This window comes from Gilliamella sp. B2838, from assembly GCF_026536185.1.
Lineage (GTDB): Bacteria > Pseudomonadota > Gammaproteobacteria > Enterobacterales > Orbaceae > Gilliamella.
Genome location: NZ_JAFNOO010000006.1, coordinates 1 through 57,671, shown reverse-complemented (window position 1 = coordinate 57,671; position 57,671 = coordinate 1). Strand labels below are relative to the sequence as shown.

The window sequence follows — 57,671 nt, the reverse complement described above, 5'->3', positions numbered from 1 at the left end:
TGCCATTGGCACTAAACTATGATCTGTCATACCTGGAGCGGTATTGACTTCAAGTAAATAAGGATTTTGATTATCGTCAAACATAATATCTACCCTTCCCCACCCTCGACATCCTACTGCTTTATAAGCATCAAGGGCCAATTTACGAATTTCCTGTTCTTTATTTTCGGGTAAACCGCTTGGGCAAAAGTATTGTGTTGAGTCAGATAGATACTTTGCATCATAATCATAAAATTTGGTAGCGGGTTTAATGTAAATTGCGGGTAAAACTTCTTCACCAACAATTGCTACTGTAAATTCCGGTCCAGATAAAAATGACTCAACCATCACCGCATCATCATATTGAAAAGCAACATCTATAGCATCTTTCAATTCAAAGATTTCATTAACTCTTGCCATCCCAACGCTTGATCCTTCATGAATTGGCTTTACAAATAGCGGTAAACCAAGTTGTTTAACAATAGACTCAACATCAACAGGTTGGGTTTTATTAACCATAACATAATTGGCAACCGGCAAATCCATTGCTTTCCAAATTAATTTGGTTTTTAATTTATCCATTGTCAGTGCAGATGACAACACATCACTGCCTGTATAAGGAATATTTTGATAAGTTAAAATGGCCTGAACAATACCATCTTCACCTCCACGTCCATGCAGTATGATGAAAGCTTTATTAAAACCTTGTTGCTTTAGATCCGTAATAGCATGGTCTTTAGTATCAATAAGATGGGCATCAATCCCACTGGCCAATAATCCGGCTAGCACTGCACGACCAGATTTAATCGACACTTCACGTTCCGCAGAGGTACCACCATATAATACAGCTACTTTATCGTTCATGATTATTATACCTCTTTTGAATATAATTGAGCACTGGCTAATTGTCGAGCAATACGACCTACACTACCAGCACCTTGTGTTAATAATAAATCCCCACCTTGCAATAATTCCTGCATAATCTCAGGTAGAAGATCTAAATCGGAAACATAAATCGGATCAACTTTACCGCGATTACGAATCGAACGACATAAAGATCGACTATCCGCTCCCGCAATGGGTTGCTCACCGGCGGAATAAACATCCAACATAACCAGCGCATCGACTTGAGAAAGAACTTGCGCAAAATCATCAAATAAATCCCGAGTTCGAGTATATCGATGGGGTTGAAACAACATGACTAATCGACGATCGGGCCAACCATTTCTTGCTGCCTGTATTGTTGCATTAACTTCACTTGGATGATGACCATAATCATCCACCATCATAATATCGCTGCCATTGACATGCGGGAAGACCCCCAATAAATCAAACCGTCTACTGGTGCCCGCAAATTTAGCTAAGGCATGAATAATTGACTCATCGTCAATACCATCTTCAGTGGCAGCAATAATTGCAGCAGCTGAATTTAACGCATTGTGTTTTCCTGGTGCATTTAATTCTATCTGTAAATCTTCATGATTTGGTCGGCACACCGTGTAATAGCTGATACCTTGTTCCTGACGATAATTTTTAATGACCACATCCGCTTCTTCACTAAATCCATAAGTGATAATTTTACGCCCGACAATAGGTAATAAATCACGATTAAATGGATCGTCATAACACATTATTGCTAAACCATAAAAAGGAAGATTACGTAAAAACGAGATAAATGTCTGTTTAAGATTTTCGACATTACCTTGATAAGTATCCATGTGATCAGGTTCAATATTGGTGACAATCGATACCATTGGTTGCAAATGAAGAAATGAAGCATCACTTTCATCTGCTTCGGCAATAAAATAACGGCTGCTACCTAATTGCGCATGTGTGCCAGCTGCTTTAACCAATCCCCCATTAACAAAAGTCGGGTCAAGTTTTGCTTCAGCATAGATAGCTGTAACCATGGCTGTTGTTGTGGTTTTACCGTGTGTACCGGCAATGGCTATACCATAGCGAAAACGCATTAGTTCGGCTAACATTTCTGCCCGTTGAATAACAGGAATACGCGCTTCACGCGCCGCAACAACTTCTATGTTATCTTGCGAAATAGCTGAAGATATCACAACAACACTTGAACCGAGTATATTTTCGGCCGCATGCCCAATAACAATTTTTGCACCTAATGTCTCTAAATGTTGTGTTACCGCGTTTTCAGCAATGTCCGAGCCACTAATTTGATAACCTTCATTAGCCAAAACTTCGGCAATTCCTCCCATGCCAGCGCCACCTATCCCAACAAAATGGATATGTTTGACACGTTTCATTTCGGGAATAATTGCTCTTAATTCAGCTAATTCCTTCGTATTCACAATCGAACTCCTAATTATACTGTTTTTATTTACGTGTTATGCCTTAACTTTATTGAGTATTCTATTATGCTTATTATTAATGAACTCAATAATTGATATGTCATAACGATATTATTAATCTTAAACATCTTAAGTAAGATGATTACATCACATTATATAAAAAATTAATCATTTTACTACTGAACACAAGGTTTGAGCCACTCTTTCTGTCGAATTCACAATGGCTAAACTTTTAGCCTTAACGGCCATATCTATTAACTCCGATCGATTTAAATTTTCAAGTAAATGAGAAAGCGATGCAACATTAAAATCGGGTTGCTCAATAATAGTTGCAGCACCAATATCGGCTAAAGATTTTGCATTCCAATATTGCTGGCGATCTTTATGCATAAATGGCACGAAAATCGCCCCTATACCGACCACTTCAATTTCACTTACTGTTAGTGCTCCACTTCGGCAAATGACAATATCCGCCCAATTATAAGCCTCGGCAACATCAGAAATAAATTCAGTAATTTTATTGTTTGTCATATCACAATCTTGATAAGACTGAGAAACTGATTCTAGCATTCCTTTTCCTGTTTGATGCCAAACTACATATTTATCGGACAATTTGGTTATCACTTTAGGCACAATATCATTAATCACTTTAGCACCTTGACTACCGCCCATTACTAATACTCGAATTGGACCTTGTCTATCTTTCAATCTTTCACTAGGATCAGCTAGTTGCAATAAATCATTGCGAACCGGATTACCCACTACTTCAGCATGGGGGAAAGCAGTAGGAAAAGCTTGAAGCACTTTAGTTGCAATTTTCGCTAACCATTTATTAGTTAAACCAGCAATACCATTTTGTTCATGTAATACAATAGGTATACCTAAAGTTTTAGCTGCAATTCCACCTGGACCTGATACATATCCCCCCATACCAAGCACTACATCAGGACGATAAGCTTTCAAAATTTTTCTTGCTTGCAAAACCGCTTTAACAATTTTATAAGGTGCTTTTAATAAAGCGCTTATTCCTTTTCCGCGTAAACCTGATATTTGGATAAAATCAATATCAATTCCATTTTCAGGAACTAAATGCGCTTCCATTCTATCTGCTGTACCAAGCCACCTAACTTGCCACCCTTGTTTCATCAAATAATGCGCAACGGCAATACCTGGAAATACATGACCGCCTGTGCCACCAGCCATCACTAATAATTTTTTCATTATTTTATTGACCTTATTCTTGCTTGTGCTTGTTTTTGTCTAAACTCATAGTCTATTCGCAGTAATATAGCAACAGCAATGCTCATTACAATAAGACTTGAACCACCGTAGCTAATAAATGGTAATGTTAACCCTTTAGTTGGTAACATGCCTGATGTTACGCCTATGTTAACGAAAGTTTGAAAACCAAACCAAATACCAATTTCACAAGCTAAATAACCTGAAAACTGCGAACCATCATTAAGTGCTCTATATCCAATAGCTAATGCTTTAAATGTTAGAAAAAATAACAACATCAATAAAGCAACAACCCCAAGATAACCATACTCCTCAGAAATAATAGAAAAAATAAAATCTGTATGACATTCGGGTAAATAGCCCAATTTAAGAATTGAATTGCCCATTCCTTGACCGGTAATACCACCACTACCAATGGCCATCAATGAAGCAACTAACTGATAGCCCGATCCTGTTGCGTCTTGCCAAGGATCGAGAAAGGTTAATAAACGGGTTAAACGATAAGCTTCATATAAAATCAAACATATCACAGCACCAACACCCGTCAACAAAATAGCAATAAATTGCCACAACTGAGCACCGGCAATAAATAAAATACCAATGGTTACCATAAACAGCACAATAACGGTACCTAAATCGGGTTGTTTTAAGAGTAGAATTGATAAAACAGCCATCACCACCATAGGTTTAAAAAATCCCCAAAAACGATTTTGCACTTCATCGGATTTGCGTGATAGATAGGCTGCTAGAAAAATAAATAAAGATAATTTGGCTAACTCAGCCGGTTGGAAGTTAAAAACACCTAATGGGATCCAACGTGATGCACCATTGATTGAAGAGCCTATGCCTAATACAATCACTAACATAATAATGGCAACAATTAAAAGAGCGGTACTAAATTGTTGCCAGCGCTGCATAGGAATATACAATGTTACAAACATTAAAAACAGGGACATAGCCAACTGAATTAATTCGCGCTGGGTATAGAAAAAAGGATTAGTTTCACTAAATGACATCGATGCCGATGTCACCATAATCAAACCAAAAATCATTAAACCAAACACTGTCCAGAGTAATGAATTATCAAACGGTATATTTGGATTTACCTGTTTTTTTATCCAAAAAAACGTCATTTTTCACTCCTTTGAGCATATTGCTTTGCCAGTTGAGCAAATTGATTACCTCGCTCAATATAATTTTTAAATTGATCTAAACTGGCGCACGCAGGGGAAAGCAATACCACATCATCCACCTTAACTTTATTCGCGATCAGTTGCATTGCATCTGCCATGGTTTCAGTCACAGTAGTTTTACTCGGTGCTAATTTTGCAAGTAATTGACGGTCTCGCCCAAAACAAAAAACCTCAATCTGGTTATTTTGTAAGTAAGGAATCAGAGGGGTAAAATCGGCAGATTTTCCATCACCACCTAATAGTAAATATAACTTTCCTTGGCACACTACACTATTTAACGCTGCCTCGGTGCTTCCAACATTGGTCGCTTTTGAATCATTAATCCATTTCACACCATTTTGTTGATATACCAATTCAAATCGGTGAGCTAAACCTTGAAAGGTTGCTATGGTTGCTAAACTTGACGTTCTGGAAATACCTAATCGATCACTAATAGCAAGCGCAGCCAACGCATTTAAATAATTATGACGCCCAATTAGTTTCATCTCTTTAGTCGATAAAACCACTTCATTTTGTGCAATTAAATGTTCACACTTATTATCTAAATGGTAATCGCCTTTATTTACCCCAAATGAGACACAATTTTGCTCATTAGACGCAGGTATTGTTAATTTATCATCGTGATTAAATACGCAATACTTTGCATTATGATAGATGCGTTGTTTAGCTTGAGCATATTGCATTAAACCTAGCGGATAGCGATCCATGTGATCTTCGGATATATTTAAAATCGTCGCTACAGTTGCTTGTAAACTAAAAGTTGTTTCTAATTGGAAGCTTGAAAGTTCAAGCACATACACATCAACATTTTGTTTTAAAAGTGATAATGCCGGCTCACCGATATTACCACCAACACCAACCTTAATACCTGATGATTTAACAATATCACCAACCAATGTTGTGACGGTTGTTTTACCATTGGCGCCGGTAATGGCAACTACTTGCTTATTGGCTTGCTTGTTAACCTCGCGGCAGAAAAGTTCTATATCGCCTATAATTTCAATACCTTGGTTTGCCGCTTGTTGTAATTGTGGCGTAGATAAAGCTATACCGGGACTTGCGATAATTAAATCAGCATCTAACAACCAATCAAGCTTTAGATCACCTAAATGGTATTCAATACGGCTGTCTAATAGTTCTAATCCTTGTGGCTTTAAACGTGTATCAATCACTTTTGGAATCACATTTTGAGCAAGAAAATAGTCCACACAAGAGAGCCCTGTGATGCCTAAGCCAATAATAACAACGTTTTTGCCCTGATAGCTAATCATGATTTAATCCTGATCTTATTAATTAACGTAATTTCAACGTTAATAACCCAATTAATACTAACATTAATGAAATAATCCAAAAACGAACAATCACCCGAGGTTCCGGCCAACCTTTAAGTTCATAATGATGATGTATTGGCGCCATTCTGAAAATTCTTTTACCTCGTAATTTATAAGAACCAACCTGTAAAATTACCGATAACGTTTCAATAACAAATATACCACCCATTATCAGTAATAAAAATTCTTGGCGTAATAATACTGAAATGATGCCAAACACACCACCTAACGCTAAAGACCCTACATCGCCCATAAATACCATAGCCGGATACGTGTTGAACCATAAAAAGCCAAGTCCAGCACCGACGATTGCAGTGCAAACAATCATGAGTTCTCCACTGAATTTAATATAGGGAATATGTAAATAAGCAGCAAAATTAACATTACCGGTAGCCCAAGATACTAAAGCAAAACCTGCTGCAACAAATACTGTTGGCATGATGGCAAGTCCATCAAGTCCATCCGTCAAATTAACCGCATTACCGGCACCAACGATGACCACATAGGTTAGCAAAATAAAGAATAATCCTAATTGTGGCATCACATCTTTGAAAAAAGGAACAACTAATACGGTTACCGCTGTATCTTTACCATAAGCATAAAGGCCGAACGCAACAATTAAGGCAATAACTGATTGCCAAAAGTATTTCCACCTAGCAATAAGGCCCGCTGTATTTTTACGAATAACTTTTAAATAATCGTCTGCAAAACCAACAATACCGTAACCAATTAAAACAAATAAGGTTACCCAGACATAAGGATTACGCAGATCTGCCCATAAAAAAACTGAAATCGAGATTGATGCCAAAATGAGGGTTCCTCCCATTGTTGGCGTCCCTTTTTTGCTTAAATGCGATTCGGGCCCATCATTACGAATGACTTGACCAATCTGCAATTTTTGAAGCCAATCAATGACCTTTTGCCCCATAATTAATGAAATAGCTAATGAAGTTAACAGCGCTAAGATGGCCCTGACCGTTAAATAAGAGATAACATTAAAAAAAGTAAAATATTTAACTAAATGTTCTGATATTAAAAACAACATAATTTTAATCCTGAATCAACATTGTTCGATTTGAATTTTTTCGATGAGCTCTTCCATTTTAGCGCTACGTGATCCTTTAACTAGTATGGTTAAAATTGGATGCTGCCGTAGTAACATTAACAGATAATTCACTGCATCTTGTTTATGATTAAAATGGTGGCCGACACCACTATACTGGCTAATAAATTGACTTAAATTACCGACACTAATGACACAATCAAGTTTTTCGTGATGAGCAAGTTCACCAATTTGTTGATGATATTTTTCGGCATCTTCGCCTAATTCAGCCATATCACCAACAACTAAAATTCGATAACCAGGTTGCTTTGCTAAAACCTTAATAGCTGCCGACATTGAACCAACATTAGCATTATAAGCATCATCCAAAATTAACTGGGTTTGATTTAATTGTATTGGAAACAATCGACCTTTTACCGGTTTTAAGGTAGCTAAACCTTGCTTTATTTGATTAAACGTTGCGCCTACAGAAATCGCTAAAGCTGACGCCGCAACCGCATTAGAAACATTATGTTCACCAATCAAGGGAAGTTCTAGTGCACATTGACCATTAGGTGTATGTAAGATAAATGAAGTGGTCTGAGCGATTTGAATATTACTGGCATAAAAATTAGCCGATGGATTAGATAATGAAAAGGTCCATACCGTTTTGTTACCTAACGAATTAAACCACTTATCACTACAGCTATCTAAATTGATGATAGCAATACCATGATTCGCTAATCCTGCAAAAATTTCACCTTTGGCGGTTGCCACTCCATCAAGCGAACCAAAGCCTTCAAGGTGCGCCTGCGCAATATTATTAATTAGAGCACTTTGGGGTTTAACAATATTAGTTGTATACGCAATTTCACCAATGTGATTCGCGCCTAATTCTATTACTGCATATTGATCTTGCTCAGTTAGACGGAATAACGTTAACGGTACACCAATATCATTATTAAAATTGCCCTGAGTATAAAGTGTCTGACCACAATGTTGTAAAATTGCGGCAGTCATTTCTTTAACCGAGGTTTTACCCGAAGAACCAGTGAGCGCAACAATTTTAGCATGACTTAACTGACGAACCGCCGCCGCAATAAGCCCAAGTGCAATTTTTGTATCCTTAACGACAATTTGAGCAATAGCATTATTGTCAATTTTATGATCAACAATAACCACACTAGCGCCTTGTTCTATTGCTTGTTCAACAAAAACATGCCCATCAAAATGATCACCCACTAAGGCAATAAATACTGCATTTTTGATAATGTTTCTGGAGTCTGTACAAATAGCATCAATCATCATATCTTCGTTTAAGATATGATAAGATTGACCATTTATGACTTTTTTGATTTGTTTAATTTGTAATGGAATCATGATTGATTCGCTACTCCTAAAAGCTGTTTCACTGTTTCTTGATCAGAATAGTGATATTTGGTTTTACCTACAATCTGGTAATCCTCGTGCCCTTTGCCTGCAATTAATATTACATCATTAGATTTAGCTTGTTTTAGTGTATAAGTAATCGCTTGTTTTCTATCAGGGATGACTTTTACATGGGTACCATCATGTAACCCTTGTTGAATATCATGAATAATGTTCATTTCATCTTCAGTGCGTGGATTATCATTAGTTAGTACAATTTGATCAGCAAATTGTTCAGCCACTTCAGCCATTAATGGGCGCTTTCCACTATCTCTATCACCACCACAACCAAAAATCACCCATAACGTTCCTTTGCAGTGAATTCGGCTAGCTTGTAACGCTTTTTGTAATGCATCTGGCGTATGCGCATAATCGACAATAACTGTAGGACTATTTTTTTCGTGTAGAACTTCCATTCGTCCACAAATTGGTTTAAGAAAAGAGGCCATATTCACAACAGCAAAAAATGGGTAATCTAGTGTTAATAAAGTTGCAATGGACAAAAGTAGATTAGAAACATTAAATTCACCTAATAATCGGCTATTGATAATGGCATTTCCCCAACTTGACTCCATATGAATTTTGGCGCCTTTATCGTGGTATTCAATCATCGATACGCCAACATAAGGTATATTTAGTGCTTTTAAACGACGTAACGATTTAGGCTGGCAAGATACCGCTGTCACCTGTGTCAGTTTTTCAATCCATCGCTTGCCATATTTATCATCATAATTCACAATTGACTTGCCCGAATTTAGTACTTGCTTTTGCTTTTCTTCTGGAGTGAATAATGACCATTTTGCTTTCGCGTATTTACTCATAGTTTTATGATAATCAAGATGATCTCGACTGAGATTGGTAAATACGGTTGCGGCACAATTTAAACTTTTAACGCGGTCCATGGCTAAACCATGTGAAGAAATTTCCATTGCTACAACTTTGACATGCTTTTTCACAAAATCGGCTAATAAAGTTTGTACATCGATAGCTGATGCAGTGGTATTGGTTGATGGCTCGAGCTGATGATTATAAATGCCATTACCAATAGTACCTAAAATAGCGGTTTTTTCATTTAATAACGTAGTACATTGAGCAATAAGTTGTGTCACTGTGGTTTTACCATTAGTGCCTGTTACTCCAATCACTGACAATTTTTTGGAAGGTGAATGATAAAAATCATTAGCAATCATCGACAAACGATGTGACAATTGAAAAATACTGATTTGTGGTATTACAGACTTATCATCTTGCTTAAGATAATTAATTTTTAAATTATTCGATTTTCGATTAGTTTCAATAAGTATCGCAACGGCACCTGCCAAAATGGCTTGTTCAATAAAATTACGACCATCTACGGTATGCCCTTTGATCGCAACAAACACATCGTTTTTTTCCACTTGACGACTATCGATACGTAAATGATTAAGCGGAAAATCGGCTAATTCTAATTTGCCAGTTCCACCTAATAATTCAAATAATGTTTTAAATGTGCTTGTAGACATCATTTACCACCTGTTAATAAATAATCATTTGCCCATCAACTTGACGATCTGGCTTCACATTCATTGTTCGAAGAACCCCCCCCATAATACGGCTAAAAACAGGTGCGGATACTGAACCACCATAATATTGACCGGCTTTCGGGTTATCAATAACAACAACTAATGAATATTTAGGACCGGTTGCCGGTGCAATTCCTGCGGTATAAGCTAAATATTGATTGACATAGCGTCCACCCGATAATTTTTTTGCAGTACCCGTTTTAACGCCAACACTATAACCAGGTACCGAAGCTTTAGTTCCCCCACCTGTCACAGCCACAGCTTCCATCAATTGCACGACTGTTTTAGCTATTTTTTCTTGTACTACGCGTTCACCTTTAACCGGTTCTGTAATTTTTAAGATAGAAACAGGACGATATATACCGTAACTACCAATAGTTGCATAAGCTCTGGCTAATTGTAACGGTGTGACACTTAAACCATACCCGAATGCAAAGGTGGCGCGCTCAATATCTGCCCATTTTCTGGTACGATCAGCAGCAATAGATCCACTCACTTCACCACCTAATCCTAATCCCGTTGGCTGACCTAAACCAAAACGACTATAAAATTCAACTAACTCGCCTGGCTGCATTTGTAATGCTAATTTACTGACCCCAACATTACTTGATTTTTCTAAAATGCCCGCTAGATTTAATGATTTTTGATACGACACGTCTTTAATTTCATACCGATTCACAAAAAATGGTCGGGTATCAATGATAGTATTTACATCTGCAATTTTTTTCTCTAAAGCTGCCATAACAACTAATGGTTTAACTGTTGAACCAGGTTCAAACGCATCAGTGACAGCTCTATTACGTAATAAATTATAATCAATAGAGGAACGATTATTAGGATTATAAGACGGGCTCGTTGCCATCGCTAAAATTTCACCTGTATGCACATCAATTAAAACAGCTGTTCCACTATCGGCTTTATTAAATTCAACCGCTTGACTTAATTCGCTGTACACTAAAGATTGCAAGCGTTCATCAATACTTAACGTTAAATCGGATGCGGCTTCACTATCAGTTCGTTCTAACTCTTCAATAACCCGACCAACTCGGTCACGTCTTACGACTCGTTGTCCTGATTCACCAATTAACCATTTATTGAAGCTTTTTTCTATCCCTTCAGAACCCCGTTCGGTGCCGTTATCGTCGATATCGGTTAAACCAATTAACTGCGCAATATTTTCAGCAGCGGGATAATAACGTTTGGATGTTTTAGCAAACGAAATACCCGGTAGTTTTAACTGTTTTAAATAATCCGCTATTGTTGGTGTAATTTGCTTAGTTAAATACACAAAACGCATAGATGGATTACTCAATTTTTGCTGTAAGGTTGACATTGATATATTGAGTGTTTTGGCTAAACCTTGCCACCTAATATCATCAGCCTTGACACCACCTTTTTGTACAACAATTTTAGGATCCGCCCACACATCAAACATTGGCACACTCACGGCAAGCGCTCGACCATTACGATCAGTAATCATGGCACGCGGTGCATCCATTTCTTGATGGCGAATGGATCGTTTATTACCTTCAGCAATAAGCTTATCTGGTTCTATTATCTGCAATATTGCCATTCGAATAATTAAACACACAATAGCAAATATAATAAAGCCATAGACGATATAAAAACGGTTAGGTGTAAAAAACTGTTTTTTGTTCGGTTTATTTGCTTTGTTTGTTTTTACAACCTTTTTAGTTTTATCTTTATTATTTTTCACTACAGGTTTCATTATTTACTCTTTATCACAATAACGGTTTCATTTTGAGGCGTCACATATGACATACCCAATTGATTTTTAGCTTTATCTTCAACACGTTTCGGATCGGCAAGTACATTTTCTTCAATAACTAAATTACGCCATTCGCTCTCTAAAACATCTTGTTCTAGTAAAAGTTGCTCACGTTCAAATAGTTGCTTACGAACTTGTTGCGTTGTGATTAATACGGCTCCAGCTGTAATAATGATAAGTATAAGTAATAATAATGAAATTTTTTGATGACCGAGCAAATCACCAACAATTAAGCCAAATAAACTTTTACTTGGTCGCTTTTGATTGTCGATTTCAGCATAAAAATTTTCGCTATCATTTGCTTGATTACTGTTCATTTTTCCTTTCAGCTACCCTTAATATTGCGCTTCTTGAACGCGGGTTGTGATTAATCTCATCCATACTTGGTTTTACCTTGCCAAGTGATTTTAACTCGGCACCACCATATTGTTTAATTTGTTGTTCAGTAAGTGGTAATCCTGCTGGCAACTCAGGTCCTTTACTCTGTTTGCTAATAAATTGCTTAACTATTCGATCTTCTAAAGAATGAAAACTAATTACGGCAAGCCGTCCTTGGTTGGCAAGTATCGACAAACTGGCGTTCAATGCTTGTTCAACTTCTTCAAGTTCGCTATTAATATATATACGAATTGCTTGAAAACTCCGTGTTGCTGGATGTTTATGTTTATCTTTTTTAGGTGTTGCTTGTTCAATTAAATTGGCTAACTCTAATGTGCGAGTAATCGGCATAATTTTGTTTTTTTCGACAATAGCTCGCGCAATACGTTTAGCAAATTTTTCTTCACCAAATGTTTTTAATACCCATGCTATATCGGCTTCATCACTATGTAATAGCCACTCACTTGCTGTCATGCCCTGATGATTATTCATCCGCATATCGAGCGGACCATCACGCATAAACGAAAATCCTCTTTGCGGATCATCAAGTTGCGGAGAAGAAACCCCAAGGTCCAATAAAAAACCATCAACTTTACCAAGTAAGCCTAAATTATCAATATATTGATATACATTAGAAAACTCACCACGAATAAAGGTAAATCGCGGATCAATTATTTCACTCGCTGCCTGTTGAGCTTTGGCATCGCGATCAATGGCAATTAATCTTCCTTCATTACCTAGATGATTTAAAATTAAACGAGAATGACCGCCTCGACCAAAAGTTCCATCAACATAAATACCGTTTTTTTTTATATTTAATGCTGCAATAGCTTCATTTAGTAAAACAGTTGTATGTAGATAGCTCATTAGTCTTGTACTCTATTATTTAGTTAAATCGTTAAATTTTTTAAATTATCGGATAAGTTTGTAATATCAGCCGACAGCTCAGCAATATCTTCACTAATTTGTTGATACCAGATGACTTCATCCCAAATTTCAAATTTATTAGATTGACCTACAAACATGACATGTTTTTCTAATTTTGCGTATGTGCGTAATGTAGGCGGTAATAGAATCCGACCTGAATTATCCATAGGGCACTCAATTGCATAGCCTAGTAATAATCGTTTTATTCGACGCTCTGACTCAACAATAGTAGAAAGTGTTGATAGTTGCTTTTCAATACTTTTCCATTCAGAAATTGAGTAAAGTGACAAGCAAGAATGATATAAACCAATTGTGCAAACCATGCCTTCAGACAAAGCATCACGATAGCGAGTAGGAATAGCCATCCGCCCTTTACTATCTAAATTGACTGAAGTTGCACCACTGAACATGAAAGCACCGTTTTCTTTAAATTTTTATTATTTTTTTATTGATTAAAATCAGATGGTTAAATAATTCTTACTTTTTTACCACTTAAACCCACTTTTTACCACAAAAGTTACAAAAATAATAGGTATTTAATCAATTAATTTCGCGAATATTCATAAAAATAAGTGCACGCTATTTTTACTAAAAATAACTTCAGCTTTGAATATTTAAAATATTTATTTAAATCAATTGGTTAAATGATTTATTTTTTCAAACGTTCATACTAACAATAGAAAAAATATGATTAAGAGATGATGTGAATAAAGTAATGAAGTTAAATATTACTCATAATGGATGAGTAATGATTGAGGCTTTAAAGAAAGATTGTGGCCGACATAAGTCGGCACAATCAATAGGCTTACGCAGCAGTCCAAAATATGGTCACATTAACTTTATCTTGCTGTAAAATTGCTCTAACTGGCATTTGGTTAATATCTTTACCTTGTTCGGCTTGTTCTAATACTGACATTTTACTATCACCCACTAAATGTAGATAGATATTGTGACTATTTAAAATAGTAGGCAGCGTTAAAGTAATTCGATCTAAAGGCGCTGTTAATGGTGTCATACCGATAACTTTACGGCCTGATTTCATATCTAAACCGGCAGCTAAATTCGCAGCGCCAGGGAATAATGACGCAGTATGACCATCTTCCCCCATACCTAGAATTAATACATCAAATGGCATTGGTACTTTGTCTAACTGTTTTTCAGTAATTGACGCGCCATCAAATGGATTATTACAGCTATTTTTTAAACCGATAAAATTAGCCAACTTTGCTTTATTTTGTAATAAGTAAGTCATGACCAATTTTTCATTACTGGCATCATCAGTATCATCAACCCATCTATCATCAACCAGAGTAATAAATACACGGCTCCAATCTAAATTTTGCTCACTAAGAGCAATAAATAAAGGAATAGGCGTTTTACCCCCCGATACAGCTATCGAAGCTTGTCCTTTAATTTGAATCGCTTTGGTAAGTTCATTCACGATGTGTGAAGTCAGGTCTTCAACTAATAACTCACTTGTTGCATATTTATTTAGTGTAACCATATTGGATATTCCTTTTATTCAAATTCATGCCATGAATAGCCATCTTTAGTAATTAAAGCGACTGATGCAACCGGTCCCCAAGTACCAGCTTGATAAGTTTTTGGTGTGTCATTATCAGCATCCCATGCATTGATAATAGAATCAACCCATTTCCAAGCAGCTTCAACTTCGTCACGATGAACAAATAGTGCTTGTCGTCCTCGCATCACTTCAAGTAGCAAGCGTTCATAAGCATCAGCACGATGTTGATGGAAAGTTTCACTAAAACTTAAATCAAGCTTAGTTGTTTGTAAAGTATGGGTACTATCTAACCCTGGCACTTTATTAAGAATTTCAATATCCATACCTTCATCAGGCTGTAATCGAATAGTTAACTTATTTTGTGGCAGCTCAGGATAAGATTCACTAAACAAATTCAGTGGTAATGGTTTAAAATAAACAACCACTTCTGAGCATTTGCTTGGTAAACGCTTACCAGTACGCAAATAAAAAGGGACTCCCGCCCACTGCCAATTATCAATATCGACACGAATAGCCACAAAGGTTTCAGTATGGCTGTCTGGGGTTGCACCATCTTCTTCTAAATATCCCGGTACATTAATACCGTTAACAAATCCTGAGGTATATTGACCTCTAACAACTTTATCACGAATATTGGTTTTATTAATTGGTCTAAGTGCATTAAGTACAGCGATTTTTTCATTACGCAAGCTATCATCACCAAGATTAGATGGTGGAGACATTGCAATCATAGTTAAAATCTGTAATAAATGGTTTTGTACCATATCACGCATTTGACCAGCTTTATCAAAATATCCCCAACGCCCTTCAATACCGACTTGCTCAGCAACAGTAATTTCAACATGATCGATTGAATTTCGGTCCCAAAATGAGGCAAATACAGGATTTGCAAAACGTAATGCTAATAAATTTAAAACGGATTCTTTACCTAAATAATGGTCAATACGATAGACTTGTGACTCATTAAAATATTTCGCAACAGAATCGTTAATTTCACGCGATGATTGTAAATCGGTACCGAGTGGTTTTTCCATAACAATTCGGTTTTGGATTTGATTTAATCCCGCTTCAGCTAAACCTTGGCAGATAGTACCAAACGCACCAGGATGCATGGCAAAATAAAAAATAGTTGGTCTGGTTTGGTCAAGTTCATCCTTTAATGCGCTAAAACCAGCAAGATTATTGACATCTAATTTATGAAAATTAAGTCGTTGACTAAATCGTTGCCAAATCGCGTCGTCGATAGGTTCTGGCATAAAAGTAGCCAATGCTTCTTTGGCTACTTCGCAATAAGCAGCATGATCCCAATCAGCACGACCTACGCCTAAAATTTTAGTCTGTTTTGGCAACTTACCATATTTTTCCAATTGATATAAAGACGGTAATAATTTACGTCTCGTTAAATCCCCTTTAGCACCAAAAATAACTAAATCGCAAACTGGGATATCAGACATAATTTTCTCCTAAAAAAAGCATATTATCTATTTTATTACGTTGTCCTACCTATGTACACTCAGTTAATAGAGCTAATCATAATAATAGGTATTTGCCTTATTTGATACGAAAACAAAAGGTCACCATGAAGGCGACCTTTTGCGTGGATTAGTAATTGGGTGTTACCCAATTGATGGATAATTTATACGCGCACAAAATCCATATGCACTAATTTTGGTTTGAATGGATGACGTTGTACTGCTTGTACTTTTGCTTTAACAGCTTTACCGTCAACTTCAATAGTTAATACTTCAGAATAAAATTCTGGTTTTTCTTGCATATTAAAAATATGGTTGTGATCAAGCACAACAGAAACTGCTGCTTCACTTCCACCATAGATAATAGCTGGGAATTGACCAGCGTGACGCAGGCGGCGGCTCGCACCCTTACCATGCTCTTTTCTAACTTCTGCTTTTAATGTAAACATTTTAATTTCTCTTAGTAATTTCAAATAAAAACCAATTACAGGCGACCCAGTAATTGGCTATCAAATAGTTGCTTAAAAAGCGCTAGCGATTATAAAGCGTTCTGCAATTTAACGCAATCAAATAATCATACTACTATTAATCAAAACCAAGTATCGATTAAGTTTGTAATACGAATTTACCGTTTACTTTATTAATTCTATCTTAAAACCATAAGACACTTTTTCTGTTGGCGAAAGTTTTAAAGGTTGAGTAATACACGCAGTTTCGACACAAACCATAGATTGATATTCATCATCAGCAAAATCAGCCATTGCTTTTGCTTTATCTACCCATGGATTCCATGTTACAACATCGGTCGAATGATTATTAGTTAACTCAATAGTACGTTGCCCATCTTTAATGATTAACTTATTATCGGCATGGGTGTAAATACGATCGACTTCTTGATTGAAAGTCAGCTGACCTACAGTAGTGGGTTTATTTTCATTTGCTAAACGTTCTTGATAGCTGTCTCCTAAACCTTTAACAAGCACATTGTTAATATTATCTACACCAAAATAGGTATGTAATGCACTTGTTGCTTCAAAATCGCCTTGGCAAGTTAACGTGACTTGGCAAGTATTACCAATATGAATCTGTAACCAAACGTGAAAAGGTTTTGAAAAAAACGGCTCAGTTTGTTGATTATTGGTTAACGATAAAACAAGATCAACGCCATCATTATCTTCGTTGCATGAATCTAGAGTCCACTGCACTATACGGGCAAAACCATGCATAGGATCACCTAATTTACCAAACCAAGGCCAACAAATAGGTACGCCACCACGAATAGCGGTACCTTTTTTAAATACGGCGTTGTTACTTAACCAAACGACTGGTGCAGTTTCAGTTGTCGGTTGCCAAAATAATAGATGCGCACCTTGTAGTGAAACCGCGGCTGTACAAGTTTGGTGATTAATGACTAAAATAGGTAATTCACCATAGGTGGTTTGTTTGACAGATGGGCTTAAAGACTGAGATTGTTTAGCACTATCCAATAGTTGTTTTAAAATACTCATAATTACTCCTATAATGTTTAATCTGATCGACAATCAATGTCATAAACTAAATCTAAAATTGTTTCTATTTTACGCTTTTTCACCACATTCTAGAAATAGAATAAAGGTAAAAAAGCTTTTTTTAATAAATACGAGTAATATAGCCAGCTCATTTAAACTTATTCTGCGTATTTGACAAAAATTTATGGAAAAGCATATGTTTGATTATAAAATTCCGCTTAGCTTATATATTCATATGCCTTGGTGTGTTCAAAAATGTCCTTACTGTGATTTTAATTCACATACGGTGAAAAAAACACCTGATTATCAAGCTTATATTCAACATCTTATTGAAGATTTACGGCAAGATGTCAAACTGTGTCCTGATCGCTCAATTCACTCTATTTTTATCGGTGGAGGCACGCCAAGTCTATTTTCAGCCGAATTGATTAATCAGTTATTAATCGACGTTAATAAAATTATTCCAATAGAGAGCGAGGCAGAAATAACAATTGAAGCAAACCCAAATTCTGTTGATGTAGAAAGGTTTAAGGGTTATCAGCAAGCAGGAATTAATCGTATTTCAATTGGCGTGCAAAGCTTTCAATCGGCTAAACTAGTAAATTTAGGACGCATACATAACCCTGAAGAAGCCATAAATGCAGGTACTCTTGCTCATAACCTAAATTTACATAGTTTTAATTTAGACTTAATGCATGGCTTACCGAATCAATCCATTGATGATGCATTGTATGATTTAAAGCAAGCCATTAAGCTAGCCCCCCCGCATTTGTCTTGGTATCAACTAACTATTGAACCCAATACATTATTTGGTTCCAAACCACCAATCTTACCTGATGACGATAACCTATGGGAAATTTATCAACAAGGGCATCAACTTTTAACTCAACAAGGCTATCAACAATATGAAACCTCAGCATATGCCAAACCCGGCTATCAATGCGAACATAATTTAAATTATTGGCGTTTTGGTGATTATTTAGGGATTGGCTGCGGAGCGCATGGTAAAATTACCCAATCGAATGGCAAAATTACCCGGACAGTAAAAACACGTCACCCTAAAGGGTATTTAGAAGGTCGATATTTAGAAAACGCTTATCAAGTAGCGTCGCAAGATCTACCCTTTGAATATTTTATGAATCGTTTCCGATTATTTGAAGCAACGCCCAAGCACGAATTTGAACAACGTACTTTTTTACCCTTGCAATCGGTAAGTAAGCAGATTGACCTTGCCATAGAGCAAAACTATTTGATTGAACATAAACATAATTGGCAAATAACCGAACGCGGTAAGCTGTTTTTAAACTCATTATTAGAGATCTTCTTATAGATAACACAATAAAAAATAATGAATTAGTGACGAGAATCAAGCCATTTACACTTACTTAACAAGATAGATACAATCTATTTAAGCAATCATTTAGTTATCTTTACATACATTTTTTAAAAAAAGGCGCATACTAACACTCGACAATGCATTTATTTCATTGTTTTCCTATTCCTTATGTTTTCCCAATAACCATGTTATTGGGATTTTTTTTGCAAATTTGTTCAACTGATTTTATTTATATTTAGAAATAAATTGTTTTAATTCATCTAATGTCGATGTCCCTTCCATTGGACCTTTTTTAGATACAGCTAGAGCACCGCTCGCATTCGCATAGCGCAAAGCCTGTTTGACAGAATATCCGGCTAACATCAAACTCACAAAGGTTGCACCAAAACAGTCACCCGCTCCAGTTGGATCAATGACGTTTGTGGCAAAACCGTCGACATGAAGTGTGTATAATTTATTTTTTTCATCGTGACCATAGTAGTCTGCACCATTACTACCTTTTTTCACCACAATATGTTTAATTCCTTTTTCGAGTAATGAAAACATGGTTTGTTGTTCACTCTCATCATGGCTATGGGCAAAATAACTGACCTCGCTTTCGCTTGGTAAAAATATGTCGGTATATTCCATGATATAATCAAACGATTGCTCCATTTCCTGGATATTAAACATCTCCTTACGCAAATTAGGATCAAACGAAATTGTGCCACCATTTCTTTTAATAATATCAAGTGCTTTACGCATAGCATCAATGGCGCGAAAAGAATAAAGTGAAGAGCCCATAACGTGTAAATGGGTACAATCTTTTAGTAAACTTTCATTTATATGATTGAACGAAAGTAGACCACAGGCACTATTTGGGATATTAAAGATAAAATCGCGCTCATTTAAGTCTTTATAGGTTACAAATGCACTACCTGTATTAGCTTTATAATGCGAGGTAATCCCCTCAATAATCACACCATCTTGTTTTAATCGCTTAGTGCACATGTGACCAAAAGCATCTTTGCCAACACAACCAAAAAAAATAACTGGAAAACCTAATTTTGCAACTTGATCAGCAAATATTGCTGGTGCGCCACTGACAAAAGGTCCGACAAACTCACCTGGTTCGTCAAAACGTTGGTTTTTCTGTTTAGCTAAAAACTCAACTAGCAATTCTCCTATAGTACAAATTTTAAATTGCATATTACATCCCCTTTGCATTACGATAGATCACGCAAAATTTGTTAACCACATCTTGTTTAAAATTAGAATCTAATAATTGTTGATGATATTCGGTGACAACTGGTCTTGATAATATAACCGTATCTAAATGCTTTAATTTTCCGATACTGTGTTCATCATTCATTACCAAGCGTTGAGGTAAAAGGCCAATAGTATGGTCAGCATTTTTAAATATTTGTTGATATGTTTTTTGTTGATCAATATTAGCAATAATTAAATGATTATTAGCATTGATAGCTGCCAATTCGACAATAAAATGGGTAATAGAAAATTGGTTAACAACCTCAGTTAGGGCATTATTATTTTGCAAAATATTACCTTCTAAAAGCACCCCCCCCACTAATATGACTTCGGCATCTGAAAACTCCTTAACCAATTGAGCATTTTGAATATCATTCATAATTAATTTTAAGGATTTTTTATTATGCAAAAAAGGAATGAGTTTTCGAATTAAAGTGCCATGACCTAAAAAAAGTGTATCGCCATCATTTATATAATCTAAACAATTTTTAACGATATCGATTTCACTGATATTTAAATTGATATTACTATAATTTACAGAGTCGAAAGAAGTTTGGTTAGCCAAACTTTCAGGTGGAATATAAATTGCTCCACCAAAGGATCGTTTTAAATAACCTTGTTGTTCTAAATATGTTAAATCTTGCCGAATGGTAACATTAGATACTTGAAGCTTGTCAGATAAGTCATCTACTTTTACTTCACCTTGTTTACGTACGATTTCGGCAATATCTAACCTACGTTTTAGTAGGGCTGAAGACGCTCTAGCCAAATTTTATTTCCTATATAACTGATAAATATCTAAAGATGATAATAAAATTTATCATACAAGTGGTCAACATCAATTAATGTGAAGAAATTTATTCCTAAACATGAATCAATGTTAATTATCGCGATTTAGTAGTCTTAAATCAGCCTTGACCAGTTAAACGTTAAAATGCAACTTTAGCAACAAGTTTATCTTGTTCGACATATTAAAATCTATTTTTGTGATCCACCTCACGCTATTAACACTAGTATAACTTTCGTTTTGCAATCATAATTTAAAAAAATAACTTTCAATTCGAAAGTTAAAAAATTAAGTAGTTAATAAAAATTTTAGGAGAAGTTATATGTCAATTATTTCTAGCCACAATATGTTAAAAAAAGCGCAAAAAGAGCACTATGCCGTACCCGCCTTTAACATTCATAATTTAGAAACAATGCAAGTCATTGTAGAAACAGTTGCTCAATTACAGTCCCCTGTGATTTTAGCAGGAACCCCAGGAACCTATAGTTATGCAGGAACAGAAAATATTGTCGCTATTGCTTATGAGTTGTCGAAAAAACATAATGTTCCTTTAGCGCTTCATTTAGATCACCATGAAGACTATGATGATATAACAGCCAAAATCAATGCAGGTATTCGCTCTGTGATGATTGATGGTTCTCATTTTCCATTCGCTGAAAATGTTGCCATTGTTAAACGTGTCGTTGAATATGCTCACCGTTACGATGTCAGTGTAGAAGCAGAATTAGGACGACTAGGTGGCGTTGAAGATGACTTAGTTGTTGATGCTAAAGATGCTTTATACACTAATGCTAAACAAGCAGTTGAATTTATAGAAAAAACAGGTATTGACTCACTGGCAATTGCAATTGGCACTGCGCACGGTCTTTATAAATCAGAACCCAAACTAGACTTTGATCGTTTATCGGAAATACGTTCAATGGTCGATATTCCACTAGTATTACATGGCGCATCGGGCGTGCCAGATAAAGATGTACGTGAATGCATTAAACGCGGTATTTGTAAAGTCAATGTAGCGACAGAATTAAAAATCGCGTTTTCTGATGCCCTCAAACAATATTTTATTGAACATCCTGATGCAAATGACCCTCGTCACTATATGAAACCAGCAAAAGCAGCAATGAAAGAGATCGTCAAAAAAATCATCACAACATGCGGATGCGCAGGAAAATTATAGAGGCTAAGCATGATGATCTATACCTTAACACTCAATACCGCCATTGATATGAATATTCGTTGCCAAGGGCTTTATCCCAATTGTGTCAATCGTACTTCGCATACGGAATATAGCCCAAATGGTAAAGCTATCAATGTATCGATTGTATTACATAAATTCAATAAACCAACCTGTGCTTTAGGTTTCTTTGGTGGTTTTTCGGGTAAGTACATTGTTGATGAATTAACTAAATTGCAACTTGAAACCAAACCTTGCTTTATTGATGACATCACGCGTATCAATGTTTTTGTCAACGATGGGCATAATGAATATAAATTGGTGGGGAAAGGACCGTTTGTTCCTGATAACAAAAAAAGTGAAATGCTAGCGATTATTAGTTCGTTAGCCAATGACAGTTATTTAGTGATCAGCGGAAGTCTGCCAAATAATATTGAACCAGATTATTATCAGTCTATCTTAGATTTATGTCTGTCCAAAAATATCCAAGTCATTCTTGATATTAGTCATCCCAAATTAAGTGAATTACTAAAGTATAAGCCATTATTAATTAAACCTAATGACGATGAACTAAAAGAAATTTTTGGACTTGAAACTAATACCCAACAGCAAATCATAACCGCACTTGAGGCTGTTCATTTAAAAGGCGCACAAAACATTTTATTAACAATGGGTGACAAAGGCATGTACTTTTCAGACGGCACGCATATTTGGTTTTGTAATGCGGTGAAAATAAATCTAGTTAGTTCGGCTTGTGCTGGTGACGCATCGCTTGCTGCATTTATTAGTGAGTGGCTTTTTGAACAACAAAATATTGAAAAAGCCATGAAAAAGGCCTCAGCAACAGGCGCTAATGTTGCCGAGTCAGATGGATTAGGTCAATTAGACAAAATTGACATTTATATGGGTCAAGTTGTCGTTACCCAAATCAAGTAAATAGGAGAGCATTATGAGAAAAATATTAGCTGTCACAGGATGTCCAACTGGTATTGCACATACATATATGGCGGAAGAAGCCTTAAAAAGCGCTGCCGAAAAAGCTGGCTTTGAAATAAAAGTAGAAACCAATGGCGCAGGCGGTGTTGATAACGCTATTACAGACGCAGATATTAGCGAGGCAATTGGGGTAATTATTGCTGCTGATAAAGATGTCAACCCTGACCGCTTTAATGGTTTACCTGTTATTGAGGTACCTGTTAAAGATGGTATTCATAAAGCTAAAGTACTTATTGAACAAATCACATCAGGCGCTGTTCCCATCCGTAAAGGCAAAAATAACAATTCAGACAAATCCAATTCATCATCTAACCAGATAGAAGTTAAAGAATCCATTGGTCGTCAAATTTATAAACACTTAATGAGCGGTGTTTCGAACATGTTACCCTTTGTGGTAGCTGGCGGGGTTTTAATTGCGTTATCGTTTTTATGGGGGATATATTCAGCTAACCCTGATAATGCTCAATATAATGAATTTGCCGCGTTATTAATGAAAATTGGTGGGCAAGCGTTTGGCATTATGGTTCCTATCTTTACCGGTTTCTTAGCGTACTCTATAGCTGGCCGACCAGGAATGGTTGCCGGATTTGTCGGTGGACTGATTGCTAATATCACCGGAGCTGGGTTCCTTGGTGGGATTATTGCTGGTTTTGCTGCCGGTTATTTAATGCTGTTTGTCAAAAAATTGTTAGATGGACTTCCACGTTCATTTGAAGGGCTTAAATCCATTTTCATTATGCCACTCATTGGCGTATTTGTGATTGGTGCAGGTATGTTTTTACTCGGTGGTCCGATTGCGACAGTAAATAATGCCATGAAGTCATTCCTTGAATCACTGCAATCTGCTAATCCTGTTTTATTAGGTATTGTTATTGGTGCGATGTGTTCATTCGACTTTGGTGGTCCAGTAAATAAAGCCGCTTACGTAACAGGTACCATGTTGTTAGGTGAAGGCAATTTCTATTTTATGGCTGGTGTCTCTGCAGCTTGTATTGCCCCCCCGTTTGTTATTGCTTTTTCAACAACAATCTTCCGCGATAAAGCCTTTACTGAAGAAGAGCGTGCAGCTGGTCTGGTCAATTATATTTTGGGTTCAACACACATTACAGAAGGAGCAATACCTTTTGCAGCAAAAGATCCATTGCGCGTGATTCCAATTATGATGTTATCGTCTGCTATTGCAGCTGTTTTAACCTTTTTATGCCAAATTCAAGTCCCTGCACCTCACGGTGGTTTTTTAGTACTGCCACTGGTCAATAAACCATTTTTATGGGTAGGTTGCATTTTCGCGGGCGCAATAGTTGGCGCTATTTTATTAGGTTTAGTTCGTATTGCACAAAACAAAAAATTAGCCAATAAAGCAACAGTATAATCAACAAATTAGTCTACCGCTCATCAGCGGTAGACTAACAAAATAAGGATAACAAATGAGCGATTTAAAACTTAATGTCAATGATATTTCAATCATAGATGGCTCTTTTTCTAAACAAGAGGCGATAAGAGCGGTATCTGAAAAGATGATTAACGCAGGATTAGTCAAAAATGATTATACTCAAGCAATGTTCGATCGTGATGCTCAAATTTCGACTTTTTTGGGTAATGGTATAGCAATTCCACATGGCACAACCGAAAAACGTGATAGTGTTATCGAAACAGGACTTAAAGTGATTTATTATCCACAAGGTATCAAGTGGGATGAAGATAATAATATTGCTTATGTTGTCGTTGGCATTGCAGCTAAATCAAATGAGCACTTAGATATCTTACGTAAATTAACACGTGCCGTAATTGCAGACGATACACTTGAGCGCATCTTAGCCGTAAAAACACCAGAACAACTATTAGCCATTCTTCAAGGTAATTCATGATAATCACCGAATCAAGTATTCGCATTTAACTCATAGAGGTATCGGCATCTTATTAACAATAGATGCCGTTACTCAACTGAGCACAGTTCGTTTTTGCAATAGAAAATACAGTTCATTTATGAATAAAAATTTTTCAGGCGATTATGGATAATTGTCTTATCTTTTACCATTTCGAATGAAACTAAAAATCCCTGCCAATTAATACCTAAAACAATTAACATCTCGTCAAAGTCATAGTAATAACGCACCTGATCGTCATCAATAGAGTCTTTGAACTTAAAATTATGATTAAACTCATCTGTTAACTCAAACGGATGCCCCATTTTAAAATCAAAGCCTAGATAAGTTAAAATTTGATTAGCTTTATCACGTAAAAACGTGTTCTCCACCACATCTTCCAGTGATAATACTTCAACATGCCCCAAAATATAAAAAAACAGAATTTGATAACCACATACTTTTGCTATTCCAGATATATCCGCATAAATAAAATCATCGATAATTTGATACTCATCTAACGTAAAAAAATAATCGATATTCAGCTTGTTAAAGCTTGCTTTTTCATACAAAAGGCTCCGTTCACTATTCAAATTAACGTTTTCCTTTTTTCAAAATAGGGAATTGAACTGTCATCAAATTGCAGATGATTTTCTTTTTAGAATAACGCGCATATCCTCACCAACTGCTGCAACTGATTCAAATTGAAATTGAGGAGCTAGGGATAATTTTTGCAAATTGGGTAAAATACACATATCGTTAGCATTATGGCCTAGCAATTTTGGCGCATAATAAATAATCAGTTCATCAACTAAATTTTGTTCAATTAACGCACCAGCAAGGTGTGCGCCTGCTTCAACCCAAACACTATTTATCTGCTTTTGCGCTAAGTTTTCGAGTAAAACGTTTAAATCAATATACTGATTAGTTGAAGGCTCTACAATCAACGATGTATTAGGCATTGCAATCGATAAATTTTGCTTTCGTACAACCCAAGTTTCACCGGGTTGTTGGAAAATATTTTCATCGCCGGTTAGTTGATGTTGACCATCAATAATTACTCTAATGGGTTGTCTAATCTTGTCTACAGGGTAGATTTTCTGTATGTCATCGGGTAATTGGTGATATCTAACGGTTAAACTTGCATTATCGGTTTGTACTGTTTTACGGGTACTTAATATACAACTGGCTTGAGCACGAAACTGTTGTACGTCTTCTCTGGCTTTGTTTGAGGTTATCCACTTACTTTCGCCTGATGCCATGGCGATTTTTCCGTCTAACGAAGCAGCCAGTTTAAGTTGGACAAAAGGTAAGCCTGTGCGCATACGTTTTAAAAAACCTTGATTAATCGCTTCCGCTTGGTCAGCTAAAACACCGACAGTTACCGCTATACCAGCATCTTGTAAACGTTTAATACCATTACCGGCCACGTTAGGATTAGGATCTTGCATAGCAATCACAACACGCTTTATCCCTGATTTGATTAAGGCATCGGCACAAGGGGGAGTGCGTCCAAAATGACTACAAGGCTCTAATGTTACATATGCAGTTGCACCTACGGCATTAGCGCCCGCCATTTGCAAAGCATATACTTCCGCATGGGGTTGCCCCGCTTTTTGATGGTACCCCTTACCAATAATCTGATTATCTTTAACGATAATACAACCGACATTGGGATTAGGTGTTGTAGTAAAGCGACCAAGTTTAGCAAGCTCAATGGCTTGATTCATATAAAGTTGATCGGTATCGTAAGACGTTGTCATAAGGGTCATTATTTTTGTTGTAATTTAGCAATTTCATTACTAAATTGTTCTATATCATCAAAACTAAAATAAACTGATGCAAAACGTATATAAGCGACTTTATCGAGGTTTTTTAACTCTTCAATAACGTAACTACCAATTAATTTTGCTGGCACTTCACGTTCACCGGTAGCTCTGATTTTTGATTTTATGCGCGTAATTGCATCTTCGATCGCATCAAAGCTAACTGGGCGTTTTTCTAGCGCTCGTTTTATTCCATTACGCAACTTATCTTCATTAAATGGTTCTCGAACTTTATTGCTTTTAATCACATTAGGCATAATTAATTCAGCCACTTCAAATGTGGTAAAACGCTCATTGCACTCAACACATTGACGACGACGACGGACTTGATAACCTTCACCAACAAGACGCGAATCAATCACCTTTGTATCATCTGCATTACAAAACGGACAGTACATAACAATATCCTTATAATGGCCTAATTGATATTACAATAGCTGAAAATAGTGATTTAAACAAGATATGTCTAAACAGCAAAATAAATACTATTGATTAGCGTTTACTAAAATAATGTATATGTGATTGAATGTAAAAATCGTGAGGATAAATTTAATAGCAAAATAAATAACTGAAATTAGCTAAACCATATTTGATGATAAAGAATAATCCGCCACCAATTGGCAGCGGAACTAATTTTACCAAGATAAATTAATTAAAAAATCACGTAATTTGGCAAAATCATTTGGCATATGATGCGAAAGTAGTGTCATATCTGCACGTTCAGCTAATGCTTTAGGCAGTGGAATTGATTTACCAAGAATATCTTCAACCACCTCTTTGAATTTTGCTGGATGAGCCGTACCTAAAAACAATCCATATTCACCTACTTGCAGCTGATCACGTAATGCCCGATAAGCAATCGCGCCATGAGGCTCAGACAAATAACCTTTTTTATCTAATTCTCTTACCGTTTGTGAAGCGACTTCATCAGACACCGCCGCATGCCCAAGTGATTTTAACACCCAGCCTTCGCGACGATAAATCTCTTCAATACGAGGCCAGTTATTCGGTTGGCTCACATCCATAGCATTAGAAAGCGTAGCAACTGTTGCATGAGGCTCCCACTTTCCAGTTTCTAAATAGCGTGGCACCGTGTCGTTTGCATTCGTTGCAGCAATAAAACGTTTAATTGGTAACCCCATTGTTTTAGCCAATAAACCGGCTGTTAAATCACCAAAGTTACCACTAGGCACTGAAATCACTAATTGTTGACGTTGCGCTGGTGTCAGTTGAGCATAAGCTTCAAAATAGTAACAAATTTGTGCCAGTAAACGACTGATGTTAATCGAATTTGCAGAATTTAATCCAATTAGCGCTTTTAACTCTTCATCATCAAATGCTTTTTTAACTAAGGCTTGGCACGCATCAAAGTCACTTTTAATAGCGATAGTATGAATATTATCGCCCAAGGTGCAAAATAGCTTTTCTTGTAATGGACTAATTTTTCCTTCGGGATATAAAATGACAACACGAATATTAGGTAAATGATAAAAAGCATGCGCCACTGCGGCACCTGTATCACCCGAAGTTGCTGTTAATATCGTAATTTGTTTATCCGCAGCCACTTGCACTAACGCTTGTGCCATAAAACGTCCACCAAAATCTTTAAACGCAAGTGTTGGACCATGATATAACTCTAATGAACCAATATCTGCTTCAACCGATTTGACCGGCGCTGGAAATTGAAAAGCATTATTAACTAATCGATACATATCATCCTGACTAATTTCATCGCCAATAAACGCCGATAAAATTTTGGCGCTACGAGTTATAAAATCCAGTTTTAATAATGCTTCAATTTCATTTTCAGAAAATTTTGGTAATTCTTGCGGGAAAAATAGACCTTGTCCTCTTCCTAATCCTTGTTGCACAGCTTGGGAAAAGCTAACTTGCTGCGAATGATCTTTCAAATTGTACAATTTCATAATATGTTCCAGTTATATTTATGCTGTAATAATTTATTCGTTTTATTATCTATCAACCAAAAAAATAATTTTTTCAATTACGCTTTTTATAGGATTTTAAATAACTCTTGCACCTTGTGTATCTATTTTACAGATATGGGTAAAACCTTCATCATTTTGTAAATAATCACTTTTGAGTAATGCTTCAATTTGCTGAGCAATTTCAAGTTTATCAGCAATGACAAACATTGTTGGACCCGAACCCGAAATACCCGATGCTAACGCACCCAGCTGTTTAACACGTTTTTGCGTCTGATCAAAGTTAGGTAGTAACTGTTTACGATAAGGTTCAGCAATATTATCAACCAACATTGCCGCTGCTAATTTTGGTTGCTGAGTATAACAAGCATGCAAAAATCCACCTACATAGCGACCATGCGCAACACAGTCAGCTTTTTGATACTGAGCAGGTAAAATCGCACGCGCTTCAGCTGTCGACACTTTAATCCCCGGGTAAGCCATTACCCAGTACCAATCGTTAAAGTGCGGAATCGACTCACTGATTGTCCCGATTTCATCAATAATAAGTTGTAAACCACCTAAATAACAAGGCGCTACATTATCATAATGTACACTACCTGAAATTCGACCTTCAAGTTCACCCATCATTGACAACATTTGAAACTCGTTAAACGGTTTATCAAAAAATTCATTTAAAGCAACAAAAGCGCCAACGACAGAACAAGCACTAGAACCTAAACCAGAACCAATTGGCATATTCTTTTCAAGGGTCATATGCACGGGTAACGTTTTACCCATAGCTTGGCAAAATCGTTGCCAACATTGATAAACGATATTGTATTTTGGATCGCGCGGTAATTTTTTTACAAATTGCCCTTTACTGGTAAGAGTAAATTCTTCAGCGGGCGCAACAGTAATACAATCACCTAGCATCGCCCCACTAATGGGGTGAATTGCCGCACCTAAAATATCAAAACCTACACTAATATTTGCCATTGATGCTGGTGCATAAACCGTTAAAGATTGCTGTTTCATTTAGCCTCCAATCTTGCCTGAAGTCGTACGTAAAATATCAGCAAAGACACCGGCTGCAGTTACATCATTGCCTGCACCATAACCCCGTAATACCAGTGGAATAGGTTGATAATAACGGGTATAAAATGCCAATGCATTCTCGCCATTTTTCACTTTGTAAAGTGGATCATCACTATCAACAGCTTCGATTTTAACGCTACATTGATTATTTTCGATACTACCAACATATCGTAATACTTTACCTTGTTTTGCTGCTTGCTCGGCTTTTAATTTAAACTCAGCATCAAGTTGCGGTAATTTAGCCATAAATTCATCCACATTACCTTGTGCATATTGTTCTGGTAAAACGGATTCAACATTAATTTGATCAAGCTCAAGCTGCAAACCCGCTTCTCTGGCTAGAATCAATAATTTTCTTGCCACATCGGTACCTGATAAATCATCACGAGGATCGGGTTCAGTAAAACCTTTTTCTTTAGCAAGTTTTGTTGCTTCAGATAGTGACATACCCTCATCAAGCTTACCAAAAATAAAGGATAATGAACCAGACAATATACCTGAAAATCTAATTAGCTCATCACCGGCATTAAGTAGATTTTGTAAATTTTCAATAACAGGGAGTCCTGCCCCAACATTGGTATCATATTGGAATTTACGTTTACTTTTAGCGGCTTCTTGACGTAAACGTAAATAGTAAGCCATTGAACTGGTATTAGCCTTTTTATTTGGCGTAACAACATGGAATCCATTAGCCAAAAAGTCAGCATATTTATCAGAAACTTCACTGCTTGATGTACAATCAACTAAAATTGGATTGAGTAATCGGTTATTCTTAGCAAATTCAATTATGCTATCTAAAGTATAGCTTGTTTCACTCTGTTTTATTTGCTCTCGCCAATTTGTCAGATTGATGCCATCTCGATTAAGTACACCGTGCTTAGAGTTAAATAACCCGCAAACATGCAGATCAACTTGTTTATTTTTGAGCCACTTTTGTTGTCGCTCAATTTGATCAATAAGCGCACCACCCACGCCGCCAACACCAATTACAAAAACATCCAGCATTTTATCGGTACCAAATAACATTTGATGAGTAACTCTTACGCCCATCACTGCAACATCATTATCAACTACAACCGAAATTGAGCGCTCGGATGAACCTTGAGCAATGGCAACAATATTAATATTGGCGCGAGCCAATGCTGTAAAGAAATTAGCAGAAAGTCCACGTAAAGTGCGCATTCCATCACCCACAACTGAAATAATCGCTAGTTTTTCGATGACTTCAATTGGCTCTAATAATCCATCTTTTAATTCTAAATAAAATTCATCACCTAATGCTTCTTCTGCTCGATAGAGCTCTGCTTGTGGTACACAAAAGCTAATACTATATTCTGAGGAAGATTGAGTAATGAGAACAACAGAAATACCCGCGTAAGACATAGCCGAAAAAACACGCGCCGACATACCAACCATACCTTTTAAGCCTGGGCCTGATACGTTAATCATCGCCATATTATTTAAGTTAGTGATGCCTTTTACTGGGGTTGTTGAATCAACAACATTTGCACCGATGAGCGTGCCGGGTGCATCTGGGTTATTGGTATTTTTAATTAAACATGGGATTTGGAATTGTGCAATCGGCAAAATGGTTCTAGGGTGAAGCACTTTAGCACCAAAATAAGACAGTTCCATCGCTTCTTGATAAGACATGGTTTTAAGCAATTTAGCATCTGGCACAATTCGCGGATCACAGGTATAGACGCCATCTACATCGGTCCAAATTTCACAACAACTTGCACGCAAACAGGCGGCTAATACTGATGCGGAATAATCTGAACCATTACGACCAAGCACAACAAGTTCGCCTTTATCATTCCCAGCGGTAAAACCTGGCATTAAAATAATATGATCTTGTGGAATATGCATTTCGCTAATGCGATGTGAGGATTCTGCTATATCGACGGTAGATTCTAGATAACCGCCTTCAGCAATGAGCATTGCGACAGGATTAATTACTGTGACTAAGTGCCCTTTTGCCTTGAGCAACTCTTGCATGATAGCAATTGATAGTTTTTCGCCTCGGCAAATAATTGAAGCGTTAATGCTATCTGGACATTGCCCTAATAAACGAATGCCTTCTAATAATTGCTTGATATTATTTAATTCATCTAAAGCAAAACTTTTCATTTTATCGTAGGCAAAATTAGGGTGTTCTTTTGCGATACCGGCTAATAGATCAGCAAATATTTTTTCAGCATCATAAATATTATTCTGTATATCTTGCCCTGCTACGGTTTTTTCAACCATCGCAACCAGATGATTAGTAATCTTAGCTGGTGCAGATAAAACTGTTGCAGTTTGTTCTTGCTTAGCATTATTTTCAATAATTTCTGCAACTCGCAAAAAACGTTCTGCGTTAGCGACAGAGGTCCCGCCAAATTTCAAAACTTTCATATCACACCTTTACTTATTATCCTAATTTATGCCAATTAAAATTCAAAATACCCGTTTACCTAAACCACTGAATAGTTTTTGAAAACAGGCGTATCATTTTGAACTATATTATTTTTTTCAAATGCCTATTTTTAAGGTTCTTGAACATGTTTTATATAAACTAAAAACCCGCTTTTTTCAGCGGGTTTTTTATATTTTTTTAAGGAAAAATCAACCCGCCCTATAGTGAATAATAGTGCCTAAGGTGCCAATAATGCCTGAAATGATCATTAACATTGTCATCATTTTTCCTAATTAGTTTTTACTCTAAACAAAACAGCCCGACACTTTCATGTCAGGCTGTTATTTAAAATACTTTTTTGCTATTTTCGTACTCATTAACTACCTTATTCAAAGCTTGATAAAGAGTTTTAGCGTCTTGTTTTTTTAACGCTTCATCAAGAATATTAAGATAAGATAGCATAACTTTTTGATTCTCTTCGGCGAATTTTGGTGAAACTTCCTGATCTTCATATAACATGACATAAGTACGCGCAAAACCAAAGATCAAAAAATAAACTGAAGCATTGTTTGGATCTTCTTGAATCAATGTACGCATAGCTTTACGCAGTTTTACATAACTATCTGTACCCGGCAAGCTTGTCGCAAATGTTTTCGTTACTTCAGTAAATGTCATTACCATTAACCTCAATCAAAATTACAAGGGAAAAGGATAGCAATCCATTGACAGAAGTGCAAGTCTATTTTGTTAACCATATCTATTTTTTTAACATTAAACCGCGTCGATATTGTTTATCCAATATCGACGTCAATTATCTATTTAGTTTCTTTATAAACGGCTAATCCAGCAGAAGCTTGAGCAACTGGCATAATTTCAAGTGCATTGACATTAAAATGTGTTGGTGTGTTAACCAGCCATGAAACAGTGTTAGCAATATCTTCAGGTGTTATATAGTCAACCCCTTCATACACGGCTGCTGCTTGTTCATCATTACCATGAAATCTGACATTAGAAAATTCAGTCCCACCACACAATCCAGGCTCTATATTTGTGACTCTAATTTTTTTGCCTAACAAATCTGTACGTAAATTCGCACTAAATTGTTTAACAAAGGCTTTTGTTGCGCCATAGACATTTCCACCTTTGTAAGCATAAGTCCCTGCGACAGAGCCAAGATTAATTATGTAACCAAAGTTTCGTTCAACCATGCCAGGTAAAAGATGGTGAGTCAAATGAATTAAGCCAACTATGTTAGTTTGAACCATTATTTCCCAATCTTCATAATTAGCTTGATAAGCGGGTTCTAATCCCAAGGCTAATCCTGCATTATTTATTAAAATATCGATAGGTTGAAACTCTTTAGGCAATTGTAACAAGATTGATTCTACGGCATCTTTTTTAGTGACATCTAAAGGCAATGCACAAAAATTAGCACCTAATTCTTCTGCTAACTTTTGTAATTTATCTGCGCGCCTTGCCACACCAATGACTTTATATCCATCATCAATCAATTTACGACAAATAGCCTGACCAAATCCAGAAGAGGCACCGGTAACTAATGCGATATTCATAATAAATCTCCTTATATTCTAAATATTGAATCTGAGTATATTCTTTAAATTATTAAATGAATAGACAAAAAGTGGCAATTAAATAAATAGATTAAGCCGTATTTTTAAAAAAATTTGTTTAAGATAAAAGGATTGTTAAAATATAAAAAAACCCGCTAGTTAAGCGGGTTGATATTTAGCGGTTCATTTGGCTGTTTCTTCAGAAGGCTCTTCATCTTTTAGAGGAACTATCAATGTATCAATATGGGTATTGTTGATAAGCTGACGAGCAGAAGACATTAACTTGCTCCAAAAGTCTTGGTGGTGACCACAAACGACCAAATCAATACTATATTCATGAATAGCTTCAATTAAGACTTGACCAAACTCGCCATTTCCAGAAAGAGTATGTGCAATCGGGTATCCAGCATCATCGGCTAATTTATTCAATGCAAGATGCGCATCTTCAGTAATACGATCTTTCATATCATTCATATTGATATCAACTAAACCAGTGTAAAGATCTGAATAGTTAATACCAACATGAATTAAGGATACTTGAGCATTATATGGTCTAGCCATAGAGACTGCTTTTTCGACAAGAACCTCACTTTCAGGTGATAAGTCAACTGCGACTAATATATGTTTATAAGCCATGATACTTTACTCCTTCTTATTGTTAACGTCCTAGTTAAGTTAAAATCAGTACTCTATTTTTACTACTAAATTAATTTTTGAGCAAGCCAAAAAAGTGAGCCAGATAACAAAATCGATATTGGTAGGGTTAATATCCAAGTTAATGCAATATTTTTAATCGTTTTACTTTGCACACCACCACCATCAACGATCATTGTACCTGCAACAGAGGAAGAAAGTACTTGAGTAGTTGAAACTGGCATACCGGTATAACTCGCAATACCAATAGATAATGCGGTAGTAATTTGTGCTGATACGCCTTGTGCGTAAGTCATACCTTTTTTACCAATTTTTTCACCAATAGTAATAGCGACACGTCGCCAACCAATCATTGTTCCAACCGCTAATGCAGACGCTACAGCAATAATTATCCAAATTGGTGCGTATTCAATAGTTTTAAGTAAATCATCATTTAATGATTTTAAATATTGTTTATCTTGTGAAGAGACATTCGGTTGCTTAGCCACGTGAGAAACCGTATCAGATAAGCATAATAATATACGTCGGGTTTGTGAACGTTGCTCGACGGTTAAGGATTCATAATCATTAATTTTATTGAATAAATTATTAGCAATACCTAAAGTGATAAATGAACGGGAATAATCACAATGGTACTTATTCAGGTCGCCTTCAGGAATACTAGTATCTAAAGCGGGTTGTTTACCAATAACATTCATCAGATCATCATTATGTGTTACAAAGTACTCTTGAATATTATGAATCGCATTACGGGTATTGGTAATTTCATAAGTAGATGCGCCCATATTAACAATAAACCCAGCAGGAGCAATGCCCATTAAGACCAGCATTAATAAACCAATACCTTTTTGCCCATCGTTAGCGCCATGTGAAAAACTTACACCAGCGGCAGATATAATAAGCATTATGCGGATCCAGAATGGTGGTTTTTTCTTACCGTAAAGTTTTTCACGTTGTTCTGGCGTCATAAAGATACGTTCACGTTTTTTACTGCTTTTTTTACTTTGGCTTTTACGAGTCCAATACTTTCGCAGTAAAAAAATCATTAATCCTGCAAGCACAAGCCCAACAACAGGAGAAATAATTAAAGACAAGAAGATTTGTAGCATTTTCGGAATATTTAATGCATCAATAATTGAGGTATCCATAATAAATGCATTTGCAATTGCCACACCAATAATTGAGCCTATCAGCGTATGTGAACTCGATGCTGGAAGCCCAACATACCAGGTACCTAAATTCCAAAGGATAGCGGCAAATAGAATAGAAAACACCATCGCAAGCCCATGTAATGAACTTACATTAAGCAATAAATCAGTTGGTAATAGGTGCACTATAGCATAAGCGACACTAAGACCACCGAGCAAAACACCAAAAAAATTAAACATACCTGCCATAAAAACGGCAAGCTGTTCTTTTAATGCTCTAGTATAAATGACTGTTGCAACCGCATTAGCTGTATCATGAAAGCCATTAATTGCTTCATAAAAAAGCACAAAAAATAGCGCCAAAACTAGTAATACAATGGTGGAAAATTCTAAATCAGCAAATAGATGTAACATAATATATCTTTCTGTTGTTAATAGCGCTTATATTATCCTTGAGAATTAAGCAATGAGCAAAACAATTTTTATATTTTTCGTTTGGCATAGCGAGCAGCTAATACTGCACAAATCATTAATTGAACTTGGTGAAAAATCATCAATGGTAAAATCATTATTCCCATAACAGAAATAGGAAAGATAACGCTTGCCATAGGAATACCACTTGCTAGACTTTTTTTTGAACCACAAAACACAATGGTGATTTCATCTTCTTTATTAAAACCAAGCAACCGTGAACCATACGTAGTAATAAGTAATACAATGGTTAATAACACAATTGAATAGAAAATTATTTGTACCAGTGATAGTAAGCTAATTTCTGACCAAATACCATTTGCCACCGCATCACTAAAAGCAACATAAACCACCAATAAAATCGAAATACGATCAGTTTTAGAAATGACACTTTTATATTTATCTACCCATTTACCAATAAAACGTCTGGATAAATGACCAAGAATAAAAGGTAACATTAGCTTTAACATGATAGATGAAATTGCATCAAGCATACTCATAGAGCCTGATGATTGTGTATTCATTAATAAACCCACTAATATTGGAGTAATAAATACACCCAATAATGTCGATGCCGATGCACTACAAATGGCAGCAGCGACATTACCTCTTGCGATTGAAGTAAACGCAATTGCAGATTGCACAGTTGCAGGTAATACACAAAGGTAAACAAATCCTTGATAAAGTTCTTGTGATAAAAAAGTGGGGACTAAAAAATGCATCATTATTCCCAGTACAGGAAAAATGATAAAAGTAGTGCTAAAAATGAATAGATGTAAACGCCAATTTTTTATGCCAGTTATGATGGCATCTAATGAAAGTTTTGCGCCATGCATAAAAAAAAGCAAACCAATTGCAAAGGTGGTCAAGTATTGAAACACAACTTTTGTTTGCCCTTCACAAGGAAAAAAGCTAGCTGTGATAACAACACAAATCAGTGTTAGCAAAAAAGGATCAATTTTAAAACGTTGTAGTATATTCATGGCGTTGAGTATAATAAGTCAAAAAAAATCGCCACAAAAGTGGCGATATAAATGGGTAAAAATAATTATTCTAAGAAGCTACGAAGTACGTCAGAACGACTAGGGTGACGTAGTTTACGTAAAGCTTTAGCTTCAATTTGACGAATACGTTCACGTGTTACATCAAATTGTTTACCAACTTCTTCAAGCGTATGATCGGTATTCATATCAATACCAAATCGCATACGTAATACTTTCGCTTCTCTTGGCGTTAATCCAGATAAGATATCACGTGTTGCACTTCGTAAACTTTCAGAAGTTGCCGCATCCAATGGTTGCTCAAGTGCAGTATCCTCGATAAAGTCACCTAAATGTGAATCTTCATCATCACCAACTGGTGTTTCCATCGAAATTGGCTCTTTAGCAATTTTGAGTACTTTACGGATTTTATCTTCCGGCATTTGCATACGCTCTGATAACTCTTCCGGTGTTGGTTCACGCCCTATTTCTTGTAACATTTGACGTGAAATACGATTCAATTTATTAATGGTTTCGATCATATGAACCGGAATACGAATTGTTCTTGCTTGGTCAGCAATTGAACGAGTGATTGCTTGTCTAATCCACCATGTTGCATAGGTTGAAAATTTATAACCACGTCGATATTCGAACTTATCAACTGCCTTCATCAAACCAATATTACCTTCTTGAATAAGATCCAAGAATTGTAATCCACGATTGGTATATTTTTTCGCAATAGAAATTACCAAACGTAAATTGGCTTCTACCATCTCTTTTTTAGCACGACGAGCTTTCGCTTCACCAATCGACATTCGTCGATTAATATCTTTAATTTGCTCTATCGAAAGATTGGTTTCAATTTCGATTTGCTGTAATAAGTTAATTTCAGCTTGGATGGGTTCTTCAAACTCTTTTAAGCTTGCCGCAAAAGCACCTTTAGCAGTTAATGCTTTATTGAACCAGCTCATATTATTTTCATTGCCAGTAAAATGCGTCATAAATTGCTTTTTCGGCATTTTGCATTGCTCAACACAGATCTTCATAATCGCACGTTCATGCGCTCTGACACGATCCATCATACTTCTCATATTGTTAACAAGAATATCAAATTGCTTGCCAACTAAACGGAATTGTTTAAATATTTCAGATAGATTTTCGATCTCTTGTTGTGCTTTTTTATGCGCACGACCATACTTTTTGATCGCTTCAGATGTTTTATCATGCTGTTCTTTTAATTCAGCAAATTTAGCTCTAGCAACTTCAGGATCGATAGATACATCATCATCGGCTGAAGAGTCTCCCTCTTCTTCTTCGTTTTCATCATCGCTATCATCAAGCTCAATTTCTGCTTCACTGTCTTCAAGTTCTTCAGGTAACTCTTCTGTTGACTCTTCAGCATTAGGATCCACAAAACCGGTAATGAGGTCAGATAAACGAACTTCACCACTTTCAATTAGATTATATTGTTCTAAAAGATAAGTGATAGCTTCTGGGTATTCTGATACCGAAGTTTGAACTTGGTTAATCCCATCTTCAATGCGTTTTGCTATGTCAATTTCGCCTTCGCGAGTTAATAGTTCAACCGCACCCATTTCACGCATATACATACGCACAGGATCAGTTGTTCGACCTATTTCTGACTCAACATTTGATAATACTAATGCTGTTGCCGCTTCTACCGCTTCTTCATCAGGGACATTATCTGAAAGTAACAACTCATCAGAATCTGGGGCTTCTTCTAATACCTGAATCCCCATGTCATTAATCATTTGGATAATATCTTCAATCTGATCTGAATCAATAATTTCTTCTGGCAAGTGATCGTTGACATCAGCATAGGTCAAGTATCCTAGCTCCTTACCTCGGATGATCAGGAGTTTTAACTGTGATTGAGAATTTTGCTCCATAAAAGGTGTCCACATTTAGTTATTCGGTCATGTATATTGTATAGGTATAACTTAAAAAGTTTTATATTACCTATACCCAGTATATTTAGTCTTTTTTTGATAAAACAAGTATAAGCGTCGCTAATTCTTTTTTCTCTGCAGTACTTAAGCCTGAGACTCTCTCTTTTGCGATAAGTTCATCTTGTCTTTGGGTGAGTATATTATCATACAACTCTTTTAAAGTATGAGAAAAAATTGAGCTTACTTCCTCATCTTGATAATGGTACTCAAATGTTGCCAACCGGTTTAATTGCTTATAAAACGGTCTATTAATACATTCAGTCAATATCTGTGCAGTAGTTATATTTGGGTAACGCTGACATAATTCAAGCAATTCAATAAAAATATCAATACCAGCTAATTTAACTTGGCGCATAACTGCAATATCAGTCACTTGTTTGGCAAGATTCGGATATTGAATCAATAAACCAATCAAAATACGCATAGTGGTTAATTTCATCTGAGATGCAGGTGCTATCTCAGTCACTTTATCTTCGCCTTTTTGACGACTTGTCGACATTAATTGCTCTATTTGAGTTACATCAAGTAACCCCAAATAACGCCCAAGTTGTTGCAATAAATTTAATCGAAACGCTTTGGCTTTAATTTGATCTAACAAAGGAATCGCTAAAGAACTTAATTTTGCTTTTCCCTCTGCTGTTTTCAAATCAACTTGTTTAAGCAATTCATCAAATAAGAATTCAGATAAAGTTGGCGCAGTTTTCAGATAATCTTCAAATCCATCTTTACCAACTTTACGTACAAAACTATCAGGATCTTCATCCTGAGGTAAAAAAACAAAGGTAATTTTTTTACCATCAATCAGGCAAGGTAATAAAACATTCAATGCCCGCCAAGCAGCACTGCGTCCGGCATTATCACCATCATAACAAAATATGACTGAATCGCTTGCTCTAAACAATAATTTGATATGCTCTTCCGACGTCGAAGTACCTAACGCAGCTACCGCATAATCTATACCATATTGTGCTAGCGAAACCACATCCATATACCCTTCAACAACAATAAGTTTTTCAGGATTTCGGTTGACTTCTTGCGCTTCATAAAGTCCATAGAGTTGAAAACCTTTATGAAAGATTGGTGTTTCGGGTGAATTAATGTACTTCGCCGAATCATTAATGATTGTTCGCCCACCAAATGCAATTACATTACCTTGCCTATCACGAATAGGAAACATAATGCGTCCTCGAAAACGATCATATTGGTTGCCATTATCATTAGTAACTAACATTCCGGCCTGATTATACAATGTTGACTCGGCATTGCTTTTCACTACATTTTGCGAAGTTAAACGCCATTCATTAGGTGCATAGCCAATTTTATATCTAGCGATAATTTCATGATTCAGGCCTCGTTGCTCAAGATAATGTTGTGCATCAATCGAGGTAGGTAATGCTAACTGCTGTTGGTAAAAATGAGTGATTTTTGCCATCAGTGTATACAGGTCTTTACGGACATTACGTGATTCAATATGTTTCGCTTGATCATCTTGCTTATTATCCGTATCAGTATAAGGAACACGAATTCCTTGCATACTGGCTAACTCTTCTATCGCTTCAGGAAACGATAAACGATCATATTGCATTAAAAAATTAACAACAGAGCCAGATGCACCACAGCCAAAACAATAGTAAATCTGTTTTTTTTCACTGAGTGAAAAAGAGGCCGTTTTTTCATCATGGAAAGGGCAACAACCAAAGTAGTTATTTCCTTTCTTTTTCATTTTGACGCGTTTGCCGATCACATCAAGAATATTGGTGCGAGCAATCAAATCTAAAATAAAATCGCGAGGAATAAGACCTTTCATGATAAAAATTCAACCGATATCAATGTTGGCATTACACAAAGACAACAAGCCGTATCTATGGGTACGGCTTGTTAAAAATTCTTTATATCAAAAATAGATAAAATTGATTTTTTATATCAATTGTAATTTTCTGTATAAATATTAGTATAGACGAGTGCGACGAGCGTTTTCTCTTTCTAATTTTTTAGCATGGCGTTTAACAGCTGCTGCTTTAGCGCGTTTACGAATTGTCGTCGGTTTTTCATAAAACTCGCGGTTACGAACTTCAGCTAAAATTCCTGCTTTTTCACAAGAACGTTTAAAACGACGTAAAGCTACATCGAAAGGTTCATTTTCACGTACTTTAATTACTGGCATGTGCCTCTCACCTCAAATTTGTTTAATATCACAAAGGACTAAAAATTAGTGCGCAATTTTACCTCTAATATAACTATGTTGTAAAGTAAAATATCGAATTATTACGCCATAACAAATTAATTTGCTAATCTCGTAACACAGTCCGATAATAAAGCAATTCTTTACAAAGATAGTTAGGTAGTGTTATGTCATTATTTTTTACTGGTCAATATCCGCAACGACGTTTACGTCGCAATCGTTATCAGGATTTTAGTCGACGTTTAGTTGCTGAAAATCAACTGACAGTTAACGATTTAATTTATCCTGTTTTTATTGTGGAAGGGAAAAACATTACACAGCCCGTTTCATCAATGCCTAAAGTGAATCGTATGAGTATTGACGTCTTATTAAAAGAAGCGCAAGAAATTGCTAAATTAGGTATTCCTGTTGTTTCACTTTTTCCAGCCATTGACCCTGCGCAAAAATCCTTACTGGCTGAAGAAGCTTATAATGAAAATGGATTAGTGCCAAGAGCGATACAGGCTCTAAAGAAGGAAATACCAGAACTTGGCATATTAACAGATGTCGCGTTAGATCCTTATACAACTCATGGTCAAGATGGCATCATTGATGAACAAGGTTATGTACAAAATGACATCTCGGTTGAAACTTTAGTTAAACAGGCATTAATGCAGGCACAAGCAGGTGCAGATATTATAGCACCAAGCGATATGATGGATGGGCGTATCGGCGCTATACGTGATGCATTAGAACAACAGCAATTAGTTAATACACAAATAATGGCCTATTCCGCCAAATATGCATCTAGCTTTTACGGGCCTTTTCGCGATGCGGTTGGTTCTGCCAAAAATATCAAAGGTGGCAATAAAAAAACGTATCAACTTGATCCTGCAAATAATGATGAAGCACTACAAGAAATCTATCAAGATATTAGTGAAGGGGCTGATATGGTTATGGTAAAACCCGGTATGCCTTATCTTGATATTGTACGGAGAGTAAAAGACAATTTTGCCGTACCGACTTTTGCTTATCAAGTATCCGGAGAGTATGCCATGTTAAGAGCAGCTATTGACAATGGCTGGTTAGATGAAAGAGCAGCCATAATGGAATCGTTACTTTGCTTTAAACGCGCAGGCGCTGATGGCATATTAACGTATTTTGCTAAACAAGTCGCAGAATGGTTAAATCATCAATAATTTTTCAAATTAACTAAAATCGACAATTAGCATTCAAACGTTAATGTCGATTTTACTTGCCGTTATAGGGGTTAAATTAAAGCAACTTACCATTATCAGTACTCAACTACCTTTTTATTTACTTACCAATCTAATATGCTGTGCATAGGCTCAATTTATTTCTTTGATTACTTGCTAAAGCTATTTATAACTTTCGTGCATCAGCGAGTTAAATAATGTAAAAAAGTTTAAGGAAAGCTATATGTTTATGTAAAAATCTGATAATATTTAGGCAGATAAGGGATAAGGGAGTAAACAATGAATGATCGATGAACTCATACCACTAGAATTGCATGAGCAGCTAAATGCTTTTCGTCACGATCTAGAAAAAATAACATCTCAACATATTGATGCTTGTCCATTTTGTGGCAAAAATGAATTTTATTTGATTCGCTCCAAACCCACCACAACTTATCGATGTAAAGCGTGTTATAAATATTTTACTGTAGCAGTCAATACACCTTTTAGTCGGCTAACGCCCTTTAATTGGTTAGAAATTATTTTTATTAACCGTATTCAAAATCAAAGCTATAATACCATAGCTAACAATTTAGGATGCTCAGTTGAGAAAGTGATGCGACGAGATCACGCGATGATTGATTATTTAAAATCGCATTATCACGCATTGTATCAATGGTATACCAAAAAACAACAGAGCTGCTTAAATCCGGTTTTGATTAAACAACATAAAGTCGTGAGTGAAAAAATAACAGCTTTGCTCAATGTACAAAACCCAACGTGTGTACACTGTGGTTCAACCGATACCACCAAAGTTGGGAGTCGTACTTGTTATCGTTGCAAGCGATGCCGGCATAGTTTTAATATTTTAAACGGCACCAAATTAAATCGTTTGCCTAAACCCGAATTATGGTTGCAATTTATCGATTTACTTGTTGCTGGCGAAACTAATGCACAACTTGAGAAAAAACTAAAATTAACCGATAACACAATAAGGAGCTGGCGATCAACCTGGTGCACCATGATGAAACAATGGAACTGTGATGCTCTGGCGATCTGGTGTCAAAGCCATTAAAAAGAATAGATGAATTGATGATTTGAAATATTAACAATTGAAACTAAAGAAATAATATCTTTTAAATATTAACATAAATAGAGCCAATAATATGAAAAATTACATAACTTATATCTCCATTTGTTTATTAGGCACCGCATTATTAATAGGCTGTGATGATAAAAAAAATGGCACAACAACCGACACAACAACCAATAAAAGTGTTGAGACTAACAACAATAGCAAAAGTAATACCGATCAAAACACATCTGCTGATACCACAAATACCGTAACGACATCTAATGCGCCTTCAACGGTAAACTCAGATGAACAAATAACCAAACCATCACAACAATCTACCCCAAAATTAACACTCAGTATTATTAACAGCTATCTTTTTCATACTGAACCAGAATTATTACCCAATAATAAACTGATTAAACAACAAAAAATCCAAAGTTCAGCAAAGAGTAATAAAATCATTAACTATAATGCACAAGGTTATGTAGCTAATTACAATTTAGAAGGTCTTCATGGTGAAGTTAATTATGATACAGCTAAATACATTTATGGCATGAACAATACCAAAAATGAATATGATATTACTTTTGATTCAGAAAAAAATATTTTGGGTATGAAAAACAATGATGGTGATATTGTTGCCAGTTCTGAATTTGATGAACAAGGGCATCTGATTGAAACAAATCTATCACATTTCGCCGAAAATAACGTTATTTTCAATAGTAAAATTGTTTATGAAAACGATCGTGTCGAACTCGTGTTGTATAATGCCTATGTACCTGTTGATAACAAAACAAGATTTCCTGTTTTAGCACAAGAAAAAGACATCGTGTACAACGCTAACAATCAACTTGAAAAAACGATTACCAAAACATTTAAATTAGCATCAAATGGTGACATCATTATTAACGATAAGAACCAACAGGAAGTAGAATTAACTGAAACATGTACTTACTCTGATTATAATGAAAACAGCGACTGGACCAAAGCGGTGTGCGTTACTTCAGGTGAAGAATCCAAAACTATTAACTTAACAAGAACAATTGAATATCAATAGACAATATGCCTATTGATATTAACGTGAATATGATTAATTTTCACCAAATTCGTCATATTCACGGCAAAGTACGATAGTATCTTCAATCAACCTTCTTGCTATGGTGCCATATTCCGGAATTTTAGGTAACTCGGTATAGTGATACCAATTAGCGTCGACAAGCTCATTTTTATCAATAGTAATATCACCACTTTGATAATCAGCTAAATAAGCCATCATAAGTGAATTAGGAAAAGGCCAAGGTTGCGATCCGACATAACGAATATTCTTTATTTTGATTTGTGATTCTTCAAATACTTCACGCTCAACGGCCATTTCCATCGTTTCACCAACTTCTGTAAAACCAGCTAATACCGTATATAAATTATCTTGGTTATGTCTGACATGCTTAGCTAATAAAATTTTATTTTTATCGCGAATAGCGACAATAATAGAGGGTGAGATTTGTGGGTAATAGCGCTCTTTACAATTCGCACACATACAGCACCACTCTGTTTTACTGATATACATTTCATGCCCACAATAACCACAAAATTTATGTGAACGATAAAATTCAGATAATTGTACAGCACGACCCGCCATGTTAAATAATGTCTGATCACTATTGCCCAGCAATGGTCTGATTGAACTCATTGAATGGCTCATTTCTTGGCAAATTAACCATGCAGTTTGTCCTTGCCATTCCCCTATCGGCTGAGCAAGTAAATCATTAAAACAGAAATCGTTTGCACGACCGACTGGTACCTCACCATTAGGTAACCATAGTCGTCCATTTTTACTTACAAACCAATAACCGCTTTCGTTACCAGTTAACTTAAATTGTTGCTGAATGTTCATATCAATTACACCAAAAATAACAATTAAAAAGGAGGGTTTTACCCCTCCTTACAATTAATATTATTTCTTTTTCTTTTCGTGAAGTCCCTTTTTCTCAAGTTCCCAGTAAATTATACGTTGCTGAGCAATCGTAAATAAGTTACTTACGATATAGTATAAAACTAAACCTGACGGGAACCATAAGAAGAATACTGTAAAGATTAATGGCATATAAGTCATTAATTTTTGTTGCAATGGATCAGTCACAGGTGTTGGTGACATTTTTTGAATTAAGAACATAGTTCCGCCCATTAACAACGGTAAAATATAGTATGGATCTTGTGCGGATAAGTCATAAATCCAAAGCGCAAACGGTGCATGACGCAGTTCAACAGTATTACCTAACATATAGAACAATGACAAGAAAATCGGCATTTGGATAATTAAAGGTAAACACCCTCCTAATGGATTCACTTTTTCTTGCTTATAAAGTGCCATGGTTTCCATGCTCATTTTTTGTCTATCATCACCATAACGCTCTTTTAAAGCTTGTAAGCGAGGTTGCAGTAACTTCATTTTTGCCATAGAACGATATTGAGCACGCGTTAATGGGAATAAAATACCACGTACAATAAAGGTGATAACAATAATTGAAAAGCCCCAATTACCAATAAAACTATGAATAAATTTTAGTAGATAAAATAGTGGTTGTGATAAGAACCATAACCAACCATAATCGACAACTAAATCTAAGTGATTTGCCGTTTGTTTCAATTGGCTTTGAATTTCTGGACCTAACCATAATTTAGCTGCAATCGATTCTGAGCTACCCGCTTGAATCACTGTCGATTGCCCTTTAAAACCAATTGTTGCTTGTGAATTTTTAGCTGTAGCACGTGAATAAAAAAGATTGCTTTGATCTTGAGCCGGCACCCAAGCTGACGCAAAGTAGTGTTGCAACATTGCAACCCAACCTGTTTGAGTCTCGACCGCTAATGCTTTATCTTTAATATCATCAAAACTGTATTTGCTATAGTTGGTACTAGAGCTTGAGTAAGCAGTACCACGGAACGCACTTAACCCTAAGCCGCCGCCACCTTCAGTTGTTGCATCGTCAGGTAATTTTATAGTTTGTTTTAATTGACCATACATTGAAACTTCAACAGGTGAACCACTTTGGTTGTTAATGTCGTATTGAACGTCGATAGCATAATTACCGCGATGTAAGATGTAGTACTTGGTATAAGTCACACCATTGACTTGATAAGTAAGTGGTACACGTAATTCATCTTGTCCATCAGCTAAAACATATTCTGTTTGCTCAGTTTGATATATCGGACGTTTTGAACCTTGAGAGGCATTATCTGGACCATCTTTACCGGTTAAGCCACTTTCAGCGATATAAATAAAATCAGGTCGTGAAGTCAGTAATTGAAAAGGCGTACCTGAATGTAAAGTCTGCTCATATTTTAATAATTGAGCCGCCTGCACATCACCACCATAGGTATTAATAGTTAGTGACAGCACATCAGATTTTACAGTAATTGTCTTACCTAATGTAAAATCTGTATTGGAATCTTCTTCACTTACCTGCTGAGTTAATTGATTCGTAATCGGCGGTTTAGGTGCATGATCATCTTCCCATGCTCGCCAAATTAAAAAAGATACAAAAAGTAAAACAATGACTAAAATATTACGTTGAGATCCCATTAGTGTTTTTCTCTATTGGTTTTAGTTTTTGGAGGAACAAGATCTTCTCCTCCTTCATGTAAAGGGTGACATTTTAATACACGTTTGACCGTTAGCCAACCACCTTTTATCACTCCAAAGCGTCTTAGTGCAATTATTGCATATTGTGAACATGTTGGCGTAAAGCGGCATTTAGGACCAAATAGTGGGCTTATAATACGCTGATAAAAACGAATAAATAAAATAAAAATGTTAACTATCAAAGTTTTACATGCAATAATGTGCTGTTTTATAATTAATACAATTTTATCTATACGCTTTGTTTTTCGATAATTCGTTGACATAGTTTCTCTAACGTCGCAACAAGTTTTTGATTATCTAATTCTATCGCTGGCGATTTAGCCATCAAAATAAAATCAATATTAGGAAACTGGTGTTGATGGTGACGAAAATACTCTTTCGCTAACCGCTTAATGCGATTACGTTCATGCGATCGTTTGATCTGCTTTTTAGCTATGGCAAAACCTAAACGACAATGGTTTAAAGTATTCTTTCGTGCAACTAAAGTAAGAAATGGCGAACCCGCTCGAACAGATTCTTGGAATACATAATTGAAATCAAAGGGAGTTAGTAAACGTAACTCCCGAGGAAAAGTGAATTTAATCACTCAACTTTAAATCAGCTAGCAACAGTTAAACGAACACGGCCTTTAGCACGACGGCGAGCAAGAACTTGACGACCATTTTTTGTTGCCATACGAGCACGGAAACCGTGAGTTCTATTGCGTTTTAATACTGATGGTTGAAATGTGCGTTTCATGACGATTTATATCCAAATCTAATTTATCAACAAGTTGTAGAGTTTAAACCCTACAGCATTAATTAAAGAGGTCGGAATTATAGAATCTATTTTAGATATCGTCAATGAGATTTTCATAGAGAATTTCATAGATGATACATTATCGTAATATTTTTATCACAATCGTTGGTGGTAAAAAAGATAGCTATTTGCTATAGCGTAAAACAACATTCAAGCCTTATCCATTTTACACATAATACATTATGTCAATATTAGCCTGTTAATAACATAGACAATATGGTTTGGATTAATAACATTTAGCCTAAAAGGTATTTAATCATGATCAAATACCAATAGGAAAACACTAATCATCAACAGCAAGTACGCGCTTACTCTTTTCACCACCAATTTCACGCGCTAACTTAGGTACTAAATAACCCGAGACTTTTTCAGCTAATTGTTTCATTATTTTTTTGGCTTGTTTATCTTCAACTAAAAAATGCGCCGCACCTTGCACTTTATCGAGTAAATGAATGTAATAAGGTAAAATACCGATATCAAAAAGTTTATTACTCAGCTCGGCTAAAATGTCTGCATTATCATTAATTTTTTTTAGTAACACACTTTGATTAAGTACTGTAACCCTATTTTGTTTTAACTGTTTGATTGCATCAGCAACATTATCATCAATTTCATTTGGATGATTGATGTGAGTAACCACGATTATTTGTAAGCGACTTTGCATAAACAATTGACAAAGCGTGGTAGTGATTCTGGAAGGAATAACCACAGCTAACCGAGTATGGATACGTAATCGTTTGATATGGGGAATTTTCGATAACGCATCAATTAAATTAGCCACTTCGTGATCTTTTGCCATTAATGGATCACCGCCTGAAAGAATAATTTCGTCAAGTTCAGGATGATTAGCAATATAGTCTAGTGCTGCACTAACATTTTTTTTAGTACTTTGGTTATCATAGTAAGGAAAATGTCGTCTAAAACAGTAACGACAATTAATAGCACATGCCGTTTTAGTGATTAAAAGCGCACGATTATGATATTTGTGTAAGAGTCCAGCAATGTCATTATTTTGCTCTTGTAAAGGATCTTCACTATATCCATCAACTTTTAACATTTCGCTGTCACTACAAAGCACTTGCAATAAAAGAGGATCGTCGTTATCACCTTTTTTCATTCTATGAATAAATGCCATGGGGACACGCAGCGGAAATTGTTTTTTCGCCTGTAACATTGATAACGAAATAGCATTAGGATCCAAATCAAGATAACGATAAAGCTTTTGGATATCGGTTACGACATTAGTAAGATCAAAAATCCAGTCATCTTTGTTTGGTAGTTCAACTTTTTGCTGTATAATATGGCTCATTTTTTGTAATTCAGAATGATAGTTGGAGCTTTTATGGCATCTTATAGTACTAATGAGTTTAAAGCCGGTCTTAAAATAATGCAAGATGGCGAGCCTTGTGTAATAGTTGAAAATGAGTTTTATAAACCCGGTAAAGGACAAGCAATTAACCGCGTTAAAATTAAAAAATTACTTTCTGGTAAAACTGTCGATAAAACATTTAAATCAGGCGAATCAGTTGAAGGCGCTGATGTTGTCGATATGAACTTAACTTATCTATACACTGATGGTGAGTTTTGGCATTTTATGAATAATGAAACATTCGAACAACTATCTGCCGATGCTAAAGCGGTAGGCGATAATGCAAAATGGTTAGTTGATCAAGCAGAATGTATTTTAACTTTATGGAATGGTCAACCTATCGCTGTCACACCACCAAACTTTGTTGAACTCGAAGTTGTTGAAACCGATCCAGGTTTAAAAGGTGATACTGCAGGAACAGGCGGTAAACCAGCAACATTATCAACTGGCGCAGTAGTACGTGTACCACTATTTGTACAGATTGGTGAAGTTCTTAAAATAGACACACGTTCTGGCGAATACGTTTCACGTGTTAAATAATACGGATTTACTTAAACATAAAACTTGTTTTTGTAACATCAATGAATAAAGAGGCCTAATTAAGACCTCTTTATTTTAAATACACTAACTAATCTCAAATATTCAATTAACTACAACATTTAATCAAACTTTCACTGATTATTTAGCACCAATATAATTCAGCTGACGCCAAGATTCATAAACCACCACCGCAACAGAATTAGATAGATTCATACTACGGCTATTCGCTAACATCGGAATACGAATTTTTTTATCTTGCGGTAAAACATCAAGAATAGTTGCTGGCAAACCGCGTGTTTCAGGCCCAAACATTAAAAAATCATTGGGTTTATAACTCACATCACTATGTGGTTTTTGCCCTTTAGTTGTCAAAGCATAAATCTGAGTAAGCAAATCAATTTGATTACTATCTAAAAAATGATTCAAATTTTTATAACGCTTAACATCAACAAACTCTTGATAATCAAGTCCGGCTCGTCTCAATTTTTTATCATCCCAAAAAAAGCCCATAGGCTCTATAATATGTAAATTGAAGCCGGTATTAGCACAAAGTCGAATAATATTCCCAGTATTAGCTGGAATTTCGGGCTCAAATAAAACAATATTTAATGCAACATTAGACACAACAATATCTCTTTAGTGTTTTTGTTTTTGAATTGGCAATACTATCACAATTCTTAATCCACCTAAGTGACTTTTTTCAGCTTTAATTGTGCCGTTATCTCGTGTAATGGCATTAGAAGCAATAGATAGACCTAAACCAGTCCCGCCCGATTCTCGATCACGGGCCTCGCTTGTTCGATAAAATGGTCTAAAAATTTGTTGTAGCTCATTGTCGGCAACCCCTGGACCATCATCATCAATAGTAATGATGATGTCAGCCTGCTGAACAGTAAAACTGACTATAATTTGATGATGAGAATAACGAAAAGCATTACGAATCACGTTTTCAACGGCACTACATAATGCGATGGGATAACATAAAATACCCACATCAGGAAGCGCTTTAGCAATAGAAAAAGTCTTACCAATTTGTTCAGCTTCAAAAGTGGCATTTTCTAACACTGGCTTAAATAATAGATTAATTTGTTTATATTCTCGCACTTCATTATTTTTATATTGTTGCCTTGATAAAGATAATAAATCACCAATCATTGCATCAAGTTTAATCGCTTCATTATTAATTCGATTCACTTCATTACTTTCACCTTGTTTACGACGTAATAAAGAAACAGCTAGCTGTAATCGAGTTAATGGTGTACGTAATTCATGAGAAATATCAGAAAACAAACGTTGCTGTAATTCCTGCATTCGTTTTAACTCTCTTAACATATGGTTAAAACTTGCACCTGTTGCTTTATATTCCGAAGAACCTATCGTTTCAAGTTCTGGCCATTGTTGCAAGTTTCCTTTAGCAACTTCGTCTGCTGCTTGCTTTAAGCGTCTTGCTGGTTTTGCAATACTCCAAGATAACCATAGTAAAAATGGCGAACTTATTAACATCATGAGAGTTAATAGCAAAAGAGGATGATCAAAAATCAGATTAACAAATTGTGACTGCGCATCCGAGGAAGGTTGTAAAACATACAATCGATATTGATCATTAGCATAGTTAATCAAAAAAGGGCCAATGATTTCTTGTGAGTCATAAATTTTTTTAGCCGGATCTGCAATATTATGTGATATTTCACTAAAATTTTTAACTAAATCAATATTTTTAGTATCCGCAGTTATAAATTGGTCATTGGGCGTAAGAATGAATAAAAATTGCCCAGGCTTCTGATAATTATCCATCACAACAATAAAACGCATCCACCAACGAAAGCTATCCTTGGGGATATGAGTAAATTCTTGTTCAATTTGATTAGCAAGTATATTACCTGTTTCTCTTTCTCTATTTGCTAAATAAGTCAAATTTCTTGAATCTAAACTCGGCAATAATACAATCAGCGCTAAAAAAAATGCGATAGTGAGTAGGAAGATAGTGAAAATCCGAATAGTTAAACGATCAAAAATCCACATATCACCAACACCTAAATTAAAATATTACGTCAATTTTGTAACAAATCATCATGACTATCAATAACAAACAAATATCCTTTTGAACGTAGCGTTTTGATCCAAGGCAATCCATCGCTACGCGGTGGAAGTTTTTTACGCAAATTAGATACATGTACATCAATCGAACGAGCTAGTGGAATAAACTCTTTACCTAACACAGTTTCGCTCAGCGTATCTCGGGATATTATTTTACCACCATTCTCAAGGAGCTTAAGTAAAACTTGAAACTCAGTGCCCGTTAAATCGATATATTGATCATCATAATAGGCTGATTGCTGTTTACGATTTACGGTAAGTTTATCAACAGTATATTGTAAAGGTAAATTACTATCATCATTTACAATATTATCCCAGCGCGTTCTTCGCAATAATGCATTTATTCTTGCAATGAGTTCCCGATCGTTAAACGGCTTTAAAATATAATCATCAGCACCCAGTTCAAGACCAATAATTTTATCCATTTCATCGTCTTTTGCTGTTAAAAATATAACTGGAACAGTACACTTGCTTCTAAGTTGGGATAACACATTAAGACCATTCAGTTCTGGCATCATTATATCAAGTAGAATCAGATCAAAAGTTGAATCAAACTTTTCTAAAGCTTCTTTACCATTATTTGCTGTTTCAACTTGAAAACCTTCTAATTCTAGTAGTTCGCATAATAATGAGGCGATTTCTGGATCATCATCAACTACAAGCAATTTACTCATTACAATCCTCTTTTATTCATTTATCGCATTTATTTTTTGGATTAAATATAAAATTTGTATTTTCACTCAATTATTATATATGCAAAAAATGATAGTCTGGTTAATAATATGGTAAATAATTGTTAATTTGCATAATTTAACACCTTTACATTATGAAAACCTTGTTCAATTAAATACAGTGCTTGTAATTTGCTCATGACACCCCTTGCACAATAAAGCAAATATTGTTTATTTTGATCCAAATCACCGAATTGCGTTGCCAATTTATAAAAAGGAATTAACTTAATTTCAACATCGGCTAACTGTAAAGGATTGTCTTCTTGCTCTTCAGATGAACGAATATCAATAACAACATGATTATTGTGCAAGGTAGAAACGGTCTCAACTTGCTCAATTGAAGTATCTGATTGCTTAGCTATTTCTCGAATATCAATATTTTCAGCTTGTTCGACGGCCTTATCAAGTATTGAAAAATCGAAATTTAGCTCTTCTGCTTCAATTTTCTCTTTCACGGCTTTTACTGTTGGGCTTTTTGAAATTACGCCACAGAATTCGGGCATGGTTTTAGCAATATCTTCTGTGCCAATTTGCCGTGCTAAGTTAATAATTGTTTCTTTATCATGGGTTATCAATGGTCTTAAAATTAATCTATCGCTAACATTATCAATTAAACGTAAGTTTGTTAATGTTTGGCTTGATACTTGCCCTAACGCCTCGCCGGTAACAAGCGCTTCAACGTTATAACGCTGAGCTATTTTTGCTGCAGCACGAATCATCATCCTTTTTAAGATAACGCCCATTTGACCATCATCAATTTTTTCTAGAATCTCACCCACAACGTTAGAAAAATCAATGGCAATAAAGCGAACTTTATGAGATGAACCAAACCGTTCCCATAAATAGTGAGCCATCTGTTTAACCCCAATTTCGTGAGTTTTTCCCCCTAGATTGAAAAAGCAATAATGCACTCTACAGCCACGCCTAATTAACATATAACTGGAAACACCTGAATCAAATCCTCCTGAAATAAGTGATAAGACATCTTCTTGAGTTCCAGTTGGAAAGCCACCTATTCCACAGTATCTGCCTTTAACTAATAATAATTTATCTTTATCAATTTCAAGGTTCACCGTGATATCAGGTCGAGTTAATTTAACTTTGGCTGAGGCAACATGTTGATTTAATCCGCCACCAACATAACGCTCTACATCAATTGAAGTAAAATCATGTTTTCCTCGACGTTTAACTCGAACACAAAACGTTTTGTTTTCAATAAGAGGAGCATAGTAATTTAATGCTTTTTCGTAGATGTCATGGACGTCAACATAAGTGAGCTCTTCAACGGCTAAGATATGATGAATACCAGGAATACGCATTAGATATTCTAAAATTTGATTTTCACTATCGACAATTTTTGGGCGAACTTCAATATAATCCCAGTGACGAATAACCGCCACTTCTTTAATATGATTTTTGAGAATATTGCGAATATTACTGGTTAATATTTTAATAAAACGTAAACGTACAGAATCACTTTTGATGGTAATTTCAGGGAAAAGCTTAACAATAAATTTCATAAAACGAGCATGGACTATAAATAAAAATGGCGTCTATTATACTGATTTTCACAAAAAACACACAACCGAATATCGCGATATCAATCTAAACGGGTCGGCAATATCATTAAATTAGACTTAGCCATAATATAAAATTGTTTTGAAAACTGTTTACTATATTGATTATATAAAAAATATGAAGATTAATTTAAATTTTTAGTAAAAAAAGATTTTTATTAATTTTAATACCAACGCTAAAAAATATTAGTAGTCATCGATTTAAACACTTAAATCTTAAATTATACCAACAATAACTTAAATTTTACTTGCTTGTTGGCGAGTCTTTCGCTAATATTTCGCAAAATTAAATTCTGTTGTATAACACATAAAAATTGACAGGTTGAAATGTACGAACTTTTGATTATCAGTTATTTGATTATCGCAGTTGCGATCATCGTTTTAGTTTTAATCCAGCGAGGAAAAGGCGCCGATATGGGTTCGTCTTTTGGTGCTGGTGCATCTGCAACGTTGTTTGGCTCATCTGGAAGCGGTAATTTTTTAACTCGCACAACAACGTTACTCGGTGTTTTATTTTTTATACTAAGTATTATTTTATCTAATTTGGGTAGTCGCAGCCATATCACTTCTAGTGGTGAGTTCAATAATATTGAAGATAATGCTCCTGTAACCACGCAACAAACTACAGGTCAAGCACCGACAGTAGATCCTGTTATTCAATCTGAGAATAAAAATCCAACATCAGATATTCCAGAATAAAAACGGCGCCGTGGTGGTGAAATTGGTAGACACGCTATCTTGAGGGGGTAGTGCTCTAAGGGCATGCGGGTTCAAGTCCCGCCCACGGCACCAATTCAATATTCATTAACATTCTTTTAAATCCTTTAAAACACATCAAAACTAACAAATACAAGGATTAAAGCCTATTTTGTTATTCATTAAGCACCAGTAAGATACATTTACAGCCAGAATTTTTAGGACTATATTAAGGACTACGCAAACATATTAAAATAATTTCATAGTCCCATAAGAGAAAAGTATGCCTAAAAAAGTAACCCCAATGACTGATACACAAATAAAGAATGCCAAGCCACAAAGTAAAGATTATCCTATTTATGATGGAAATGGTTTGCTTTTACTTATTAAGTCAACGGGGGCAAAAATATGGCAGTTCAGATATTACCGCCCTATAACTAATAATAGGACTACTGTAAGCTTCGGAAGTTATCCAGAAGTTTCGCTACAACAAGCGCGAAAACAACGGGACGAAGCACGCGAATTAATTAAACAAGGTATAGATCCTCAAGAACATAAGGCAGAACAAGAGCAACTACAACAAGAAGCTAGCAATAATACTTTTTATGCTATGGCTCAAAAATGGTTTAAATTCAAAACCGAACAAGGATTAGAAGAACAAACCTTAAAAAAAGCTTGGCGCTCATTAGAGAATCATGTTTTCCCATATATAAAAGACATTCCCATTAACCAAGTAACAGCTATTAAAGCAATTAATGCACTACAGCCATTAAATAACAACAATAAATACGAAACAGTTAAGCGAGTTTGTCGGCGAATTAATGAAATAATGTATTATGCTGTCAATATGGGAATTATCGATAATAACCCTCTCGCTAGAATTACCGATGTTTTTAATAGCCCAAAAGTTAAAAATCAGCCAACTATCCCCCCTACTGAATTACCCGAATTTATGCAAGCACTGGCTATGGCAAATATTGAACTACAAACTCGATGCGTTATTGAATGGCAATTGCTAACTTTAACGCGACCAAGTGAAGCCGTAGGGGCTAAGTGGGACGAAATAAACTTTGATAGAAAATTATGGAGTATTCCTGCCGAACGCATGAAGATGGATAGACCACACAATATACCTTTATCATCACAGGCATTAGCTATCCTTGAGATAATGAAAACTATTAATCATAAAAGTGAGTTTGTATTTCCTACTGCTAGACCTCCCTATAACAAACCAATGAGTAGCCAAACCGCTAATATGGCAATAAAGCGCATGGGATACAAAGATAAGTTAGTTGCACATGGATTAAGAGCTTTAGCTAGTACCGCTTTAAACGAGCAAGGCTTTAATTATGATGTCATTGAAAGCGCATTATCGCACGTTGATAAAAACGCAGTGAGAAGAGCCTACAACAAGGCAGAGTATGAGCAACAAAAGCGTATTATGCTTGACTGGTGGGGCGACTTTGTCGAGCAAGCCAGTAAAGGGAATGTCTCATTGTCAGGTAACCGCAATTTAAAACTTGTTAATCATTAACTCTATCTAGATACCGTAACCAATATTTGGGTTACGCTCTCGCCATTGATAAAACCTGTTACTTAGGTTTGAGTTACGCACAACTTATTATCATGCATTAATAAATCCTACCCAATGGGGAAATACATCCCTATACTTTACTTATTTAATTACCCCCCATTAATTTGGAATTTATCAGATAACTATACATACTATACATAAACACAAAAAACTTTATATATATTAATATATTATATCATGTATACTTATTTTTTAAGTGTTCATAAGTATTCATTACTATACATACATCTATATCTTTTAGATCACATATATAACAATATGATTTATATTAATATTACGGACAATTCAAATATTGAAATTTTTAATAATCAATATGTTAATATTTCACTTGATCATTAAGTAGCTGAATGGTGATTTCCACCATACAGTATTAAATTTGTAATCTGCTAAAAAGCTAGCAGATTTATTGCATTGGCTTGAGTTACTCAAACATAGATATTTATGGTTACCCATTTAGTAATAGTAATCAAAAAAATTATTTCAATTCGCGGTTGTGCGTATAAATGGGAACGGGTGTTTTTTAGGATGCTTCGTTATGAACTTTGTACCCTCCCCTCTAGGTATAAAGGTTTCTTTGTAATGGTTTAATAATTCCAGACACCAAATAAGGTGGTAAAATAACATCATAAAAATGAGGAGAACCATGATAATGGACAGTCGAAGTTATACAACAGAATCTAAACGGGATTCTGTATCTAAAATCGAAGTAAAATCATACTCACCAACCTATGCAACTGAAATATGCGATTTATTTCATTCGACTATTCATGCTATTGATACCGATATTTATAGCAAAGCAGAGCAAGAAGCATGGTGCCCAACACCACCAGATTATCAGATGTGGTTAAAACGTTTAGATAATACTCAGCCCTGATGAATCCCCTAATGATTTTGGTAAAAATCATTAAGTTAAGGTGGATACACATCTTGTCATATGATCAAATGGTTTCGCGAAAAATCAATAATCAGACAACAAGATGTGCGAACTCGATATTTTACACGACTCTCTTTACCAATTCTGCCCCGAATTACACTTAAAACGACTCAACAGCTTAACGTTGG

At 35.7% G+C, this 57,671-nt stretch carries 55 protein-coding genes and 1 tRNA gene (1 of these 56 running past the window's edge); 14 read left to right on the top strand and 42 right to left on the bottom strand.

Annotation, left to right across the window (positions count from 1 at the left end; translation table 11 throughout):
- From J3U63_RS07945 to J3U63_RS07870, 16 genes are all read right to left on the bottom strand, one after another.
- A protein-coding gene (locus J3U63_RS07945) for a D-alanine--D-alanine ligase (RefSeq protein WP_267371200.1) crosses the window boundary here: on the bottom strand, positions 1-843 show its 5' portion. Its footprint begins 66 nt before the window's first position; 843 of the gene's 909 nt are visible here — the first part of the coding sequence; its start codon is at positions 841-843; the stop codon falls past the left edge of the window.
- Between the two features lie 5 nt (positions 844-848).
- The gene (murC, locus tag J3U63_RS07940) at positions 849-2,294 is read right to left on the bottom strand and encodes a UDP-N-acetylmuramate--L-alanine ligase (protein WP_065798417.1); all 1,446 of its coding nucleotides are present in this window, start codon (positions 2,292-2,294) and stop codon (positions 849-851) included.
- A gap of 168 nt (positions 2,295-2,462) precedes the next feature.
- Positions 2,463-3,515: an undecaprenyldiphospho-muramoylpentapeptide beta-N-acetylglucosaminyltransferase gene (murG, locus tag J3U63_RS07935; protein WP_267343955.1), complete on the bottom strand. Its 1,053-nt coding sequence runs from the start codon at positions 3,513-3,515 to the stop codon at positions 2,463-2,465.
- Positions 3,515-4,666 (bottom strand): cell division protein FtsW, encoded by a 1,152-nt coding sequence (ftsW, locus tag J3U63_RS07930; protein WP_267333545.1) that lies wholly within the window; start codon positions 4,664-4,666, stop codon positions 3,515-3,517. Before ftsW ends, murG begins: the two co-directional genes overlap by 1 nt.
- Positions 4,663-5,997, bottom strand: coding sequence for a UDP-N-acetylmuramoyl-L-alanine--D-glutamate ligase (murD, locus tag J3U63_RS07925; protein ID WP_267347594.1), 1,335 nt, complete (start codon positions 5,995-5,997; stop codon positions 4,663-4,665). Before murD ends, ftsW begins: the two co-directional genes overlap by 4 nt.
- A gap of 22 nt (positions 5,998-6,019) precedes the next feature.
- Positions 6,020-7,102, bottom strand: coding sequence for a phospho-N-acetylmuramoyl-pentapeptide-transferase (gene mraY / locus J3U63_RS07920; protein WP_267333547.1), 1,083 nt, complete (start codon positions 7,100-7,102; stop codon positions 6,020-6,022).
- A gap of 15 nt (positions 7,103-7,117) precedes the next feature.
- Positions 7,118-8,479, bottom strand: a complete 1,362-nt coding sequence (gene murF, locus J3U63_RS07915) for a UDP-N-acetylmuramoyl-tripeptide--D-alanyl-D-alanine ligase (RefSeq protein WP_267343957.1) — start codon at positions 8,477-8,479, stop codon at positions 7,118-7,120.
- Positions 8,476-10,029 carry a UDP-N-acetylmuramoyl-L-alanyl-D-glutamate--2,6-diaminopimelate ligase gene (gene murE, locus J3U63_RS07910; protein WP_267343958.1) on the bottom strand — a complete coding sequence of 518 codons (1,554 nt, stop codon included), beginning with the start codon at positions 10,027-10,029 and terminating at the stop codon, positions 8,476-8,478. The genes murF and murE overlap by 4 nt, the downstream gene beginning before the upstream one ends.
- 13 nt (positions 10,030-10,042) lie before the next feature.
- Positions 10,043-11,818 (bottom strand): peptidoglycan glycosyltransferase FtsI, encoded by a 1,776-nt coding sequence (gene ftsI / locus J3U63_RS07905; RefSeq protein WP_267333550.1) that lies wholly within the window; start codon positions 11,816-11,818, stop codon positions 10,043-10,045.
- Positions 11,818-12,195: a cell division protein FtsL gene (ftsL, locus tag J3U63_RS07900; RefSeq protein WP_065633882.1), complete on the bottom strand. Its 378-nt coding sequence runs from the start codon at positions 12,193-12,195 to the stop codon at positions 11,818-11,820. The genes ftsI and ftsL overlap by 1 nt, the downstream gene beginning before the upstream one ends.
- Positions 12,185-13,123 carry a 16S rRNA (cytosine(1402)-N(4))-methyltransferase RsmH gene (gene rsmH, locus J3U63_RS07895; protein ID WP_267333551.1) on the bottom strand — a complete coding sequence of 313 codons (939 nt, stop codon included), beginning with the start codon at positions 13,121-13,123 and terminating at the stop codon, positions 12,185-12,187. The genes ftsL and rsmH overlap by 11 nt, the downstream gene beginning before the upstream one ends.
- 23 nt (positions 13,124-13,146) lie before the next feature.
- Positions 13,147-13,593, bottom strand: coding sequence for a division/cell wall cluster transcriptional repressor MraZ (gene mraZ / locus J3U63_RS07890; protein ID WP_267333552.1), 447 nt, complete (start codon positions 13,591-13,593; stop codon positions 13,147-13,149).
- A gap of 395 nt (positions 13,594-13,988) precedes the next feature.
- Positions 13,989-14,687 carry a 6-phosphogluconolactonase gene (pgl, locus tag J3U63_RS07885; protein WP_267371198.1) on the bottom strand — a complete coding sequence of 233 codons (699 nt, stop codon included), beginning with the start codon at positions 14,685-14,687 and terminating at the stop codon, positions 13,989-13,991.
- A 14-nt stretch (positions 14,688-14,701) separates the two neighbouring features.
- Complete coding sequence (gene zwf, locus J3U63_RS07880; protein WP_267333554.1) at positions 14,702-16,162, bottom strand: glucose-6-phosphate dehydrogenase; 1,461 nt, start codon at positions 16,160-16,162, stop codon at positions 14,702-14,704.
- 182 nt (positions 16,163-16,344) lie between these two features.
- On the bottom strand, positions 16,345-16,629 hold the full coding sequence (gene rplY, locus J3U63_RS07875; protein WP_267333555.1) for a 50S ribosomal protein L25: 285 nt from the start codon (positions 16,627-16,629) through the stop codon (positions 16,345-16,347).
- Between the two features lie 183 nt (positions 16,630-16,812).
- Positions 16,813-17,688 carry a D-hexose-6-phosphate mutarotase gene (locus J3U63_RS07870; RefSeq protein ID WP_267333556.1) on the bottom strand — a complete coding sequence of 292 codons (876 nt, stop codon included), beginning with the start codon at positions 17,686-17,688 and terminating at the stop codon, positions 16,813-16,815.
- 196 nt (positions 17,689-17,884) lie between these two features.
- On the opposite strand from J3U63_RS07870, the gene hemW reads away from it, so the two are divergent.
- Complete coding sequence (gene hemW / locus J3U63_RS07865; protein WP_267347589.1) at positions 17,885-19,018, top strand: radical SAM family heme chaperone HemW; 1,134 nt, start codon at positions 17,885-17,887, stop codon at positions 19,016-19,018.
- Positions 19,019-19,249: 231 nt separating this feature from the next.
- Here hemW and J3U63_RS07860 read toward each other — a convergent pair whose 3' ends face one another.
- Both J3U63_RS07860 and J3U63_RS07855 read right to left on the bottom strand, forming a co-directional pair.
- On the bottom strand, positions 19,250-20,212 hold the full coding sequence (locus J3U63_RS07860; RefSeq protein WP_267347588.1) for a sugar kinase: 963 nt from the start codon (positions 20,210-20,212) through the stop codon (positions 19,250-19,252).
- A 1-nt stretch (position 20,213) separates the two neighbouring features.
- Positions 20,214-21,041: a DeoR/GlpR family DNA-binding transcription regulator gene (locus J3U63_RS07855; protein ID WP_267333559.1), complete on the bottom strand. Its 828-nt coding sequence runs from the start codon at positions 21,039-21,041 to the stop codon at positions 20,214-20,216.
- 340 nt (positions 21,042-21,381) lie between these two features.
- On the opposite strand from J3U63_RS07855, the gene J3U63_RS07850 reads away from it, so the two are divergent.
- The 4 genes from J3U63_RS07850 to J3U63_RS07835 are packed head-to-tail and all read left to right on the top strand — an operon-like array spanning position 21,382 to position 25,097.
- Positions 21,382-22,236, top strand: coding sequence for a tagatose bisphosphate family class II aldolase (locus J3U63_RS07850; protein ID WP_267347586.1), 855 nt, complete (start codon positions 21,382-21,384; stop codon positions 22,234-22,236).
- A gap of 12 nt (positions 22,237-22,248) precedes the next feature.
- Entirely contained in the window at positions 22,249-23,169 is a 921-nt protein-coding gene (gene pfkB, locus J3U63_RS07845) for a 1-phosphofructokinase (protein WP_416379583.1), read from the top strand.
- Positions 23,170-23,182: 13 nt separating this feature from the next.
- Positions 23,183-24,601 (top strand): PTS fructose transporter subunit IIC, encoded by a 1,419-nt coding sequence (locus J3U63_RS07840; protein WP_267333562.1) that lies wholly within the window; start codon positions 23,183-23,185, stop codon positions 24,599-24,601.
- Between the two features lie 55 nt (positions 24,602-24,656).
- Positions 24,657-25,097, top strand: coding sequence for a PTS sugar transporter subunit IIA (locus tag J3U63_RS07835; RefSeq protein ID WP_267333563.1), 441 nt, complete (start codon positions 24,657-24,659; stop codon positions 25,095-25,097).
- A gap of 116 nt (positions 25,098-25,213) precedes the next feature.
- Here J3U63_RS07835 and J3U63_RS07830 read toward each other — a convergent pair whose 3' ends face one another.
- From J3U63_RS07830 to rpsU, 14 genes are all read right to left on the bottom strand, one after another.
- Positions 25,214-25,687, bottom strand: coding sequence for a hypothetical protein (locus J3U63_RS07830; RefSeq protein ID WP_267371195.1), 474 nt, complete (start codon positions 25,685-25,687; stop codon positions 25,214-25,216).
- A 42-nt stretch (positions 25,688-25,729) separates the two neighbouring features.
- Entirely contained in the window at positions 25,730-26,857 is a 1,128-nt protein-coding gene (gene ribD / locus J3U63_RS07825; RefSeq protein ID WP_267371192.1) for a bifunctional diaminohydroxyphosphoribosylaminopyrimidine deaminase/5-amino-6-(5-phosphoribosylamino)uracil reductase RibD, read from the bottom strand.
- A gap of 8 nt (positions 26,858-26,865) precedes the next feature.
- Positions 26,866-27,318, bottom strand: coding sequence for a transcriptional regulator NrdR (gene nrdR / locus J3U63_RS07820; protein WP_065633897.1), 453 nt, complete (start codon positions 27,316-27,318; stop codon positions 26,866-26,868).
- Positions 27,319-27,555: 237 nt separating this feature from the next.
- Positions 27,556-28,845: a threonine synthase gene (gene thrC / locus J3U63_RS07815; protein WP_267371190.1), complete on the bottom strand. Its 1,290-nt coding sequence runs from the start codon at positions 28,843-28,845 to the stop codon at positions 27,556-27,558.
- A 96-nt stretch (positions 28,846-28,941) separates the two neighbouring features.
- Positions 28,942-29,880 carry a homoserine kinase gene (gene thrB, locus J3U63_RS07810; RefSeq protein WP_065633899.1) on the bottom strand — a complete coding sequence of 313 codons (939 nt, stop codon included), beginning with the start codon at positions 29,878-29,880 and terminating at the stop codon, positions 28,942-28,944.
- Positions 29,881-32,337: a bifunctional aspartate kinase/homoserine dehydrogenase I gene (gene thrA, locus J3U63_RS07805; protein ID WP_267333567.1), complete on the bottom strand. Its 2,457-nt coding sequence runs from the start codon at positions 32,335-32,337 to the stop codon at positions 29,881-29,883. It lies immediately after the preceding gene.
- 346 nt (positions 32,338-32,683) lie between these two features.
- Entirely contained in the window at positions 32,684-33,013 is a 330-nt protein-coding gene (locus J3U63_RS07800) for a hypothetical protein (RefSeq protein ID WP_065633901.1), read from the bottom strand.
- Between the two features lie 140 nt (positions 33,014-33,153).
- A complete protein-coding gene (locus J3U63_RS07795; protein WP_267371187.1) occupies positions 33,154-33,909 on the bottom strand; it encodes an SDR family oxidoreductase in 756 nt (251 codons plus the stop codon).
- 183 nt (positions 33,910-34,092) lie between these two features.
- Positions 34,093-34,545 carry a universal stress protein UspA gene (uspA, locus tag J3U63_RS07790; protein WP_267333569.1) on the bottom strand — a complete coding sequence of 151 codons (453 nt, stop codon included), beginning with the start codon at positions 34,543-34,545 and terminating at the stop codon, positions 34,093-34,095.
- A gap of 65 nt (positions 34,546-34,610) precedes the next feature.
- A complete protein-coding gene (pitA, locus tag J3U63_RS07785) occupies positions 34,611-36,125 on the bottom strand; it encodes an inorganic phosphate transporter PitA (RefSeq protein ID WP_267333570.1) in 1,515 nt (504 codons plus the stop codon).
- 68 nt (positions 36,126-36,193) lie between these two features.
- A complete protein-coding gene (locus J3U63_RS07780) occupies positions 36,194-37,165 on the bottom strand; it encodes a bile acid:sodium symporter family protein (RefSeq protein WP_267333571.1) in 972 nt (323 codons plus the stop codon).
- Positions 37,166-37,230: 65 nt separating this feature from the next.
- Positions 37,231-39,072: an RNA polymerase sigma factor RpoD gene (rpoD, locus tag J3U63_RS07775; RefSeq protein WP_267333572.1), complete on the bottom strand. Its 1,842-nt coding sequence runs from the start codon at positions 39,070-39,072 to the stop codon at positions 37,231-37,233.
- Positions 39,073-39,157: 85 nt separating this feature from the next.
- On the bottom strand, positions 39,158-40,939 hold the full coding sequence (dnaG, locus tag J3U63_RS07770; RefSeq protein WP_267333573.1) for a DNA primase: 1,782 nt from the start codon (positions 40,937-40,939) through the stop codon (positions 39,158-39,160).
- A 141-nt stretch (positions 40,940-41,080) separates the two neighbouring features.
- Positions 41,081-41,296 (bottom strand): 30S ribosomal protein S21, encoded by a 216-nt coding sequence (rpsU, locus tag J3U63_RS07765; protein ID WP_024495180.1) that lies wholly within the window; start codon positions 41,294-41,296, stop codon positions 41,081-41,083.
- 185 nt (positions 41,297-41,481) lie between these two features.
- Here rpsU and hemB point away from each other — a divergent pair, with 185 nt between their 5' ends.
- The 3 genes from hemB to J3U63_RS07750 all read left to right on the top strand — a co-directional run bounded on the left by hemB (position 41,482) and on the right by J3U63_RS07750 (position 44,621).
- Positions 41,482-42,492, top strand: coding sequence for a porphobilinogen synthase (hemB, locus tag J3U63_RS07760; RefSeq protein WP_267371185.1), 1,011 nt, complete (start codon positions 41,482-41,484; stop codon positions 42,490-42,492).
- Positions 42,493-42,793: 301 nt separating this feature from the next.
- On the top strand, positions 42,794-43,564 hold the full coding sequence (locus tag J3U63_RS07755; protein ID WP_267371184.1) for a hypothetical protein: 771 nt from the start codon (positions 42,794-42,796) through the stop codon (positions 43,562-43,564).
- Between the two features lie 91 nt (positions 43,565-43,655).
- Positions 43,656-44,621: a hypothetical protein gene (locus tag J3U63_RS07750; protein ID WP_267333576.1), complete on the top strand. Its 966-nt coding sequence runs from the start codon at positions 43,656-43,658 to the stop codon at positions 44,619-44,621.
- A 33-nt stretch (positions 44,622-44,654) separates the two neighbouring features.
- On the opposite strand, the gene nudC is transcribed toward J3U63_RS07750, so the two are convergent.
- The 6 genes from nudC to epmB form a co-directional block, all read right to left on the bottom strand.
- Positions 44,655-45,458 carry an NAD(+) diphosphatase gene (gene nudC, locus J3U63_RS07745; RefSeq protein ID WP_267347576.1) on the bottom strand — a complete coding sequence of 268 codons (804 nt, stop codon included), beginning with the start codon at positions 45,456-45,458 and terminating at the stop codon, positions 44,655-44,657.
- Between the two features lie 60 nt (positions 45,459-45,518).
- Positions 45,519-47,147 carry a membrane protein insertase YidC gene (gene yidC, locus J3U63_RS07740; protein ID WP_267333578.1) on the bottom strand — a complete coding sequence of 543 codons (1,629 nt, stop codon included), beginning with the start codon at positions 47,145-47,147 and terminating at the stop codon, positions 45,519-45,521.
- On the bottom strand, positions 47,147-47,470 hold the full coding sequence (gene yidD, locus J3U63_RS07735; RefSeq protein ID WP_323849495.1) for a membrane protein insertion efficiency factor YidD: 324 nt from the start codon (positions 47,468-47,470) through the stop codon (positions 47,147-47,149). The genes yidC and yidD overlap by 1 nt, the downstream gene beginning before the upstream one ends.
- Positions 47,437-47,793, bottom strand: coding sequence for a ribonuclease P protein component (gene rnpA, locus J3U63_RS07730; protein WP_267333579.1), 357 nt, complete (start codon positions 47,791-47,793; stop codon positions 47,437-47,439). The genes yidD and rnpA overlap by 34 nt, the downstream gene beginning before the upstream one ends.
- Positions 47,794-47,804: 11 nt before the next feature.
- Positions 47,805-47,945 (bottom strand): 50S ribosomal protein L34, encoded by a 141-nt coding sequence (gene rpmH / locus J3U63_RS07725; RefSeq protein ID WP_025314679.1) that lies wholly within the window; start codon positions 47,943-47,945, stop codon positions 47,805-47,807.
- Positions 47,946-48,288: 343 nt separating this feature from the next.
- Entirely contained in the window at positions 48,289-49,314 is a 1,026-nt protein-coding gene (gene epmB, locus J3U63_RS07720) for an EF-P beta-lysylation protein EpmB (RefSeq protein WP_267371181.1), read from the bottom strand.
- A gap of 33 nt (positions 49,315-49,347) precedes the next feature.
- Here epmB and efp point away from each other — a divergent pair, with 33 nt between their 5' ends.
- Positions 49,348-49,914 carry an elongation factor P gene (gene efp, locus J3U63_RS07715; RefSeq protein WP_065633915.1) on the top strand — a complete coding sequence of 189 codons (567 nt, stop codon included), beginning with the start codon at positions 49,348-49,350 and terminating at the stop codon, positions 49,912-49,914.
- 138 nt (positions 49,915-50,052) lie between these two features.
- Here efp and trmL read toward each other — a convergent pair whose 3' ends face one another.
- The 4 genes from trmL to thiI form a co-directional block, all read right to left on the bottom strand.
- Positions 50,053-50,538: a tRNA (uridine(34)/cytosine(34)/5-carboxymethylaminomethyluridine(34)-2'-O)-methyltransferase TrmL gene (gene trmL / locus J3U63_RS07710; RefSeq protein ID WP_065633916.1), complete on the bottom strand. Its 486-nt coding sequence runs from the start codon at positions 50,536-50,538 to the stop codon at positions 50,053-50,055.
- A gap of 12 nt (positions 50,539-50,550) precedes the next feature.
- The gene (gene cpxA / locus J3U63_RS07705; protein ID WP_267333650.1) at positions 50,551-51,930 is read right to left on the bottom strand and encodes an envelope stress sensor histidine kinase CpxA; all 1,380 of its coding nucleotides are present in this window, start codon (positions 51,928-51,930) and stop codon (positions 50,551-50,553) included.
- A gap of 35 nt (positions 51,931-51,965) precedes the next feature.
- Entirely contained in the window at positions 51,966-52,685 is a 720-nt protein-coding gene (locus J3U63_RS07700; protein WP_267333581.1) for a response regulator, read from the bottom strand.
- 122 nt (positions 52,686-52,807) lie between these two features.
- The gene (gene thiI / locus J3U63_RS07695) at positions 52,808-54,262 is read right to left on the bottom strand and encodes a tRNA uracil 4-sulfurtransferase ThiI (protein ID WP_267333582.1); all 1,455 of its coding nucleotides are present in this window, start codon (positions 54,260-54,262) and stop codon (positions 52,808-52,810) included.
- A 384-nt stretch (positions 54,263-54,646) separates the two neighbouring features.
- On the opposite strand from thiI, the gene secG reads away from it, so the two are divergent.
- The 5 genes from secG to J3U63_RS07670 all read left to right on the top strand — a co-directional run.
- Complete coding sequence (gene secG / locus J3U63_RS07690) at positions 54,647-55,018, top strand: preprotein translocase subunit SecG (RefSeq protein ID WP_267333583.1); 372 nt, start codon at positions 54,647-54,649, stop codon at positions 55,016-55,018.
- A 7-nt stretch (positions 55,019-55,025) separates the two neighbouring features.
- Positions 55,026-55,111, top strand: a tRNA-Leu gene (locus J3U63_RS07685).
- A 187-nt stretch (positions 55,112-55,298) separates the two neighbouring features.
- Positions 55,299-56,549, top strand: coding sequence for an integrase domain-containing protein (locus J3U63_RS07680; protein ID WP_267331146.1), 1,251 nt, complete (start codon positions 55,299-55,301; stop codon positions 56,547-56,549).
- Positions 56,550-57,258: 709 nt separating this feature from the next.
- Positions 57,259-57,483 (top strand): hypothetical protein, encoded by a 225-nt coding sequence (locus J3U63_RS07675; RefSeq protein ID WP_267331145.1) that lies wholly within the window; start codon positions 57,259-57,261, stop codon positions 57,481-57,483.
- 103 nt (positions 57,484-57,586) lie between these two features.
- The coding region (locus J3U63_RS07670) for a transposase (protein WP_072075904.1) at positions 57,587-57,671 on the top strand (85 nt) is incomplete at its 3' end.

Excerpts from the sequence above, each read along its gene's own strand:
- murG (WP_267343955.1), bottom strand. The coding sequence starts at position 3,515 with ATGAAAAAATTATTAGTGATGGCTGGTGGCACAGGCGGTCATGTATTT.
- ftsW (WP_267333545.1), bottom strand. The coding sequence starts at position 4,666 with ATGACGTTTTTTTGGATAAAAAAACAGGTAAATCCAAATATACCGTTT.
- murD (WP_267347594.1), bottom strand. The coding sequence starts at position 5,997 with ATGATTAGCTATCAGGGCAAAAACGTTGTTATTATTGGCTTAGGCATC.
- mraY (WP_267333547.1), bottom strand. The coding sequence starts at position 7,102 with ATGTTGTTTTTAATATCAGAACATTTAGTTAAATATTTTACTTTTTTT.
- murF (WP_267343957.1), bottom strand. The coding sequence starts at position 8,479 with ATGATTCCATTACAAATTAAACAAATCAAAAAAGTCATAAATGGTCAA.
- murE (WP_267343958.1), bottom strand. The coding sequence starts at position 10,029 with ATGTCTACAAGCACATTTAAAACATTATTTGAATTATTAGGTGGAACT.
- ftsI (WP_267333550.1), bottom strand. The coding sequence starts at position 11,818 with ATGAAACCTGTAGTGAAAAATAATAAAGATAAAACTAAAAAGGTTGTA.
- ftsL (WP_065633882.1), bottom strand. The coding sequence starts at position 12,195 with ATGAACAGTAATCAAGCAAATGATAGCGAAAATTTTTATGCTGAAATC.
- rsmH (WP_267333551.1), bottom strand. The coding sequence starts at position 13,123 with ATGAGCTATCTACATACAACTGTTTTACTAAATGAAGCTATTGCAGCA.
- mraZ (WP_267333552.1), bottom strand. The coding sequence starts at position 13,593 with ATGTTCAGTGGTGCAACTTCAGTCAATTTAGATAGTAAAGGGCGGATG.
- pgl (WP_267371198.1), bottom strand. The coding sequence starts at position 14,687 with ATGGTTACACTAAATAAATATGCAACAAGTGAGTTATTAGTTGAAGAC.
- zwf (WP_267333554.1), bottom strand. The coding sequence starts at position 16,162 with ATGTCTGATATCCCAGTTTGCGATTTAGTTATTTTTGGTGCTAAAGGG.
- rplY (WP_267333555.1), bottom strand. The coding sequence starts at position 16,629 with ATGTTTACATTAAAAGCAGAAGTTAGAAAAGAGCATGGTAAGGGTGCG.
- J3U63_RS07870 (WP_267333556.1), bottom strand. The coding sequence starts at position 17,688 with ATGAGTATTTTAAAACAACTATTGGATAGTGCTAAACAATCTCAGTCT.
- hemW (WP_267347589.1), top strand. The coding sequence starts at position 17,885 with ATGTTTGATTATAAAATTCCGCTTAGCTTATATATTCATATGCCTTGG.
- J3U63_RS07860 (WP_267347588.1), bottom strand. The coding sequence starts at position 20,212 with ATGCAATTTAAAATTTGTACTATAGGAGAATTGCTAGTTGAGTTTTTA.
- J3U63_RS07850 (WP_267347586.1), top strand. The coding sequence starts at position 21,382 with ATGTCAATTATTTCTAGCCACAATATGTTAAAAAAAGCGCAAAAAGAG.
- pfkB (WP_416379583.1), top strand. The coding sequence starts at position 22,249 with ATGATCTATACCTTAACACTCAATACCGCCATTGATATGAATATTCGT.
- J3U63_RS07840 (WP_267333562.1), top strand. The coding sequence starts at position 23,183 with ATGAGAAAAATATTAGCTGTCACAGGATGTCCAACTGGTATTGCACAT.
- J3U63_RS07835 (WP_267333563.1), top strand. The coding sequence starts at position 24,657 with ATGAGCGATTTAAAACTTAATGTCAATGATATTTCAATCATAGATGGC.
- ribD (WP_267371192.1), bottom strand. The coding sequence starts at position 26,857 with ATGACAACGTCTTACGATACCGATCAACTTTATATGAATCAAGCCATT.
- nrdR (WP_065633897.1), bottom strand. The coding sequence starts at position 27,318 with ATGTACTGTCCGTTTTGTAATGCAGATGATACAAAGGTGATTGATTCG.
- thrC (WP_267371190.1), bottom strand. The coding sequence starts at position 28,845 with ATGAAATTGTACAATTTGAAAGATCATTCGCAGCAAGTTAGCTTTTCC.
- thrB (WP_065633899.1), bottom strand. The coding sequence starts at position 29,880 with ATGAAACAGCAATCTTTAACGGTTTATGCACCAGCATCAATGGCAAAT.
- thrA (WP_267333567.1), bottom strand. The coding sequence starts at position 32,337 with ATGAAAGTTTTGAAATTTGGCGGGACCTCTGTCGCTAACGCAGAACGT.
- J3U63_RS07800 (WP_065633901.1), bottom strand. The coding sequence starts at position 33,013 with ATGACATTTACTGAAGTAACGAAAACATTTGCGACAAGCTTGCCGGGT.
- J3U63_RS07795 (WP_267371187.1), bottom strand. The coding sequence starts at position 33,909 with ATGAATATCGCATTAGTTACCGGTGCCTCTTCTGGATTTGGTCAGGCT.
- uspA (WP_267333569.1), bottom strand. The coding sequence starts at position 34,545 with ATGGCTTATAAACATATATTAGTCGCAGTTGACTTATCACCTGAAAGT.
- pitA (WP_267333570.1), bottom strand. The coding sequence starts at position 36,125 with ATGTTACATCTATTTGCTGATTTAGAATTTTCCACCATTGTATTACTA.
- J3U63_RS07780 (WP_267333571.1), bottom strand. The coding sequence starts at position 37,165 with ATGAATATACTACAACGTTTTAAAATTGATCCTTTTTTGCTAACACTG.
- rpoD (WP_267333572.1), bottom strand. The coding sequence starts at position 39,072 with ATGGAGCAAAATTCTCAATCACAGTTAAAACTCCTGATCATCCGAGGT.
- dnaG (WP_267333573.1), bottom strand. The coding sequence starts at position 40,939 with ATGAAAGGTCTTATTCCTCGCGATTTTATTTTAGATTTGATTGCTCGC.
- rpsU (WP_024495180.1), bottom strand. The coding sequence starts at position 41,296 with ATGCCAGTAATTAAAGTACGTGAAAATGAACCTTTCGATGTAGCTTTA.
- hemB (WP_267371185.1), top strand. The coding sequence starts at position 41,482 with ATGTCATTATTTTTTACTGGTCAATATCCGCAACGACGTTTACGTCGC.
- J3U63_RS07755 (WP_267371184.1), top strand. The coding sequence starts at position 42,794 with ATGATCGATGAACTCATACCACTAGAATTGCATGAGCAGCTAAATGCT.
- J3U63_RS07750 (WP_267333576.1), top strand. The coding sequence starts at position 43,656 with ATGAAAAATTACATAACTTATATCTCCATTTGTTTATTAGGCACCGCA.
- nudC (WP_267347576.1), bottom strand. The coding sequence starts at position 45,458 with ATGAACATTCAGCAACAATTTAAGTTAACTGGTAACGAAAGCGGTTAT.
- yidC (WP_267333578.1), bottom strand. The coding sequence starts at position 47,147 with ATGGGATCTCAACGTAATATTTTAGTCATTGTTTTACTTTTTGTATCT.
- yidD (WP_323849495.1), bottom strand. The coding sequence starts at position 47,470 with ATGTCAACGAATTATCGAAAAACAAAGCGTATAGATAAAATTGTATTA.
- rpmH (WP_025314679.1), bottom strand. The coding sequence starts at position 47,945 with ATGAAACGCACATTTCAACCATCAGTATTAAAACGCAATAGAACTCAC.
- epmB (WP_267371181.1), bottom strand. The coding sequence starts at position 49,314 with ATGAGCCATATTATACAGCAAAAAGTTGAACTACCAAACAAAGATGAC.
- efp (WP_065633915.1), top strand. The coding sequence starts at position 49,348 with ATGGCATCTTATAGTACTAATGAGTTTAAAGCCGGTCTTAAAATAATG.
- J3U63_RS07700 (WP_267333581.1), bottom strand. The coding sequence starts at position 52,685 with ATGAGTAAATTGCTTGTAGTTGATGATGATCCAGAAATCGCCTCATTA.
- thiI (WP_267333582.1), bottom strand. The coding sequence starts at position 54,262 with ATGAAATTTATTGTTAAGCTTTTCCCTGAAATTACCATCAAAAGTGAT.
- secG (WP_267333583.1), top strand. The coding sequence starts at position 54,647 with ATGTACGAACTTTTGATTATCAGTTATTTGATTATCGCAGTTGCGATC.
- J3U63_RS07680 (WP_267331146.1), top strand. The coding sequence starts at position 55,299 with ATGCCTAAAAAAGTAACCCCAATGACTGATACACAAATAAAGAATGCC.
- J3U63_RS07675 (WP_267331145.1), top strand. The coding sequence starts at position 57,259 with ATGGACAGTCGAAGTTATACAACAGAATCTAAACGGGATTCTGTATCT.